Source organism: Neisseria sp. HMSC056A03, from assembly GCF_001815685.1.
GTDB lineage: Bacteria > Pseudomonadota > Gammaproteobacteria > Burkholderiales > Neisseriaceae > Neisseria > Neisseria subflava.
The window spans coordinates 1-46,947 of the sequence record NZ_KV821600.1 but is presented as its reverse complement, the minus strand read 5'-3'; the positions used below and the strand labels follow the sequence as shown (position 1 = coordinate 46,947).

Genomic DNA, 46,947 nt, shown 5'->3' with positions numbered 1-46,947 from the left:
CCGTCTGAAACATCTTTTCAGACGGCCTTTCTAGTTTATTGGGCTTTGCCCTGATAGGTGATTTGTTTCAGCGTCTCTTCTTGGTACAAGTCGCTGATGGGGACGGTATAGAAGAATTCGTTGCTGCGGACAAAGCGGTTGACCAAGTCTTTGTCGAGATGGAGGACGTGGTGCCGCAGTTTGTTTAAGCCTTTGAATATCATGGTACTCCAACGCATATAGCCGTCTGAATTGGGGCGGATGTCGTTCATGGCATCAAGGGCGAGAAGTTTGCGGTTTTGTTCCTCTTTGTCCAAAGGATGGGAATGGATGCTTTGGAAGTAGAACGGTTGCTCGGAGGGCGGCGGCAGGCTGAGGGAAGACCCTACTTTGCCAATAGGGAAGTCGTCGCTCAGATAATGTATGGTGTGCAAAAACAGATTGCCGCGGCGGTAATCGATTTTACGCAGGGCTTCGATGGCGGCCAGAGCAGTATGTTGGTGGTCGGGATGCACATCAATATTGGGAGACGGCGTCACGATAATATCCGGCTGGAACGTTTCTATCAGATAGCCAAGGTTGTCCACCAAGCTGTTCCAAGTCGAGCCGGGCTTGAGATGTTTCGCCAATGGGGAGGTATTGGCACTGCGGAAAATATCGACATCGGTTGTATCGATTTTGGTCGATTTAATCTCTTTTTCCGGATTTTGGCGCATGGCGGTCAATGTGCTGTCGAAGTAGCCCAGTTGCAGGATGTTTTCAGACGGCACGCCGGCCAAAAGGGGAACGGTCAGGCTGTTCCAAACGCGCATCCGGCCTTTTTGCAGATATTGTGCCTGGGTGTCGAAGTCGCATGTGCTGTAAAGATTACCATAGTGGAAGCTGCCGCCTTCGCTGGCAGTTAAGGTGCAGATCATTGAATTGGCGGCGTGTTTTTCGTACAAACCGTATGCGCTTAATTCGGCATCGTCAGCATGAGGCGCGAGGACAAGGATTTTTTTGCCGTCTAGGTTTTCACGCGGATAAACAGAGAGTTCGATTTCTTGGTCGGGCAAAGTTAGGTATTTGCCTTCCAGGCGGATGGTTTTGTCGCTGTCGGAGAAGGTGTCGCTCAGATTGATATAGCGCACGCCTTTTGCGCCGTATTCGAAATATTGCTTCCATTTGCCTTTAGATGAAATGGTTTCCACAAAAGGCAATACCAGCAATCCTGCCCAAGTGTATTTGATGCGGATTTTGGCAATAACGGTATCTTGCCCGCGGATAGTGGCGGGCAAAGTCAGGTTGCCACCCTTGAGGGTAGCATGCGCGGTAGAGGGGAGGGAGGGATAGTTATAGTCTTGGTATGTGTTGTAGGCAAACTGTTTTTTATGAATAATTGAAGTAATAATAAACAAAGAAACAAAAAAAGTCAGTATCAGCCCCGTCAGTATCAGAAACATTGTCAGGTTCCTTTATTGTATAACAGCTATGATATTGCTTGCGAAGACTATTTGTTTGTTTTTATTACAAACGGTTAATTTTCACACTCTAACGTCATTAAAGTAAACGTTTAAAATAAAACAGTTTGCGGTTGATTATATATATAAACGACCAAAATGTAGAAAGGCCGTCTGAAAAATTTGAAAGAAATTTCAAATTTTTCAGACGGCCTTGATATTTTAAAGGTTAAGCCGGTAAATTATGCTTCTTTTGTTTCAACTGCTTTCTGACGCAGGCGCAAGCTCAATTCGCGCAACTGTTTGTCGTCCACCGCATTTGGCGCGTTGGTCAACAGGCATTGGGCGCGTTGGGTTTTCGGGAAGGCAATCACGTCGCGGATGGACTCGGCGCCGGTCATTAGCGTAACCAGACGGTCAAGGCCGAATGCCAAACCGCCGTGCGGAGGCGCGCCGAATTTCAGGTTGTCCAAGAGGAAGCCGAATTTTTCCTGTTGCTCTTCGGGGCTGATTTTCAGTGCGGCGAACACTTTTTCCTGTACGTCGGCACGGTGGATACGGATGGAACCGCCGCCGATTTCCCAGCCGTTCAACACCATATCGTAGGCGCGTGCCAGGCAGTTTGCCGGGTCGGAAACCATCAGATCTTCGTGACCTTCTTTAGGCGCGGTAAACGGATGGTGTACGGCAACGTAGCGGTCGGCTTCTTCGTCGTATTCGAACATCGGGAAATCGACGACCCACAAAGGTTTCCATTCGTCCACGAAGTAGCCGTTTTCCGCGCCGTGTTCCAAACCGACTTTGATACGCAGCGCGCCGATGGCTTCGTTCACGACTTTGGCTTTGTCTGCGCCGAAGAAGATGATGTCGCCGTTTTGTGCGCCGGTACGTTCAATGATTTCTTTCAGGGCGTTTTCAGACAGGAATTTCACGATTGGAGATTGCAGACCGCTGTCTTCGCCGTTGGAAAGGTTGCTGACATCGTTCACTTTGATGTATGCCAAACCTTTCGCGCCGTAGATGCCGACAAATTTGGTATATTCGTCGATTTCTTTGCGGCTGAATTTCGCGCCGTTCGGTACGCGCAGGGCAACCACGCGGCCGCCTTTCATGTCGGCTGCGCCACGGAAGACTTTGAATTCTTCCGTTTTCATCAGGTCGGTCAGCTCGGTGAATTTCAGGTTGATGCGCATATCGGGTTTGTCGGAGCCGTAGTAGAACATGGCTTCGGCGTAAGGCATACGCGGGAAATCGCCCAAGTCCACGCCCAGCGCGTCTTGGAAGACTTGTTTTGCCATGCCTTCGGTGATGTCCATGATTTCATCCTCGTTCAAGAACGAGGTTTCCAAGTCGATTTGGGTGAATTCGGGCTGGCGGTCGGCGCGCAAGTCTTCGTCACGGAAGCACTTGGTGATTTGGTAGTAACGGTCGAAACCCGCCACCATTAACAGTTGTTTAAACAATTGAGGTGATTGCGGCAGCGCGAAGAATTCGCCCGGATGAACGCGGCTTGGTACGAGGTAGTCACGCGCGCCTTCCGGAGTGGAGCGGGTCAGCATCGGCGTTTCGATATCGATGAAGCCTTGTGCGTCCAAGTAGCGGCGAACGCCCATAGCCACTTGGTAACGCAGACGCAGGTTGCGTTGCATGGTAGGACGGCGCAAGTCGATAACGCGGTTGGTCAGGCGAACGTTTTCGCTGATGTTTTCATCGTCAATTTGGAACGGAGGCGTAGCGGCAGCGTTCAAGACTTCGATTTCTTTGGCAAGGATTTCGATTTTGCCGGAAATCATTTTGTCATTGGTTGTACCTTCTGGACGGTTGCGTACGCGGCCGGTAATGCTCAAAACGTATTCGTTGCGGGAAGAGTCGGCAGCGGCAAATGCTTCCGGAGTATCAGGGTCGATAACGACTTGAACGATGCCTTCGCGGTCGCGCAGGTCGATAAAAATCACACCGCCGTGGTCGCGTCGGCGGTGTACCCAGCCTTTGACGGTAACGGTTTGGTCTAAGTATTGCTCGCTGATAAGGCCGCAATAATTGGTACGCATAAAATCACCTTTTTATATTGTTCAATTTGAAAAAGAAGGAAAGGCCGTCTGAAAAAAGAAGACCTTAATTGTTGTGTTCGGTATCACCGTCTTCTGACGGCTTTTGGGCGGGTAGGGCTTTAACCGGTAAGTCGTCCGGCATCACCATGCCCAGTGAAATTACATATTTCAATGCCTGATCCACGCTCATGTCCAGCTCGCGAACATCGCTTTTTTTAACCATGATGTAATAGCCGCCGGTCGGGTTGGGCGTGGTTGGGACGTAAACGGAAATATAGTCGTCATCTTGCGGCAGGCTGCCTTTGAGTTTGGCGGGGATATGGCCGGAAACAAAGGCTATCGTCCAAATGCCCGGTTGCGGAAAGGGAACCAGTACGGGGGTTTTGAACGAGCGGCTGCTGTCGGAGAGCAGGGATTCGGAAACTTTTTTAACACTGGAGTAGATGGATTTGACGACGGGAATGCGTCCCAAAAGGCTGTCCCATGCGCCGAGAATCCGTCTGCCTAAAACGTTGGCGGCAAATACGCCGGTAACGAACAAGACAACGGTGGCGGCAACAATGCCCAAACCGGGTATGTTGAACCCCCAGAAATGCTGGGGTTGCCAGCTTTCCGGCAATAGGCTGATCAGTCTGTCGGCGGCGGATATGATGTAGGTCATCGCCCAGATGGTTACGGCAATCGGCAACCAAACCAGTACGCCTGTAATCAGGTATTTCTTTAAAGCCTTGGCGATTTTTCCGCTTTCGGCTGCGGCTTCTGTCATCTTTGTTTCATTCCGGCAAGTTTTGCCCAAACTTTGCATTATACGCGTTTGGGCGCTAGGAAACGAGTATTTTAAACGAATGGCTTGTTTTGTTTTATTGTTTCAGACGGCCGCCTTGATTGCAAAGGCCGTCTGAAACAATATGGGGGAATCAGATTCCGTCCCAGTCGTTGAACATCAGGCCGAAGCCGATGCCGTTTTGTTTGTGGTTGTAGTCAATCAGGCTTTCGCCGTAGCCGTGGAAACCGCGGACAACGCCTTTGAGTTTGCCTTTAAGTGGGAAGGTATAAGCAGCTTCAACGGCACCGCGTCCGCTTTTCGGGTTGTAACGCAGGACGGAATAAACATTTTGTTTGTCATTGAGGCGGTATTGGACTTTCAAGTCGCCGTAGCCCATGTATTTGTTGATGTCCGGATTGTCGTCGTCATCTCCTTTTTGATCGAAGGCGCGCATCCAAACTCTAGGCATAACGGTCAGCTTGCCCCATTCCATGCCGGCCATGGCATAAACGCGGTTCCATGATCGCGATTCCGGGCGGCTTTGACCGTTGGATTGGTGAACAAAACCTGCGCCGACCATACGCAGTTTGCCGCCGAAAGGCAGGTCTGCTTTAACGGGTTGGGTAATGAAGATTTCAGGCTCGTAGTCGGTATTGCGAAACGGTGCTGATTTGCGGCCTTGGTTAAAGATTTGCCAGTCGGATTTTTGGGTGTAGCCAAACCATACGTCGGCACGGGTTTTGAATAAATCTTCGGCAATCTTGCTTTTGAAGGAAACTTGCATTTTGGTTTCGAGGCGTTTCTGCTCGCTGAATTTTTCCTGCGTGGTTACGCCGCGACTGGGGGATTCCGGGTGGTAGTTGGGGCTGCTGTTGTACCAAACGGGCATGAGGTACATAGGGTTGTGCTCGCGTACGCTCAACAGGCCGCGTGTGTCGTTTTTATCCAAATCGTACATCAGGCTTAAAGGCGTGTAGCTGTCGGCAGTTTCGCTTAATACGTCGTCTGAAATATTCGGATGGGTAGGGTTGTCGAATACGATGGCCGCTTCTTTTTTCTCAATGCTCTTGCGGATGCTTTGTTCGAGGTCAACCGGTGTTTTGGCGGTTTCGGTTTGCGCTTGTGGCAGTGGGGATTGAGGGGGGAGTTGCGCCGAGTAGATGTTGTCGTAACACGCCAAACGGGTGGCATTGTCTTGGATGGTGGTGCAGTGTAGGGCGGTATTGGCGGCGGCCAGTGGGGCGGCGGCAATGAATCCGATACTTAGGGAATGTTTCAACATCTTGTTCATGAGAGTTTCCGTTGTTTTTCAGACGGCCTGATGAAAGGGTAAATGGTTTTATTTAGTCGGTTTGGACTGTGGATACGGCAATGCCCCTGAAAGGCAAGACCTCAGGGGCATCGTATCAGCTCGATTATCCTGCTTTGGTTGTCAGGATTTCCGACATCTGCGTCAGTATTAAGCCAAAGCTTTTACTTTAGCAGACAGACGGCTTTTATGACGGGCTGCTTTGTTTTTGTGGAATACGCCTTTGTCAGCGATACGGTCGATGACTTTAACGGATTCTTGGTAAACTGCTTGAGCAGCAGCTTTGTCGCCGGCTTCAACTGCTTTCAACACTTTTTTCACAGCGGTACGGAATGCAGTACGCAGGCTGGCGTTGTGGGCGCGTTGTTTAACCGACTGGCGGGCACGTTTGCGGGCTTGTGCGCTGTTTGCCATATTGAATATCTCCTGAAAAATAAATTCTGTAAACGCGCAATTTTAAAGACAGATTTCCTTGTGTGCAAGCTTTTTCTCTATAAACGCGCGCAAATCAGCCGTATTTTGCCCAAAAACGACAGCCGGTGCAACGCTTTTGGGAAAAAGATGATGTTGCTTTGCCTTATTTCAATAAAAATCAGATGGATATTGCTTTTCGTTTGCTTACGTTTCCATTACAATAGCCTAACTCTGCGCCGGGGTGTTTATGGGGTGCAGGGTTTCTTATTTATTGACATTAACCACTCTTTCATCAGGAATCTACCCGTATGAAAAAATCTGTATTAGCCGTATTGGCCGCATTGTCTTTGGCCGCGTGCGGCGGTGGCGAGAAAAAAGCCGAGCAACCTCAAGCAGGCAGCGCGCCTGCTGCCAATGCCGAGACAGCCGCTACCGATACTTTGAATATTTACAACTGGTCAAACTACGTTGACGAAAGTACAGTCGAAGACTTCAAAAAAGCCAACAATTTGAAGCTGACTTACGATTTGTATGAAAACAACGAAACGCTGGAAGCCAAAATGCTGACCGGCAAATCCGGCTATGACTTGGTTGTGCCCGGTATTGCCTTCCTGCCGCGCCAAATTGAGGCAGGTGCATACCAAAAAATCAATAAGGATCTGATTCCGAACTATAAAAACATCGACCCTGAATTGCTGAAGATGTTGGAAACCGCCGACCCGGGCAATCAATACGCCGTGCCTTACTTCTCCGGCGTGAACACTTTGGCGATTACGGCGAAGGGTAAAGAGCTTTTGGGCGGCAAGCTGCCTGAAAACGGCTGGGATTTGCTGTTCAAACCTGAATACACCAACAAGCTAAAATCTTGCGGCATCGCTTTGTGGGATACCCCTAGCGAAATGTTCCCAATCTTGTTGAACTACTTGGGTAAAGATCCTAAAGGCTCGAATCCTGAAGATTTGAAAGCGGCGGCGGAAGTTTTGAAAACCATCCGTCCTGACGTGAAACGTTTCAGCCCTTCCATCATTGACGAATTGGCGCGCGGCGACATCTGCTTGGCGGCAGGTAACGGCGGCGACTTGAACTTGGCCAAAGCGCGTTCTGAAGAAGTGAAAAACAATGTCGGCATCGAAGTGTTGACTCCGAAAGGCATGGGCTTCTGGATTGAATCTTGGCTGATTCCGGCCGATGCGAAAAACGTCGTCAATGCCCACAAGTACATCAACTACACGCTGGATCCCGAAGTGGCTGCGAAAAACGGTATCGCCGTAACCTTCGCGCCGGCCAGCAAACCTGCACGCGAAAAAATGCCTGCCGAGTTGGTGAACACACGTTCTATTTTCCCGAACGAGCAAGATATGAAAGACGGTTTCGTCATGCCTCAAATGAGCGCAGATGCGAAAAAACTGTCTGTCAACTTGTGGCAAAAAATCAAAGTCGGTTCAAATTAATTTTGAGCTGATTGTTTGAAGCGAAGGCCGTCTGAAATTTTTCAGACGGCCTTTTTTGATGTCCCAATCTTTATCGTTTCAAAGCCAAAGTCAATACGCCTGCGGTTACCAAGCCTAAGCCTATCCACTCCTGCGTGCTTGGGCGTTCGTCTAAGAAAACAACGGCCATCAGGGCGACCAAGACCAGGCTGAATTTGTCGACGGGTGCGACTTGCGAGGCGTTGCCCAGTTGCAGGGCTTTGAAGTAGGCGAGCCAAGAGGCGCCGGTGGCGAGGCCGGATAGGATGAGGAATGTCCAGTTACGGCCGGTAAAGCCGTTCACGCCCTGCCATTTGCCGGTGTAGGTTAAAAACAATACCAAAGCGGCGAGGATGACCAAGGTGCGGATAAAGGTGGCGAAATCCGAATCTATGCCCTGTAAACCCATTTTGGCGAAAATGGCGGTCAATGAGGCGAAGCCTGCCGATGCCAATGCCCAAAACAGCCATGCGTTGCTGCTCATGTTTTATTCCTTTGTTTTAAATTGTTGACAATATGAATCCGCTTGTTGATGAAATATCGAAATTTTCACTGCGGTTTGTCTTTGGAAAACGCTATAATAGAACTAATATTCTTTTTCTTCCAGCTGTCTTTAATTGTATTGTTTCAGACGGCCTTTCCCTCTCTCAATAAAGGAAAATCATGAGCTTCAAAACCGATGCTGAAATTGCCCAGTCTTCCACCATGCGCCCGATTGGTGAAATTGCCGCCAAGCTGGGTTTGAACGTTGACAACATTGAGCCCTATGGTCATTACAAAGCCAAAATCAATCCTGCCGAAGCATTCAAGCTGCCTCAAAAACAAGGCCGTCTGATTTTGGTTACCGCCATTAATCCGACTCCTGCGGGTGAGGGTAAAACCACTGTAACCATTGGTTTGGCGGACGCGTTGCGCCATATCGGCAAAGACGCCGTTATCGCCCTGCGCGAACCTTCTTTGGGGCCTGTGTTCGGCGTCAAAGGCGGCGCGGCGGGCGGCGGCTATGCCCAAGTTTTGCCGATGGAAGACATCAACCTGCACTTTACCGGCGACTTTCACGCCATTGGTGCGGCGAATAACTTGCTTGCCGCCATGCTCGACAACCATATCTACCAAGGCAACGAGTTGAACATCGATCCAAAACGCGTACTGTGGCGTCGCGTGGTTGATATGAATGACCGTCAGTTGCGCAACATCATCGACGGCATGGGCAAACCTGTTGACGGCGTGATGCGTCCTGACGGTTTCGACATTACCGTTGCTTCCGAAGTGATGGCGGTATTCTGTCTTGCCAAAGACATCAGCGATTTGAAAGAGCGTTTGGGCAACATCCTTGTCGCCTACGCCAAAGACGGCAGCCCTGTTTATGCCAAAGATTTGAAAGCGAATGGCGCGATGGCGGCATTGCTCAAAGATGCGATTAAACCTAATTTGGTACAAACCATCGAAGGCACTCCGGCATTTGTACACGGCGGTCCGTTCGCCAACATCGCCCACGGCTGTAACTCTGTAACTGCCACCCGTTTGGCGAAACACCTTGCCGATTATGCCGTAACCGAAGCAGGCTTCGGCGCGGATTTGGGTGCGGAAAAATTCTGCGACATCAAATGCCGTTTGGCGGATTTGAAACCTGATGCGGCTGTTGTCGTGGCCACTGTCCGCGCTTTGAAATACAACGGCGGCGTGGAACGTGCCAACCTTGGCGAAGAAAACCTCGACGCTTTGGCAAAAGGCCTGCCTAATCTGCTGAAACACATTTCCAACCTGAAAAACGTATTCGGCCTGCCTGTGGTGGTTGCCATCAACCGCTTCGTGTCCGACTCCGATGCCGAGTTGGCCATGATTGAAAAAGCTTGTGCGGAACACGGCGTTGAAGTTTCCCTGACCGAAGTATGGGGCAAAGGTGGCGCGGGTGGTGCAGATTTGGCGCACAAAGTCGTCAATGCCATCGAAAACCAACCGAATAACTTCAGCTTTGCCTACGATGTCGAGTTGAGCATTAAAGACAAAATCCGTGCGATTGCCCAAAAAGTGTACGGCGCGGAAGATGTCGATTTCAGCGCGGAAGCGTCTGCCGAAATCACTTCACTGGAAAAACTGGGCTTGGACAAAATGCCGGTCTGCATGGCGAAAACCCAATATTCTTTGAGCGACAACGCCAAACTCTTGGGCTGCCCTGAAGGCTTCCGCATTACCGTGCGCGGCATTACCGTTTCTTCTGGTGCTGGTTTCATCGTTGCGTTGTGTGGCAATATGATGAAAATGCCGGGTCTGCCGAAAGTTCCGGCTGCCGAAAAAATCGATGTGGACGCAGAAGGCGTGATTCACGGCTTGTTCTGATTTAGATTGAAATTGAAATAGATAAAGGCCGTCTGAAACCTTGGTTTCAGACGGCCTTTTATGATTTAAGTGAATTTCAACCGGCTTTTTAAGAGATTGAAGAAATTGTCTATCATGCCGAACATTGTATTGCGGTCTTCGCCAAACAAGGAAATGCTGCGGTCTTTGCTGATTCTGTCATAAGCGGCAAAAATGGTTTTCAGCTCTTCAGTGGTTAAACGCAGTTGCTTTTCATGCAAGATTCGGCTTAAGAGGGTGACTTCTACTGGGTTTAATTCAGGGAAAAGGTGGCTGAACCACAATTCCATGGTGTATTGGACGGATCTGTTGATTTTGTCTCTTTTTTGCTTTCTTGAGTTGTGTGTATCCTGTATGACAACAAAGACTCGGGCAGGTTGGCAAAGGTTTTGCCATGTAGGGCGCATTGCACCCACATATGGAAATCGGGCGCGGTTTCTGTCGCGGTGTAGTTTATCTCAAGGTTTTTAATGCTGTCGTGCCGCCACATGGTGGTGGGGTTGAACATGTTTTGAGCGGCAAAGGAGAGAAAGGCTTTAATGTCTTTGTCGAGCAGGGGAAGGTCGCTTAAAACGGGTTCTCTTCCGGTTTGGTCATCGAAAAAGATGGTGGCTTGGCTGCCGACAATATCAATTTCGAGATGGCTGTCTAAAAACTGAATCTGTTTTTCAAAACGATCCAAGGCGCAAATATCGTCCGCATCCATTCGTGCCACATATTCGACCTCTACGTCTTTGAGCATATCCATGGCAAATTGGCAGGCAAACGGCTCACCCCCTGTTTTCCGGAAGATGGAAAACCTGCAAACGTGAATCTTTAGCTGCGTAAGCCTCGAGGATTTCGCCGGTTTTGTCTGTTGAAGCATCGTTGATGGCGATGACGAAAAAGTCGCGGAATGTTTGATTCAATACCGAATCCAAACATTCGGGCAAATAAGCTTCGGCGCAATAGGCCGGCAAAATAACGGCGAGTTTCATGTTTGCTTTCGATGTGTTTTGATGTGTGGTCGGTGGAAGATTTTACTATAAATTTCCCCAAAGCTAAGGCCGTCTGAAACCTTATTTTCAAGTTTTCAGACGGCCTTAGTGTGAATCCGATATACGGATTATTTAATGATTTGGTTCAATTCGCCTTTGGCGTATTTGGTTGCCATTTTTTCCAAAGAAATCGGTTTGATTTTGCCGGCTTGGCCTTCGCAACCGAATGCGAGGTAGCGGTCAAGACAGATTTGTTTCATGGCTTCGACGGTTTTGCTCAAGTATTTGCGCGGGTCGAATTCGGATGGGTTTTCTGCCATGAAGCGGCGGATGGCACCGGTAGAGGCGAGGCGCAAGTCGGTATCGATGTTGACTTTGCGCACGCCGTGTTTGATGCCTTCGACGATTTCTTCAACCGGTACGCCGTAGGTTTCACCGATTTTGCCGCCGTGTTCGTTGATGACTTTCAGCCATTCTTGCGGAACGGAGCTGGAGCCGTGCATCACGATGTGGGTGTTCGGCAGGGCTTGGTGGATTTCTTTGATGCGGTCGATACGCAATACATCGCCTGTGGGCGGACGGGTAAATTTGTATGCGCCGTGGCTGGTGCCGACGGCAATAGCCAATGCGTCAACGCCGGTATCTTTAACGAAACGTACGGCATCTTCAACGCTGGTCAGCATTTGGTCGTGGGAAAGTTTGCCCACTGCGCCTACGCCATCTTCCTCACCGGCTTCACCGGTTTCCAGGTTGCCCAATACGCCGATTTCGCCTTCAACGGACACGCCGCAAGCGTGGGAGAAGTTAACTACGGTACGGGTGGCGTTGACGTTGTATTCGTAAGAAGAAGGGGTTTTGCCGTCTTCCATCAGCGAGCCGTCCATCATTACAGAGGAGAAGCCCAGTTGGATGGAGCGTTGGCACACATCAGGAGATGCGCCGTGGTCTTGGTGCATTACCACAGGGATGTGCGGGAATTCTTCGACTGCTGCCAAAATCAGATGGCGCAGGAATGGGGCACCTGCGTATTTGCGTGCGCCTGCGGATGCTTGAACGATAACGGGGGCATTGACTTGGTCGGCCGCCTCCATGATGGCGCGCATCTGTTCGAGGTTATTAACGTTGAATGCGGGCAGACCGTAGCTGTTTTCGGCTGCATGGTCCAATAATTGGCGCATGGATACGAGTGCCATGAGGAGCTCCTGAGGTAGTGAAGGGTAAATTTATCCGATAAATTATAATGTTTTTTGAAATGAAAGACTACAAGCTGTTACATTGTTTTTATATATTAACGAACAGGGTCTCGGCTTATAATGGCATAGTATTGAAAACGGGTGTGCAAAATGGATAGGATTTCGGTGGCTGAGTGTGATAAGCCTTTGTTTCAGACGGCCTTGACGGTGCAGGTGGGCGATGTGAACTATGGCGGCCATCTGGCGAACGATGCGGTGTTGCGTTTGTGCCATGAAGTGCGGATGCGTTGGCTTACGGCGTTGGGTTGGAGCGAAATGGATGCCGGAGGGGCGGGCCTGATTATGGCGGATGCGGCGGTACAGTATTTGGCGCAAGGTCATCATGGCGATGAGCTGTCGGTAGAAATGGGGGCGGCGGGCATGGCTGGAGTGGGCTTTTCTTTGCTGTACCGTATCCGCAGGATTTCAGACGGCCTTGTGCTGGCGAAAGTGCAGACAGGCATGGTGTGTTTCGATTATGGCAAGCAACGTGTCTGCCGTTTGCCTTTGGCATTGAAAACGGCATTGGAGGCCGTCTGAAATGGCGGAATCAAACCATTTTGCGCTTCATCTTGAACGCTATCTGAAAACCTTGCTGCAACAAGGCAAGTCGGAGCATACCGTTTCTGCTTATCGGCGCGATTTGAGTGAGTTGATGCGCCTGTTGCCCGATAATCTTGAAAACGGCCTGCCGACGCGTCGTGATTTTGTAGCGGTATTGAAAAAATTGTCGCAAAAGGGCTTGAGCGAAAGCAGCTTGGCGCGGAAATTGTCGGTGTGGCGGCAGTATTGCAGTTGGCTGGTGCAGATAGAAGTCATGGAAAGCGACCCGACATTTAATATGAAAGCGCCGCGCCTGCCCGAACGCCTGCCCAAAGCGCTGCCGCAAGAACCTTTAAACCATATTCTCGACCATGCGCCTGTTGATGACGAATTGGACGTGCGCGATAAGGCCATGTTTGAATTGATGTATGGCAGCGGTTTGCGCCTGAGCGAGATACAAGGTTTGAATCTGGACGGTATCGTCTTGGACGAAGGCTGGGTCAGTGTGAAGGGTAAAGGCGGCAAGCAACGGCAAGTGCCTTTAGTGGCTAAAAGCATTGCGGCATTGCGCGATTATTTGGCAGTGCGTATTGCCAAAGAGGGCGAACAGGCCTTGTTTACCAATAAGAACGGCGGCAGACTGGGGCAACGTCAAATCCAAAAACGCCTGCAGGCGTGGGCGGTGCGCGTGGGCAGTGCCAGCCATATTTCACCGCACATGATGCGCCACAGCTATGCAACCCATCTTTTGCAGGCATCGGGCGATATCCGTGCCGTGCAGGAATTGTTGGGACACAGCAATCTTTCCGCTACGCAAGTTTATACAAAGCTGGATTTCGACCATTTGGCGCGTGTTTATGATGAAGCGCACCCAAGGGCGAAGCGGAAAAAATAATTTTGTTTGAGTCAGGCCGTCTGAAAGAATGTTTTCAGACGGCCTGATGTTTTATGGATAAAAAATACAGATGGTTTGAAACTATTTGAATTTTTATCGGTCTGATGAGGTTTCAATATCGGTCTGATGTGCGGATGGCATAAAGATTGTAAGAGGCGATGGCTTTTACAATACCGTTTATCTTTTCAGACGACCGCTTGTTTGATAATATTAGTAATGAGAGCTAATATCATATTATGATATGCAGCCTTTAAAACAGCAGGTCTATAACTTTCTATATAAGCATTAATGCTTATTTTGACTGTAAAACGACTTGCAAACGGGAATTGTTGCTATTAACATAACGGAATTATGGATAAAAAACGAATTTTAACTCCAGCCGTCGTGACTTCCGTTGCGTTGATTCACGTCGGCTTGGTTGCACTTTTATGGCATGCGCACAAACCGCCTCCTGTCGAAATGGCGAATATTGAATTTGTCGATTTGGGTGATTTTGGCGGTGGCGACGGCAGCCCTGAAGGTGAAGGCGCACCTGCCGCCCCCGAGCCTACCCCCGAACAACCGAAACCTGAGCCGAAACCCAAACCTAAGCCTGTCGAGCCGCCCAAACCTGTTATCAAACCTGTGGTAACGAAAAAAGAAAAAGCGGATATCGTACAGCAAAAGGAAAAACCGAAACCTATCGAGAAACCTGAACCAAAACCCGAGCCTAAGCCGGAACCCAAACCAGAGCCGAAGCCCGAGCCAAAACCTGAACCAAAACCAGAGCCGAAGGCAGAACCTAAACCATCTCCCAAAGCATCTGAATACTCAGGCAGCAAAACCGGACCGAATACTGCGGAAAACGGTAAAGGCAACGGCGAAGGCAAAGCCTTGGGCGGAGAAGGAAAAGGCAACGGCGGCGGTACGAAAGGTACAGGTAGCGGCCGTGGCGAAGGCAGCGGATCCGGCAGCGGCGGTGCGAAAGGCGAACATGGTTCCGGTACCGGTGGTGGAGGTGGTGGCAGCGGTACAGGTGCCGGCAGCAGTAAAGGCAATCCTGCAAAAGGAACCTGCCATATTCCAAGACCTCCGTATCCTTCACTATCCACTGAAAATGGTGAAGAGGGCTTGGTTGTTTTGAAAGTCTTGGTTGGTCCCGGCGGTAAAGTGGATTCAATCAGTGTGAATAAATCAAGTGGTTATAGTCGTCTGGATAATGCAGCGCGTAAAGCCGTTAAAGATGGTAGCTGTAATGCAAGCGTTTGGACTGAATTTAAAGTACCTGTCAAATTCACGCTCGAATAAGTATCTAGGCCTAAGCTGATTGATTAGAAAATATATGCTGTTGGGAAATAATTTTAAATGACCCGATAGAAATTTTAATTTTATTTTTAACTTGGAAAAATTATGGATTTAAGTTTAGTTTTCAAATCAGGTGATGTGGTACTGATTGGTGTATTTGTCCTGATGTTGTTGATGAGCGTAGTAACTTGGAGCGTCATTGTGATTCGCTGCATCAAATACCGCAAAGCGAAAAAAGGCAATGCACAGGTAAAAGAGTTGATGCTGAATGCGTTTACGCTGGCTGATGCTGTACAAAAAGCCAAAGCGGTAGAAGCACCGATGAGCCGTGTTGCAGATGAATCTCTGCGCGCGTACCAAAATTACCGTCAAACGACGAGCAAATCGCTGATTGACGAATTGCCTTTGAACGAATACTTGGTCGTTCACATCCGTAACAGTTTGACCCAAACCATGCGCCAGTTCGACTACGGTATGACCGCTTTGGCCTCTATCGGTGCAACCGCTCCGTTTATCGGCCTGTTGGGTACGGTTTGGGGTATTTACCATGCCCTGATCGGCATCAGCGAAAGCGGTCAAATGAGCATTGCTGCGGTAGCCGGTCCGATTGGCGAAGCTTTGGTATCGACTGCTGTCGGCCTGTTTGTGGCGATTCCGGCCGTATTGGCGTACAACTTCCTCAATCGCGGTACAAAAACCATCGCGCAAGATATGGATGCATTTGCACATGACCTGCATGTCCGCCTTCTGAACCAAAAGGATTAAATCATGGCTTTCGGATCAATGAATTCCGGCGATGATGCGCCGATGTCAGATATCAACGTTACGCCTTTGGTGGACGTAATGCTGGTGTTGCTGATTGTATTTATGATTACTATGCCGGTGCTGACCCACTCGATTCCTTTGGAGTTGCCGACTGCTTCGGAAAAAGCGGCGAAAGAGGATAAGCAGCAGCCTAAAGATCCTTTGCGTTTGAGTATTGATGCCAGTGGTGCTTATGTCGTTGGCGGCGATTCGGATACCAAAGTGGATTTGGCAACGGTAACTGCCAAGCTGAAAGAGGCCAAAGCGAAAAATGAAGATGTGATTGTGGCGATTGCGGCGGATAAAGCGGTTGAATACGATTACGTCAACCAAGCCCTGCAAGCGGCACGCGAAGCCGGTATCAGTAAAATCGGTTTTGTAACGGAAACCAAGGCGCAATAATCCTTTTGAACACAATAAAGGCCGTCTGAAATTTGAGTAAAGTTTCAGACGGCCTTTTGTTGTATTTGGTAACTATATGTCCAGGCTGTATAATTAGCGGATTAAATTCAATAATGACAATACAGGAACAGCCATGACAGAAACCATCGAACGCGACAGTATGCAATACGATGTCGTGATTGTCGGCGCAGGCCCATCGGGTTTGTCCGCCGCCATCAAACTCAAGCAGCTTGCCGAAAAGAATGGACGCGAAATCAGCGTTTGCGTGGTGGAGAAGGGTTCGGAGGCCGGTGCGCACTCGCTTGCCGGTGCCATTATCGATCCGATTTCTTTGGATGAGCTGATTCCTGATTGGAAAGAAAAAGGCGCGCCGCTGACACGCACAGTGACGAAAGACAGGGTTGTGTTCCTGACCAAGAAAAAAGCGTTCAACCTGCCGATTACCCCTAATTTCGACAACCATGCGAACTACATTGCCAGCTTGGGCGAAGTTGTCCGCTGGTTGGCAGAGCAGGCGGAAAATTTAGGCGTGGAAATTTATCCGGGCTTTGCCGCTGCCGAAGTGCTTTATCACGAAGACGGTTCGGTCAAAGGCATTGCGACCGGCAATATGGGCGTGGGTAAAGACGGCAAACCGACCGATTCATTCCAGCTAGGCATGGAGCTTTGGGCGCAGCAAACCATATTTGCCGAAGGCTGTCGCGGCTCACTTTCCAAGCAAGTCATTGAACAATTCAAGCTCGACCAAAACAGCGAGCCGCAAACTTACGGCTTGGGCATTAAAGAAATTTGGGAAGTGCCGTCTGAAAAACATCAGCCCGGTTTGGTTATGCACAGCGCAGGCTGGCCGTTGGACAGCAAAACCTACGGCGGCTCGTTTATTTATCACTTTGACGAGAACAAAGTCGCTGTCGGCTTTGTGGTCGGTTTGGATTATCAAAACCCTTATCTGTCGCCGTTTGAAGAGTTCCAACGTTTCAAAACCCATCCTGAAATCCGCAAACCCTTTGAAGGCGGCCGCCGTATCGCTTATGGTGCGCGTTCGCTGATTGAAGGCGGTTTGCAAAGCCTGCCGAAACTCTCGTTCAAGGGCGGCGTTTTGGTCGGCGATGCTGCAGGTTTCCTGAATATGCCGCGCATCAAAGGCATCCATACGGCCATGAAATCCGCCATGCTTGCCGCAGAAGCCGTATTTCCTTTGTTAGAAAACCTCGAAGAAGTGGAAAGCTTCGACAGCGGCAAAGAGGCCACCGATTATCAGCAACGCTTTGAACAAAGTTGGCTGTATCAAGAGCTTTACGCCGCGCGCAATGTCCGTCCGTCATTCAAATGGGGCGTTTACCTCGGCTCCGTCTATACCGGTATCGACCAGATGATTTTCAGAGGCAAAGCCCCGTGGACTTTGAAACATCACGGCAAAGACAACGAGCAGCTCAAAAAAGCCGCTGAATGCAAGCCGATTGACTATCCGAAGCCCGACGGCGTTTTGACCTTCGACCGTTTGAGCAGCGTTTTCCTTGCCAACCTTGCGCACGAAGAAAACCAGCCCGACCATTTGGTGCTGAAAAATCCGCAGGTCATGATAGATGTAAACTACAAAGAATACGCCTCGCCCGAAACCCGCTATTGTCCGGCCGGCGTATATGAAATCGTCGAAGAAAACGGCAATCCGCGCCTGCAAATCAACGCCGCCAACTGTGTTCACTGCAAAACGTGCGACATCAAAGACCCGACACAAAACATCACTTGGATTTGTCCTGAGGGCGCGAGCGGACCGAATTACGGCGGAATGTAATTTACTGTTTTAAAGTCAAAACCTAAAGACCGTCTGAAAAGTTTTAGACGGCCTCTATCCTATTATTTCATCAATGGAAGCATTATGAACACGCACATTTGGCAGGCAGGCCGATTTGAAATCGCCTTAGACAAACCGAAAATCATGGGCATCGTCAATCTGACCCCCGATTCATTTTCCGATGGCGGCACCTATTCGCAAAATGTCCAAATAGCATTGGCACATGCCGAGCAACTGCTGAAAGACGGTGCGGATATTCTCGATATCGGCGGCGAATCTAACCGTCCGGGTTCGGATGATGATGTTTCTCTCGAAGAAGAATGGGCCAGAGTGCAGCCGGTTTTGGCGGAAGTGGCCAAGTGGAATGTTCCCGTCAGCTTGGATACGCGCCACACGGCGATCATGGAAAAAGCCTTGGCGCAAGGCGGCGTGGATATTATCAACGATATTGCCGCATTGAGTGATGACGGCGCAGTCGCCTTGCTGGCGCAACAGCCGACGACAGGCGTGTGTCTCATGCACATGCAGGGTTTGCCCAAAACCATGCAGCTTAATCCGCAATACCAAGATGTTGTCGAAGAAGTCGCGCGTTATTTAAAAGCACGCGCGGCAGAATGCGTTCAAGCAGGCATTGCCCCTGAACGCATCACGCTAGACCCCGGATTCGGTTTCGGCAAAAACCTGCAACACAACATTACCCTGATACAACATTTGCCTGAATTGATGGACGCAACCGGATTCCCACTCCTGATCGGCGTATCGCGAAAAGGTATGATTGGCGAGCTGACAGGCGAACAAGATGCCGCCAAACGCATACACGGCAGCGTCGCAGCCGCTTTGGCCACTGTCGCCCGAGGCGCGCAAATCATCCGTGTTCACGATGTCAAGGCAACATCGGACGCTTTGAAAGTTTGGGAAGCATTGGGCGTATCGGCATAATGCCCGGATAGAAAACCGACAGGCCGTCTGAAACATTTGCCCGGCATCTTGAACAAGCAACAAGTTATGCTATAATCCGCTTCTACTCTTGACGGGTCTGTAGCTCAGGGGTTAGAGCAGGGGACTCATAATCCCTTGGTCGTGGGTTCGAAACCCACCGGACCCACCAAATATTAAAAATGCCCGAGGCTTTTGGCTTCGGGCATTTTTGTATTTATTAGTTTGTGAAGGGTTGGAATATAATGTCGAGTATAGCAATTCGGTTATGTCGTCTAATATGTTTTTTAGGAAAAATCCTTTTTAAAAAAGAAGGAGTAGTTTGGTGGAGTTATTTCCTTATTTTCAGTTTTTTTTAGCATTTTTGTATTTTATTGCAGTTATCATTAATCTAGTAATGCTATATAAAATATTAAAATCAGAAGGGATGGATATAGGTTTTTTTGAATATCTATTTACTCATAGAAGTATGCAATTAAAATTTTTCAAGATACTGTTTGGAATACAAAAAATCTCCAATAAATTTTATTTGAAAATATTAAGAATAAATTTTACGGTTGCTATGATTATTCTTATTTTAGGTTTTTCTGTTGTCTTATATTCGATATATTTAGCATAAAAATTAACCTATCGAATGAAAGTCAGCTATTTAAGCTGTAGAGTGTTTTGTAAACCAATGCCGTCTGAAAATCTCCATTTCAGACGGCATTTTTTATTATTTCAGTAATACCATTTTAGTATGGCTGGATTGTTTTCAGACGGCCTGAAGATTTAGTCGGCCGTTCCGCGTATTTCGTTGATCGGGATGCGCGGTGTATAAAGTATGTCGTAAGTTGGCTTGTCCAGCAGATCTTGCAGTGAGTATTGATCTAAGTGACTGAAAAAAGCTTTGATGGCGCCGGTGATGATACCGGTCAGTCGGCAGGAAGGGGTGATGAGGCATTCGTTGTTGTCGCCCATGCATTCGACGACCTGCATCGGCTCAAGATGGCGTACCACTGCACCGATATTGATGTTTTCAGGATTGTCTGCCAAGCGCAAACCGCCGCCTTTGCCGCGTACGCTGACCAGAAAACCGCCTTTGACTAATGAGGTAACCACTTTCATCAAATGGCTTTTGGAAATATTGTAAGTCTCGGCAATGGTGCCGATATTGACGAGGGTGTCGTCGTTGATGGCGGTATAAACCAATACGCGCAATCCGTAATCGGTATGTTGGGTCAGATACATGGCTGGCTCTTTAGATATTTTTATTATATGTCAAAAGCGTAGTGCTTGGAGAGGGGCTGTTTGACTTTATGTGGGATTGGGTTTCATAATATCTGAAACATTTGAATTAATCCAGTTTGACAAACTGTTACCATTATAACGAACTTATGAAGCCCTTGAAACGCCATCCTGCCTTAATAGAACTTTCCCGCGAACATCATGGCTCGCTGTCGTTGTGCGTCCGTCTCCTGCGTACGCCCGATCAAAGCCATCAGGCGGAGCTGGATCCTCATTTTATTGAGCTTGAGCCACATTTTTTGGAAGAGGAAACCATGTTTGCGCCGTATTGGGATAAAATTGACCCTGCGTTGCGGCAGCGTTTTGAAGGCGATCATGCCAAATTGCGCGCGATGATGGCGCATCCTGAATATATGAATGAATCATGGAATAAGGAGTTTGCTGTTACTTTGCGCGATCATGCGCGCTTTGAGGAGCGCGAGCTTTTCCCTGCGATTGAACCTTTTTTGCCTTTGCCTGAGAATGTGTAACAGGGAAAGGAATCGATGGCCGTCTGAAAAGTTTCAGACGGCCTCTGTTGCTGTTTTATGATGATATAAAAATTGAAGGAACTACCATGACCGATTTGTTCAAACACCCGGTTTGGGCAATGGCCTTCCGCCCGTTTTATTCGTTGGCGGCTTTGTATGGCGCATTGTCTATACTGCTTTGGGGCTTCGGCTTTCAGGGTACGCCTGAGTTGCCGGGTTTTTATTGGCATGCCCATGAAATGATTTGGGGCTATGCCGGATTGGTTGTCATTGCATTTTTATTGACGGCCGTGGCGACTTGGACAGGCCAGCCGCCGACACGCGGTAAGGCGTTGGCCGGTTTGACAGCATTTTGGCTGTTGGCCCGCATTTGTATGTTTATCCCCGGTTGGGGTGTAACGGCAAGCGGCATATTCGGTACGATCTTTTTCTGGTATGGCGCGGTATGCATGGCTTTGCCGGTAATCCGTTCTCAAAACAAGCGCAACTATGTTGCCGTGTTCGCTATTTTTGTTTTGGGCGGCACCCATTTCGCCTTCCATCTGAAAGTGCAGCCGTTTGATGCCATTGCGCTGATGACCGGTTTGCAATCCGGTTTGATTATGGTGGCCGGGTTTATCGGTTTGATCGGTATGCGGATTATCTCGTTCTTTACGTCCAAACGCCTGAACGTGCCGCAAATCCCCAGCCCTCAATGGGTGGCGCACGCATCGCTTTGGCTGCCTATGCTGACCGCCATGCTGATGGCGCATAACATTTTGCCGGGATTGGCCGCGTTGTTTGCTCTGGCTGCCGGTGTGATTTTTACCGTGCAGGTGTACCGCTGGTGGTATAAAGCCGTACTGAAAGAACCTATGCTTTGGATTTTGTTTGCCGGCTATCTGTTTACAGGTTTGGGCTTGATTGCTGTCGGCATTTCTTATTGGATTCCAAGTTTCCTGAATTTGGGTGTGCACCTTATCGGCGTTGGCGGTATCGGCGTGCTGACTTTGGGCATGATGGCGCGAACCGCGCTTGGCCATACCGGCAACTCCATTTATCCGCCGCCTAAAGTGGTTCCTGTCGCCTTTTGGTTGATGATAGCCGCAACGGTTGTCCGTGTTTTGGCTACCTTTGTGAGCGGTACGGCATATACGCACAGTATCCGCTGCTCCGCCGCTTTGTTTGCCGCCTCTTTGCTGTTGTACGCATGGAAATATATTCCTTGGCTGATCCGTCCGCGTTCGGATGGTCGTCCGGGCTAACGGTTTGGCGAAATGAAAAGGCCGTCTGAAAAGTTTCAGACGGCCTTTATTATTGATAATAAAAAAAGCCTTTCAGAATATGAAAGGCTTTTATTGAAACTGTGGCCTCGCCAACAGGAATCGAACCTGTATTTTACGCTTAGGAGGCATACGTTCTATCCGTTGAACTATGGCGAGGCGGTAAAGGAGGGGATTTTAAACCTTTCCGGCAAAAAAAGACAATAAGCCTGCGGCAATCAAAGGGCCGACCGGAATGCCGCCGACAAAGGCAACGCCGATGACCGTGCCGATTAATAATCCGGTTACCAAAACAGGCTGTTCGCTCATCAATGGAACGCCGCGTCCGGCAAGCCAGGCAACCAAAATACCGATAAGGACGGCGGCAATCATTTTAAAATTGATAAACTCGGAAACCGGCGGAATCTGGATTTTACCGGAAACCAGCGGGCTCAATACGCCGATGGTCAGCAGGATGATGCCCAGATGCAAACCGTGTTTTTCCACCAAGGGAAGATATTGCGACAAGGCCGTCTGCTGCATGAGCAGCAATACCGCCGCCGAAATCGTAATCGAGTTGTTGTTGCTGACGACGCCCAAAAAAATCAGCGTAACCAGAAACAAAGGGACAAAGCTGAAATTCATCGGATTAAGATACTCGGGCCAAAGATTCTTTTGCCAGTTGGATCATGGCTTCTTTGACTTCGCTGTCAGGCAATACGTCCAATGAAGCGATGGCTTTGTCGACGGCTTTTTTCGCTTCGGAAATCGAATACGGCAAAGCGTCGGAGTTGACGACATAATCGTGGATTTTTTCAAAATAGCTGCGGTCGGCATTTTCCAAAGCATGGCGCACATCGTTGGCGGCCTGCTCGGAGCCGTTTCGCATCAGGTAAATCAATGGCAGGGTAGGTTTGCCTTCTGCCAAATCGTCGCCGACGTTTTTACCGATTTCTTCGGTTTCGCCTGAATAGTCCAATACATCGTCAATGATTTGGAAAGCTGTACCGACGTACATGCCGTAGTCTTTCAAGGCTTGCTCGTGTTCGGGGGAAGCTTTGCCCAAAATTGCGCCGACTTGAGCGGCCGCTTCAAACAATTTTGCTGTTTTGTATTGGATAACTTGGACGTATTGCTCTTCGGTAATATCCGTATTGCCGATGTTCATCAGCTGCATGACTTCGCCTTCGGCGATGATGTTGGTCGCATCGGCCATCACTTCCAAAATACGCATGCTGCCCGAACCAACCATCAGTTGGAAGGCGCGTGTATAGAGGAAGTCGCCGACCAAAACGGCCGCCGCGTTGCCGAAGAGGTTGTTTGCGGTTTTACGGCCGCGGCGCAATTCGCTTTCGTCAACGACATCGTCGTGCAGGAGGGTGGAGGTGTGGATGAATTCCACCATCGCCGCCAGCGAATACAGCTTTTCATCGTCATGCCCGACTGCTTTGCCTGCCAAAATGGTAATAATCGGACGCAGTCGCTTACCGCCCGCGCTGATGATGTATGTGCCGATTTGCGAAATCAGCGCGACATCGGATTGAACAGCTTGGTTGATGACCGTGTTCACTTTGGCAAGGTCATCGGGCAGGTGGCGTTGGAAGTAAGGCAGGTTTTCGAGCATAAAACATTCTCTGTTGATAAAACGGAGCGGAGGCTCCAATGAATCTGTTTAAACCCGTACATTCGGTCGGGGTAGTGATGTTGCATAAAGATATCAGCAATCCAGCGCGTGATTATATCAGTTAAAAAGCATGCAACATATCTTTCAGACGGCCTTTTTAGTTGTAAATAAAATAAATTTTGACAAAACAGGCAAATAGAAATAGAATAGCTCGTTTCGCACATGGTGTGCGGAATGTTAACCTAATTCTCATGGAGTTGAGTATGTACGCGGTCGTAAAAACCGGCGGTAAACAATACAAAGTTTCCGTTGGCGAAAAATTGAAAGTAGAACAGATACCAGCCGAACTCGACAGCCAAATCGAACTGACTGAAGTTTTGATGATTGCTGACGGCGAATCTGTAAAAGTAGGCGCACCTTTTATCGAAGGCGCAAAAGTAACAGCCAAAGTCGTTGCTCATGGTCGTGGCGAGAAAGTACGCATTTTCAAAATGCGTCGTCGCAAACACTACCAAAAACGCCAAGGCCATCGCCAAAATTTCACCCAAATCGAAATCGTGGCAATCGCCTAATTTCAAGTAAGTTCAGGAGTATTACAAATGGCAAGTAAAAAAGCAGGCGGTAGCACCCGCAACGGTCGCGATTCAGAAGCCAAACGCTTGGGCGTTAAAGCCTACGGCAACGAGCTGATTCCGGCAGGCTCCATCATCGTTCGTCAACGCGGTACTAAATTCCACGCAGGTGACAACGTAGGCATGGGCAAAGACCACACTTTGTTTGCTAAAGTCGACGGTTACGTTGAATTCAAAACCAAAGGCGCGCTGAACCGTAAAACCGTCAGCATCCGTCCTTACACCGGTTCTGAAGAATAATCGTTTTACGATTGAAAGCCGCATTCCCTTTTCGGAATGCGGTTTTTGTTTATCTGAATGTTTGTCCGTTTGATAAAATCCGTATGTCGTGAAGCTTGATTTATATTAAGGCCAAAGTAAAAACGCGCTTACAATTGATAACATTTGTTTTATTCTATCAATGCTTTCTATATAATCTATCAAATGCCTTTGATTTACCCTCATGTAGCTAAACACAGTAAACTTAAGGCCGTCTGAAAAAATCCGTATCAGTTGAATACAAGGAATTCCTCCCATGAGCTTACACAGTGATATTCTCGTCGTCGGCGCAGGCCCTGCCGGATTAAGTTTTGCCGCAGAGTTGGCCGGAAGCGGGTTGAACATAACCCTGATTGAAAGAAGTCCTTTAGAAGTGTTGCAAAATCCGCCGTATGACGGCCGTGAAATCGCACTGACGCACTTGTCGCGCGAAATCATGCAGCGATTGGGTATGTGGGATTTGATTCCGAAAGACGAAATTTATCCTTTGCGCGATGCCAAAGTGTTGAACGGTCATTCCGATTACCAGCTCCACTTCCCGCAACCGACTGAGGCGCGCGGCGAGCCTGCCGATTGCTTGGGCTATTTGATTTCCAATCACAACATCCGTAAAGCCGCTTATGAAGTCGTTTCCAAATTGGACAACGTGAAAATTCTGACCGGCACCAATGTTAAAGAAGTTAAAACTTCCGACAATGAGGCGCAAGTTATTTTGGAAAGTGGCGAAGTATTGACCGGCCGTCTGTTGTTGGCCGCCGATAGTCGCTTCTCGCAAACGCGCCGTCAACTGGGCATTTCTTCAGATATGCACGATTACAGCCGCACCATGTTTGTGTGCCGCATGAAGCATACTCTGTCCAACCTGCATACCGCATATGAATGCTTCCACTACGGCCGCACCATTGCGTTACTGCCTTTGGAAGAACACTTGACCAATACCGTGATTACGGTGGACAGCGATAAAGCCGAAACGATTAAAAATATGTCGCCGGAAGAGTTGGCAGCCAGCGTGAAAGAGCAACTTAAAGGCCGTTTGGGTGATATGGAATTGGTCAGCACCATTCACAATTATCCTTTGGTCGGTATGATTGCCCAACGTTTCTACGGCAAACGCAGCGCGTTGATCGGCGATGCCGCAGTCGGTATGCATCCGGTGACGGCGCACGGTTTCAACTTGGGTCTGGCAAGTGCCGATCTTTTGGCTAAATTGGTTCTCGAAGCCGAGCAACGCGGTCAGGATATTGGTGCGAAGAGTCTGCTGGAAAAATACAGCACCAAGCATATGTTGCATGCCCATCCGATTTACCACGGCACCAATATGCTGCTGAAACTCTTTACCAATGAAACTGCTCCAGCGAAACTGCTGCGCGGTTTGGTATTGCGTGCAAGTAATAACTTCCCACTGCTGAAAAAACTGATTACCAAACAATTGACTGGTTAATTGTTTAAAACATAAAAGGCCGTCTGAACGATTAAAGTTTCAGACGGCCTTGTTTTTTATCTACTGCTTATTTGGCTAAAACTGATTCGGGCATTTCTTGACGGACGTTTAAGGAAGTCAGCTTTTTGGTCAAGATGCTCAATACGATGCCGTAGGCAGGCAGGAAGAAGAGGGTGCAGATGGCGAGTTTGAACAGATAATCGACAAATGCGATGCCCTGCCAATTTGCCGCCATAAATTCATCGTTGCTTGCATAAAAGGCAACGGCGAAAAACACCAGCGTGTCCAAAGCATTGCCGACAACGGTGGAAGCAGTAGGGGCAATCCACCATGATTTCAGACGGCGTAATCTGTTGAACACGAAAATATCGAGGATTTGCCCAAGCGCATAGGCGGAAAAGCTGGCCAATGCGATACGGCCGACGAAGGTGTTAAATTCGGTTAAAGATGCCCAGCCTGTCCAGTTGCCGTCATGAAAGAGGACGGAGAAGACGTAAGAGAGCAGCAGGGCGGGGAACATAACCCAAAAAATAATCCGCCTCGCCAACGGCGCGCCGAAAATGCGCACTGTCAGGTCGGTAGCGAGGAAGATAAAGGGGAAGGAAAATGCGCCCCAAGTGGTAAAGATACCGAAAGTTTGAAAGGGGAACTGCACCAGATAGTTGCTGGCGGCAATAATAAAAATATGGAAAAGCACCAGCCAGAAGAGCGCTTTCTTCTGCTGTGCGGCGGTAAATTCGTACATGGAAATCTTTCGGAGTTTTTCAGACGGCATGAGGCCTTGCGAGACTGTGCAATAGAGAAAGTCTTGCAATGAAAAGGGCGTTAGGCCGTCTGAATAGGATTATTGTGTATCGTGCTCAAACAGGCGTTTGCGTGCCAAAGCTTCAAACTCTGTGCCTGCTTTGCCGTAGTTGGCAAACGGGTGAATGGCGATGCCGCCGCGCGGTGTGAATTCGCCGAATACTTCGATGTATTTCGGATCCATCAGGGCGATGAGGTCTTTCATGATGATGTTGACGCAGTCTTCATGGAAGTCGCCGTGGTTGCGGAAGCTGAAGAGATAGAGTTTCAGGGATTTGCTTTCCACCATTTTGATATGGGGGATGTAGCGGATGTAGATGGTGGCAAAGTCGGGCTGGCCGGTCATCGGGCAGAGGCTGGTGAACTCGGGGCAGACGAATTTGACGAAATAGTCGTTGTCGGGATGTTTGTTGTCGAACGCTTCCAAAATTTCAGGCGCGTATTCGCTCGGGTATTGGGTTTTCTGGTTGCCCAAAAGGGAGATGCCTTGCAGCTCTTCGTTGTTGCGGAACATGAGGTTTCCTTAGTTTTTTAATGTGGGAGGTTTTCGAACCACGGGGTGCGGATTGTAATATAAATTGCATGGCTTGTGCGGATTTTATAGCGATGAATCAGCAAGATAGGTTTCAGACGGCCTGTTTTGTATTTTATGAAACCTGTTTTCAGCTTTACAATAGCAGCCAATCAACAGGCCGTCTGAAAGTATTTGTATGTCTTTAGCCCAACCCAAACGTATTCTGATCATCAAATTGCGCCATCATAGCGATGTGCTTTTGAGCACGCCGGTGGTCGATGCGCTGAAAACCCGTTTCCCCGATTGCGAAATCGATATGCTGGTGTATGCCGGTACGGGGCAGCTGATTGCCGATAATCCGCAGATTGCGCAGATTTTTACCATTGATCGAAATTGGAAGAAGCTGGGTGTATTCAAGCAGTTGGCGTGTGAGAAAAATCTTTTGTCTAAGCTGAAGGCGCGCGATTATGACTGGGCTTTCAACCTGTCCGACCAATGGCGCGCGGCAATAATCGCCAAACTGTGCGCCCGTTGCAGCGTGGGTTTGGACTGCATCAAGCGCGACGGTTTCTGGTGGCGTTTCTGTCATGATTTTATCAACCATGAGCTTGATACCAGCCATCATATCGTTGAAAACCAGTTGAATATCCTCGCGCCGCTTATCCAGCCGGAAGACGTGGCCGATGCGAAGGTACGCCTTTGGGTGGCACAAGATGCAAGGGAAAGCATGCGGCAGAAATTGCGTGAGCAGGGTTGGAGCGGCGAAGATTATGTGTTGCTGCACCCGGGTGCGCGTTGGCATTTCAAATGTTGGGAAGACGGCAAAAACGCCGCTATCGTACAGCTTCTGCTCAACAGCGGACAGAATGTCGTATTGACTGCTTCTCCCAACACTGTCGAGCAATACATGCTTCAGGAAATTATAGGCCGTCTGAATATTCCTGAAGGCAGAAAAGTATATGTGCTGTCCGGATGCTTGAGTCTGCGTGAATTGGCGGCGGCCATTGAGGGCGCCAAGCTGTTTGTCGGTGTCGATTCCGCACCGATGCACATCGCCGCAGCTTTGGATAAACCGCAAATCGCTTTGTTTGGCGCGTCATGGGTGGATAAATGGCGTCCGTATTCCGAAGAGGCCGAAGTCATTTATGCCGGCGATTATGCCGAATTGCCTCACCCCGACAGTATCGATACCAACGATCCGACACGTTTGTTGAAAGCGATTCCGTTGCAGGATGTATGGGACAGAATTTCGGCCAAATTGGAGGCTTAAAACCGCTTACCACGATCCGTTAAACGTTTTAGCTTTGCGCCAAAACGCCCATTTGGAACGGCGGCCGATTTCCAGCGTGCCTCCGTTTTCGCCGTCTGTAGCAATGCAAACGGTTTTCAGACGGCCTGATGCGAGTGCGTCCCATAAAGGCGTAAACCAACGGGTTTCCCAGCTTTCCAAAATATCTTTGTATGCCCAAACATCGCCTGTCTGTAAGGTGGAAACCAAGTCGTCCAAAAAGATAAGGCCGTCTGAAACCGTGTTGCCTGTTTCTTGAATCATTTCAAACCAAGCCTTCAAATCATACGGCGCATCGAGTTTGGGCGTATCCGAAAAACGCGCCCATGCGCTGTCTGAAGCGACGATATCCGCAGACTGTGTACCGTCCACGTCATTCCACAGCCACAAACCGTTGATTTCCGGCAATCCTTGTTGTTCACGCGCTTGGTTAATCGGATGCGTGTGGAGAAACATTTGGATTTCCGTCTGCATGGCCAACCAAGACACCGCATCCTTGCCGTGCGCCTGACCGTCCATTTCCGGCTGTCCGCACACATCCAAAACACATTCTGCGCCCCAATCTTCAATCTTCGGCATACTGAGCAGCCACATGCTTTCGCAAAGCGGCTCGAATTGCCAATCTTTAGCTTGATAAAACGCCGACAAATCCGCACATAACCGTTGAGCCTCCTCTTTTTGGATGCCGATAAACTCGCCGCTGATAATGTTGACATGGTGCATGCCCATCTGTTGCCAAACCGGAGAGGCAAAAGCGGCTGTGCGTTTTTGGCTTGTGTGGCGTAAACGCTGCACTTGGGTAATGAGGCTGCCGCTCCACAAATGGCGGCCGTAAAATTCAGACGGCCTGAGTGTTTCTTTGCGTAATATGCCGTAACGCAAAAGACGGTTAAAAGCAGGTAAGGCAAGCGCAGGAACGGATTCGTCGGCAAAGCGGTTGAGCGAGGGGAGGGCGAGGGTCAGCTTCATAAGCGCAAATAGATAGAAAAAGCGTTATTTTACGCGACAAATGATGCATTTCGGAACCTTGCCTTTACGCCCTGAAAAAGAGCCGTTCAGACGGCCGGTTTGGAAAAAATGAGCTGTCATGCTAGAATGCGTGGCGTAAATTTCAGAAAAACAGGGTGTAAATCAACACAATAGCCCTGATAATAACGTCAATCTCAAACACGACCTCATTCATTCCGAATGAAAACCTGATTTTCAGATCGGAAAAAAGACTCAAAGTCCTTTATCCCCAAAACTGTTTAAACCAGCAGGCGGTCGCAGCAGGCCGGATGTGCCGGCATTCTGCAAACTTTAAAAAAACAGACCGCCCCATTAAGGATAACGCGTGATTAAAAACAAATATTCCACTCGATTCAAAGCAACCCTCTTAGCGTTTCTGCTGCCGGCTTCAGGCATCATGACCGCATACGCCATTACCGACCCTCAACCAGCACATACCGATTTCAAAGTCGAGCGTATTTCCGAAGAGCTGCCTGCCGTTTATGTGGAAACCAATACCTATCAATCCAGCTATTGGGTGCAAGAAGCCGTCCAAGCCGGCGACTCTTTGGCAGACGTTTTGACGCGCATGGGTGTCAACCAAGAAGACATCAAGCAAATCATGGCGAAAAACAATGCCAACCTCGACATGAAAAACCTGCGGACCAACCAATCCGTCAACATCCGTATCGATTCTTCAGGCCAAGTGACCGACGTTCAATTCTTTACCGATGAAGAATTGGAACGCAACTTGGTCGCTTTGGAAAAAGTCAAAGGCAAATGGCGCATCTCCAATGCCGAAATCGACATGAAAACCATGCCGACCCTGCGTTCCGTGAAAATCCGTACTTCCGCCATCGGTGATATGCTCCGTGCCGAAATCCCTTCCGAAGTGTATATCCAGCTCAAAGAAATCTTTGCCGATTCGTTCAATATGAGCGACTTGGGCGAAGGCGATACCGTGCGTCTTTTGTACAACAGCATGTATTTCCGCGGCCAGCAAATGGCGGTCGGCGATATTTTGGCGGCTGAAGTGGTTAAAGACGGCAAAACCTACCAAGCCTATTATTACAGCCAAGGCAAAGGCGACGAAGAAAGCGGTAGCTACTACGACCAAAACGGTAAGTCCCTGCAACAAAAAGCAGGCTTTAATACCGAGCCTGTTGCATACACGCGCATTTCTTCCCCGTTTGGCTACCGTGTCCACCCGGTCCTGCATACCGTCCGTATGCACACCGGTATCGACTATGCCGCGCCGACCGGCACCCCGATTAAGGCCGCTGCCGACGGTGAAGTGATTTTCAAAGGTTGGAAAGGCGGCTACGGTAACACCGTGATGATTCGCCATGCCAACGGTGTGGAGACCCTGTACGGCCACATGAGCGCGTTCAGCCCTGCCGACGGCAGAGTCCGTGCCGGCGAAGTGATTGGTTTTGTCGGTACAACCGGCCGTTCGACCGGTCCGCACCTGCATTACGAAGCACGCGTCAACGGTCAGCCGGTCAACCCGACTACCGTCGCCTTGCCGACGCCGAAATTGACCCCAACCAATATGGCCGCATTCCGCAAACAGCAAAAAGATGCCAGCACGATGTTGTCTGCCATCCGTTCTTTGCCGGTTTCCGTAGCGCAGTTGGATTAAATAAGATAAAGGCCGTCTGAATAAGGTTTCTTTCAGACGGCCTTTCCTATTAAAATCGATACCCTCATCAAGCCCACGTTTACTCAGAGAAAACTTATGTCCGCTTATCAGCCCATTATCCAATCCCTGCTTGATACCGACCTGTACAAATTCACCATGCTGCAAGTCGTGTTGCACCAATTCCCGCAAACCCACAGCCTCTACGAATTCCGTTGCCGCAACAAAGAGATGGTATATCCGCTGGCCGATATCCAAGAAGACTTGGAACGCGAACTCGACTCCCTGTGCCAGCTGCGCTTTACCCATGACGAACTCGACTATCTGCGCAGCCTGCGCTTTATCAAAAGCGACTTTGTCGATTATCTCGAACTTTTCCAACTCCAACGCCGCTTCGTCCAAGTCAGCCCTGACGATCAAGGCCGTCTGAATATCCGCATCGAAGGCCCGATGATACAGGCGATGTTCTTCGAGATTTTCATTCTTGCCATCGTCAACGAACTCTATTTCCGCCGCTTGGAAACGCCTGCCGTCATTGAAGAAGGCGAGCGCCGTTTGCAGGCCAAAGCGCAACAGCTGAAAGAAATTGCAGCTACACAAAATCCGAATGATCCGCCGTTCCTTATTTCCGATTTCGGCACGCGCCGCCGCTACACCCTCGCATGGCAGGAACACGTTATCCGCACCTTATTAGAAGCCGCTCCCGATATCGTGCGCGGTACCAGCAACGTTTATCTGGCCAAAAAAATCGGCATCACACCCATCGGCACCATGGCGCACGAGTTCCTCCAAGCCTTCCAAGCCTTGGACGTACGTTTGCGCAATTTCCAAAAAGCCGCGCTGGAAAGCTGGGTACACGAATACCGCGGCGACCTCGGCATTGCCCTGACCGACGTAGTCGGCATGGATGCCTTCTTGCGTGACTTCGATCTTTACTTCGCCAAACTCTTCGACGGCCTGCGCCACGACAGCGGCGATCCTTATGTTTGGGGCGACAAAGCCTACGAACATTACAAAAAACTCAAAATCGACAGCCGCACCAAAATGCTGACCTTTTCAGACGGCCTTGATATTGAGCGTTCATGGGCGTTGCACCAATACTTCAAAGACCGTTTCAAAACCAGTTTCGGTATCGGTACCAACCTGACCAACGACTTGGGACACACGCCTTTGAACATTGTCTTGAAGCTTGTCGAGTGTAACGGCCAATCCGTTGCCAAGCTCTCCGACTCCCCGGGCAAAACCATGACCACCAACAACACCTTCCTCGCTTACCTGCGTCAAGTGTTTGATGTACCGGAGCCGGAAGAGAAAGCCTAAAAACAAAGGCCGTCTGAAATATTCAGACGGCCTTTTTAATTAATCCATATCGCTTTCGGGTAATTCTGCCGAACCCATGCGGCGCAGGATGATATTGGTTTTGTTGTGCATCCGTTTGCTCTTAGGGTGGTCTGCGTAAAACAGCGGAGCCGGAACGCGTGCCGTGAGCTTGGCGGCTTGTTGGCGGGTGAGGGCGGAGGCAGGTTTCTTGTAGAAATACTGGGACGCTGCTTCCGCGCCGAATACGCCGTAGTGCCATTCGATTGAGTTCAGATACAGCTCAAAAATGCGGTCTTTGTCGGTAACTGCTTCCATCATCGCCGTAATCGCCGCTTCTTCGCCTTTACGGATATAGCTGCGGCTTTCGTTGAGAAACAGGTTTTTCGCCAGTTGCTGGCTGATGGTCGAACCGCCGGCTTTGACTTCGCCGCTTTGCTTATTGCGTTTCATGGCGTATTTGATGCCGTTCCAGTCAAAGCCGCTGTGTTCGGCAAAGTTGGCGTCTTCGGAAGCAATCAGGGCTTTTTTGAGGTTGACTGAGATTTGGTCGTAAGGCACCCAGCGGTAATCCAGCTCGACATCGCGGCCTTCTTTTGCAAACTGGCTCATGCGCATGGACATGAAGGCGGTTTTGCTGGGCGCGACGGCGCGGTAGATAATGATGTTGCCGTACACATAAGCGTTGAAGAAAATGAAGATACCGATGGGCAGGGCAATCAGCCATTTGATGATGCGGAACATGGTTACAGGGCTTTCATGTATTCGATAACAGGGCGGATATCGGGCGTAAATCCGCGCCAAATATGGTAGGAGGCGGCAGCCTGACCGACCAGCATACCCAGGCCGTCTGAAACTTCGGCCGCGCCGTTGCTTTGGGCAAAGTTCAAAAACGCCTGCGCCGCTTCGCCGTAAACCATATCGTAGGCAAGGCGGCAGTTGCGGAAAATTTCAGGGCTGACGGCAGGAAGCTGACCGCTCAAACCGCCGGACGTGCCGTTGATGATGATATCAAAACTGCCGTTCAAATCCTCTATCGGGACGGCTTCAATGTCGAAAAGCTGTGCTAATTCCTCGGCTTTGGCATGAGTACGGTTGGCAATGACGATACGGGCAGGGCGGTGTTCTTTCAAAACCGGAATCACGCCGCGCACCGCGCCGCCCGCGCCCAAAAGCAAAATGGTTTTGCCCTCGATGGCAATATTTTTAACCTGCGTGATGTCGTTGGCCAAACCGATACCGTCGGTGTTGTCGCCGCGTATTCTGCCGTCTTCCAACCACACCAGCGTATTGACCGCGCCGGCAGCCAAAGCGCGTTCGGAATGTTCGTCCGCCAGTGCAAAAGCTTCCTGCTTGAACGGAACGGTTACATTCGCACCTTGCCCACCCTCGGCGCGAAACGCCGCAACAGCCTCGGCAAAGCCGCTGATTTCGGCACAAATGCGCTCATATTCAATGGCTGCGCCTTCTTGCAGCGCAAACTGCTGATGGATTTGCGGCGATTTACTGTGTGCAACGGGATTGCCGAAAACGGCGTAACGGGGGAGGGTAGTCATGGTCGTGTTCCAAAAATAGGACAGCTATTTTATAACGGCGGCGTACAGATGGAAACGATGCCGTCTGAAACGGTTGTCAGGTAGCATGATGGAATATTTGTTTCTTGAAAAAAAGTCATTTCTTTTTTACAATTTAACTTTATTTTTTACAATTTAACTTTATTTTGTTGACAAGGACGAAAGGGGCAGACATGAAAAAGATGTTGTGCTTAGCAGTATTTGCATTAGGGTTGGCAATGCCGGCGGTGGCGGCGGATTGGGTGTTGGTAAGTATTGACAGTAATGACGCTTTTGCTATCTTTGGTGATGCAGACAGCCGTACGGACGATAGAGCATGGTTTGAAACAAGGTATACCAAGCCGAAAAAGACTGGCGATGGAAAATTTTATAATACAACTAAAAGGTTGGAAGAAATGGATTGCAGTGGTAAACGTTCTAGGATTTTGACGATAACGTTGTATTCCAAATCGGGAAACTCTATCGGCTCTGAGACAGCATCCTATGCCGAATGGAGTTATGTTATTCCCGGTACGGTTGGAGAGAGTATGTACAAATTTGTCTGCAACGGCTATCCTCGCTGACCGTTTTTAAACCAAAAACAGATGCCGTCTGAACTGCTTTCAGACGGCATCTGTTTTGTCGGCATTCGGACAAAAGGGCGGGCATTCTGCTTTGGAACAGACAAACCGAAGCATATTGTTGACAATCTTGCCGTCTGAAACTATATTTCATTGCGTAAAAACGGGTGCCCTGATGTATTTCAGACGGCCTTACCGTGGTAGAATAACAACTTAAACCTATTCCCTCAGGAGCTGAAGATGTCCATCAAAGACGCTGTAAAACTGATTGAAGAAAGCGAAGCCCGCTTCGTAGATTTGCGCTTTACCGATACCAAAGGCAAGCAGCACCACTTTACCATCCCCACCCGCATCGTCCTCGACGATCCCGAAGAATGGTTCGAAAACGGTCAAGCGTTTGACGGTTCGTCCATCGGCGGTTGGAAAGGTATTCAGGCTTCCGATATGCAGTTGCGTCCCGATGCGTCTACAGCCTTCATTGATCCTTTCTATGACGATACCACCGTTGTCTTTACCTGCGACGTTATCGATCCGGCCGACGGCCAAGGCTATGACCGCGACCCCCGCTCTATCGCACGCCGCGCCGAAGCCTATTTGAAATCTTCCGGTATCGGCGACACTGCCTATTTCGGTCCAGAGCCTGAATTCTTCGTTTTTGACGGCGTAGAATTTGAAACCGACATGCACAAAACCCGTTACGAAATCACTTCCGAAAGCGGCGCATGGTCAAGCGGCCTGCACATGGACGGTCAAAATACCGGCCACCGTCCGACCGTCAAAGGCGGTTACGCACCTGTTGCACCGATTGACTGTGGCCAAGACCTGCGTTCTGCCATGGTCAATGTTTTGGAAGAACTCGGCATCGAAGTGGAAGTGCATCACGCCGAAGTTGGCACCGGCAGCCAAATGGAAATCGGCACGCGCTTCGCCACCTTGGTTAAACGCGCCGACCAAACCCAAGACATGAAATACGTCATCCAAAACGTTGCCCACAACTTCGGCAAAACCGCCACCTTCATGCCCAAACCCATCATGGGCGACAACGGCAGCGGTATGCACGTTCACCAATCCATTTGGAAAGACGGTCAAAACCTGTTCTCAGGCGACGGCTATGCCGGTTTGTCCGATACCGCCCTTTATTACATCGGCGGCATCATCAAACACGCCAAAGCCCTGAACGCGATTACCAATCCGTCCACCAACTCCTACAAACGCCTCGTGCCGCACTTTGAAGCGCCGACCAAGCTGGCATACTCCGCCAAAAACCGTTCCGCTTCCATCCGCATTCCGTCTGTGAACAGCAGCAAAGCACGCCGTATCGAAGCGCGTTTCCCTGATCCGACCGCCAACCCATACTTGGCATTTGCCGCCCTGCTGATGGCCGGTTTGGACGGTATTCAAAACAAAATCCATCCGGGCGACCCAGCCGATAAAAACCTGTACGACCTGCCTCCGGAAGAAGATGCATTGGTGCCAACCGTTTGCGCTTCTTTGGAAGAAGCACTGGCAGCCCTCAAAGCCGACCACGAATTCCTCCTGCGCGGCGGTGTGTTCAGCAAAGACTGGATCGACAGCTACATCGCCTTCAAAGAAGAAGATGTCCGCCGTATCCGTATGGCACCTCATCCGCTGGAATTTGAAATGTATTACAGCCTGTAAAACAGCAAAGGCATTTTAAATAGGAAATCAAAGGCCGTCTGAAACTGGATTTGAAGTTTCAGACGGCCTTTGGGCTTGAAATAGATAGGGCGATTGAATTAGGTATGATAGCGAGCAGCAATGAATCATGCCGTTTGAAGCCTTTATGGAATCGTTGCCTTGTGTTAAATTGTACTAACGGAATCATTTAATCAAAAAGGTTGGGCAAAATGAATAAGATAATTGGTTTGGCCATTGCTGCGGTATTTGGTTTGAGCGCGTGCAGTAATTTAGATCACAAAACCGCACACGAGGTAATGTCGATTTCCAATGACCGTATTTTAAAAGAAGATCGCAGCTTTAACATCACAGGCAGCTCTCGAATATATATCAGCCCATTGGCTGAAGCTGTATTGGCTGATGAAAAGGTGGAAAAGAAAGCCGAAGAGAAAGCAAAGGATGCCAAAGTCAAAGAGGGGGAGGCGGCAGCCTCTATGAAGGTTGCTCAAGAAGACGACGCTGCTTTGGAGCAGGAGTTTTCTGAACGAGAAGAGGCTGAGTTCCGCAATGCAATGCTTGATGCCTTGCCGGACGGCAATATCGCACAAGTTGCCGTTGATTATCTGGATAAATATCCTGCCATATCCAGTTACATGGAAGGGGTTCATCTGAATTATGAGTCGGCAGTTGATTTGTCAACGCGTCAATTTGAGATGATTCCTGAATTGGTCATCAACAACCACAATGAAAAACTTAGTATCAAACTTCCTATGAAGTTAGATGCGGAAAAATGGGAAATTTATGTTGATCTGCCTGCCAGCGTGTCTGCCATTGTTAATGTGTACACTGATGAGAAAATCGGCAAACGTTTGATTAAAGAACCTTTAAAAGTGAGTTTGAAAGAAATCGGTGATTCGAAACACATGCCTTTTGATCATATTGCAGAGGCGGGAGTACGTGCTTTTTTGAGTGCCAATAAGGCTATGCCTGCCGATGCATATGTATTTAAAGAAATGGATGCCTTTGGTAAGGCAAACCATGCACGCTATCGTGTACGTCATGTCATGAAACCGGAGTATGATTCTGTCGTAATGAAGGCAATGGCTAAGGCTTTTGATGAAGAATTGTCGAAATTACAGAAAACGCCTCAACCAGGGTCAACAGAAGAAGATTATAAAAATGCGCGGGAATTTTTCAGTATGTCTGTCAACATAAGTGATAACCAGCCACTTAGCTTCCAGCGGATATTCGGTAACAATCTTGTTGTCGACTATTATCTCGACCGCAAAGGCCGCATGTTGGCTTCCCGCATGTATATGCAAATCAACGGCACACATAAGGCCATTAATATTATCGGCGACAGTGTGTACAGCAATTACGGCAAACCAGTCTTCAAATTGAATCCGCAAGGTAAGGGCATTACTTGGAAAGAGCTGAAAGAGTTTTTCAGTTCGAATAAAAAAGAAGACGATTAAAGCCTCAGGCCGTCTGAAAGGATATTTTCTGTTTTCAGACGGCATGTTTGATAAGGAAAACCATGTTTGCAAATTTTGATTTAGGCGTATTTCTGCTGGCAGTATTGCCCGTGTTGTTGGCCATTACCGTGCGCGAAGTGGCACGCGGTTATACGGCGCGGTATTGGGGTGACCATACCGGCGAGCAGTTTGGGCGTTTGACCCTCAATCCGCTGCCGCATATCGATCCTGTCGGTACGATTGTCGTGCCGCTGGTGTGTCTGATGATAGGCAGTTTTCTGTTCGGCTGGGCGCGTCCTATGCCCATCGATTCGCGCAATTTCCGCGATCCGCGCCGTGCGTGGCGTTGGGTGTCGATTTCAGGTCCGATTGCCAATCTGATTTTGGCATTCTTCTGGGGCTTTGTCGTCGTATTTTCCGCGTATGTGCCTGAGTCTTATCAAGCGCCGTTGGTGCAGATGGCCGGTTACGGCGTGATGGTAAACTCGATTTGGGTCGCATTCAGCCTGATTCCGATTTTACCTTGGGACGGCGGTATTTTTATCGATACCTTCCTTAACGCCAAACAGTCCATGCAGTTCCGTAAAATTGAGCCATACGGCACATGGATTATCCTGATCCTGTTGTTTACCGGCCTGCTGGCCAAACTAATTTGGCCGATTATCGCCATGATTCAGGCCGCAGTGCAGATGGTTGTTATGCTGTTTATTTAAATATTGTGGCTGAAAAGGCCGTCTGAAACTCAGTTCCAGACGGCCTTTTTCATTGTGCAACATGTAAATACGATTGGAAAAGTTGCTTAAAAATTGTACAATTTCAGCCCTTTCAATTTGGCGCACACATCATGCACATCGGTGGCTATTTCATTGACAACCCCATCGCACTTGCCCCCATGGCAGGCATTACGGACAAACCGTTCCGCCGGATTTGCCGCGAGTTTGGCGCAGGGTGGGCGGTATGCGAAATGCTGACTAGCGATCCAACGCTGAGACATACCAAAAAGACCTTGCGCCGTAGCGATTTTGAAGGCGAGGGCGGAATTGTAGCCGTGCAGATTGCCGGCAGCGATCCGCAGCAGATGGCGGAAGCCGCGCGGTATAACGTCGGCTTGGGTGCGCAGGTCATTGATATAAACATGGGCTGTCCGGCCAAAAAAGTCTGCAATGTGCAGGCAGGCAGCGCATTAATGCAAAACGAGCCTTTGGTTGCCGAAATCTTGGAAGCCGTTGTCAACGCGGTGGACGTACCCGTTACCCTCAAAACCCGTTTGGGCTGGCACGACGAACATCAAAACTTGCCGACCATCGCCAAAATTGCCGAAGAATCAGGCATTGTAGCCCTTGCCATCCACGGCCGCACCCGTACGCAGATGTACAAAGGCGAAGCGCGTTACGAACTGATTGCCGAAACCAAAGGCCGTCTGAGCATCCCCGTTTGGGTCAATGGCGATATCACTTCGCCGCAAAAAGCCGCCTCCGTCCTCAAGCAAACCGCCGCCGACGGCATCATGATAGGGCGCGGCGCACAAGGCAGGCCGTGGCTTTTCCGTGATTTAAAACATTACGCCGAACACGGCGTTTTGCCGCCGGCCTTGAGCTTGGCAGAATGCAACGCCACCATTTTGAACCACATCCGCGCCATGCATGAATTTTATGGCGAAATTGCCGGCGTGCGCATCGCCCGCAAACACATCGGCTGGTATATCGATGAAATGCCCGACGGCGAACAAACATGCCGGGAAATCAACCGCTTGGATAGCGCCGCGGCACAATACGACACCCTTGCCGCCTATCTTGAGACGCTTTTAGAGAAAACCGACCGTTGGGTATGCCATTATCGGAAAGGCTGAAGGGTTTCAGACGGCCTCATCATTTAAAAACAAATCCAAAGAAAGACATGACGATGAATCAAACAACGACTGACATTGCGCAATGTATTGAACAAAACTTACGACAATACTTCAAAGACTTGGATGGTACGGAACCTTGCGGCGTGTACGATATGGTGTTGCACCAAGTCGAAAAGCCGATGCTGATTTGCGTGATGGAACAATGCGGCGGCAACCAATCTAAAGCGGCGGCCATTTTGGGGTTAAACCGCAATACCTTGCGTAAAAAGCTGCAGCAGCATGGTTTGTTGTAATAGGGAGGATAGGACGGACATTTCTGCCTGCCTATAATGAAAGAACCGGCCATGTCATTTATCCATTAGTTAGATATTTTTGGATTTGCTGACACAATCAAAATAAAAACAGCTTGAAAAGGCTTCAGGCCGTCTGAAAACCAGAGAAGAAACGATTAATTTTTTTACCATGAGTTGAACCATGCTTTACCAAATACTCGCATTGTTAATCTGGGGCAGCTCGTTTATCGCTGCCAAGTATTCCTACGAGATGCTCGACCCGACGCTGATGGTTGAGGCGCGGCTGTTGATTGCCGCGTTGATGGTGCTGCCGTCGTGCCGCCGTCATTTGGGTAGGATTCCGCGGAGCGAGTGGAAGCCGTTGTTGTGGATTTCCTTTGTAAACTACGTTGTCGTTTTGATGCTCCAGTTTATCGGTTTGAAATATACATCCGCTGCCAGCGCGATTACCATGGTGGGGTTGGAGCCTTTGCTGGTGGTCTTTGTTGGTCATTTCTTCTTCAACGACAAAGCCAAACTTTACCACTGGATTTGCGGCGCGGTGGCGTTTGCAGGCGTGGGCATGATGGTAATGGGCGGTGCAGAAGAGGGCGGTACGATTGACTGGTTCGGCTATCTGTTGATTTTGCTTGCGGGATTGGGTTTTGCAGGCGTGATACGTCCGAGCCAGCAGATGATTGCCCGTATCGGTGCGCCCGCATTTACCGCAGCTTCCATGGCCGTGGCGGCGGTGTTGTGCCTGCCGTTTTCGCTGGTGTTGGCAGACAGCTATCAAATCAACTGGTCATGGGGCGGTACGCTGTCGATTTTGTATATGGGGATCGGTTGCAGCTGGCTTGCCTATCTGTTGTGGAACAAAGGCATGAACACAGTCCCTGCCAACGTCTCCGGTCTGCTGATTTCGCTTGAGCCAGTCATCGGCGTTATCATGGCGGTGTTAATTTTGGGTGAACATTTAAGTGCGATGTCTGCGATGGGCATTACCGTCGTTATTGCGTCCACTTTTGTCGCCGGTATGTTGGCGCGTGTCAGCAGCAAACACAAAAAGGCCGTCTGAAAACAGTTTCAGACGGCCTGAAGTAAGCAGTATCTTTTTTCAATAAGACATTTTGGGAAAATTTCTATGAAACGCATCATCTCCCTGCTTTTGCTTGCCTGCCCTATTTTGGCGTCGGCTGCACCCGATAACGACAAAGCCGCCGTACAGGCCGTCATTGCCAAGTATTACAACCGACCGCTTGCCGCGCACAAATGCCAGCTCGCCAAGCCGCCGAAAGACAGTGAGACAGCATCTGACAATATTATGTATTGCATGAAACCCGTTGCCGATCATACCGTAACACGCAACGGTAAAGCCACGCGCTATGTGTTGTACACAGGTTTTGCCTACGATATGCAACAAAAAGTAAAACAGGACGCGCATGCTTCTTCGGGCCTGGCGGAATTGTTTGTTTTGGAAAAAGCAGACGGAAAGTGGGCAATCAAACAACATGGAAGCGATGAAATTGGCGCATGGGGGGATGTGCCGGAGAATAAGGATTGGCGGTTTGTCCAGATGGGTGAGCAAAACTGGGGCTACACTGTCGAATCAGGTTATACAGGTCAGGGTGAAACGACAACCGGAGAAAATTTCCTGTTTACCGATAATAGCAACCGTGTCCGTAAAAGCTTAATTATCAACGGTAACGATAACGGCGCATATTACGGCAATTGCGATGAATATAAAGGGCGCGAAAAACGAAACTGCAAAGACAGGTATACCAGCCTGGAAGCCAAAATCGCTTTTGACAAAAGCCGTCCTGCCGTATCCGGCGTATGGGCGTTGGCTGCAAAACTCAGCGGCGTATCAGGAAAGAAAAATTATAAAAATCAGAAATATATTTTCCCTTATAACGGCGAAACCCACGTCACCCCCAAAAACTATCCCTTAGGCGGATAATAGTTCCCTTAAAACGCTTTTATCAAACCATTACTACCTCAAGCCAAATCCCGTGAAAGAAACGCATAAACTTTGGGCCGCCCTCATCATTACCGGCATTATCGGCGGCATGGTCGGCATTGTATTAACCGAAATCATGCATACGATTCAACATCTTGCTTATGGTTATGGTTCAGACGGCCTATACATTTCTTTCAGGGAGGGCGTATCGCAGGCAAGTCCTGCGCGGCGTATCGGCGTGATGGTTTTTTGTGGCGCGGTGGTCGGCTTGGGGTGGTGGTTGCTCAAACGCCACGGCAGGCCGCAACCGAGTATCAAAGCCGTGGTTAAAAATCCGCTTGCCGGTTTTCCGTTTTTTGAAACCGTCAGCCATGCCCTGTTGCAAATCATTACCGTCGGGCTTGGCTCGCCGCTCGGCCGCGAAGTTGCGCCGCGCGAAATGACCGCCGCTTTTGCTTCAGTAGGCGTCAACCGTTTCGGGTTGAGCGAAGACGACGCAAGGCTGGTCATTGCTTGCGCCTCGGGTGCAGGTTTGGCGGCTGTGTATAACGTGCCGTTTGCCTCCACACTTTTCATCCTCGAAGTCATGCTGGGCTTGTGGACGCAGCAAGCCGTCGCCGCCGCATTGCTGACTTCAGTCATCGCCACCGCCGTCGCACGCATCGGCTTGGGCGACGTACAGCAATATCATCCTGCCAACCTTTCCATCAACACATCATTACTTTGGTTTTCCTCCATCATCGGCCCAATACTGGGCGCAACCGCCGTCTTTTTCCAGCGTACCGCCCAAAAGTTCCCCCTCATTAAACGCGACAATGTCAAAATCATTCCCTTGGCCGTCTGTATGTTTGCACTCATCGGCGTAATTTCCATTTGGTTTCCCGAAATTTTGGGCAATGGCAAAGCAGGCAATCAACTGACCTTTGGCGGATTGACCGACTGGCAACACAGCCTTGAGCTGACCGCCGTCAAATGGTTGGTCGTCTTAATGGCGCTTGCCGTCGGCGCATACGGCGGCCTGATTACCCCGTCCATGATGCTCGGCAGTACCATCGCCTTTGCCTCCGCAGCCGTGTGGAACAGTTTTTTCCCAGAAATGTCGTCCGAAAGCGCGGCTGTTGTCGGCGCCGCCGTTTTCCTCGGCGTTTCCCTCAAAATGCCCCTGACAGCCATAGCCTTTATTTTGGAGCTAACCTACGCCCCCGTTGCCTTACTCATGCCATTATGCACAGGCATGGCAGGCGCAGTATGGGTAGCAAAGAAAATGGGATTTAAATAGGCAAAAGCAAAAGGCCGTCTGAAACCAAGTTTCAGACGGCCTTTTACAATAAAATTGTTAACAATATTTGCAAAAACCTACTGCCAAAAATGCGAAACTGGGGGATAATACCGCCCTGAAAATTCATCCCATACTGATTAAACCTTCAACAAAGGAAATCCAAATGTCTTCCATCAAACGCGCCCTGATCAGCCTATCCGACAAGACAGGCGCAGTCGAATTTGCCCAAACCCTGACCAAGCTCGGTGTTGAAATCCTCTCTACCGGCGGTACAGCAAAGCTCTTGGCTGATGCAGGCGTTCCCGTTATCGAAGTTGCCGACTATACCGGCTTCCCCGAAATGCTCGACGGCCGCGTGAAAACGCTGCACCCGAAAATCCACGGCGGTATTTTGGGTCGGCGCGATTTGGGCGAACACGTCGCTAAGATGGAAGAGCACGGTATCGGCAACATCGACCTTGTGTGCGTCAATCTTTATCCCTTCGCCGCCACCATCGCCAAACCAAACTGCACGCTGGAAGACGCGATTGAAAACATCGACATCGGCGGCCCGACCATGGTGCGCTCCGCCGCGAAAAACTGGAAACACGTCGCCATCGTTACCGACACCGCCGACTTCCCCGCCATCGCCGCCGAAATGGAAGCCAACGGTGGCGCGTTGAGCGACAAAACCCGCTTCAACCTGTCGCGCAAAGCGTTCAGCCACACCGCCCAATACGACGGCATGATTTCCAACTATCTAACCTCACTTTCAGACGACGTCTTGAGCGGCACGCCCCAAATCGGCGAGTTCCCCAGCCAGTTCAACCAAAGCTGGATTAAAGTACAAGACATGCGCTACGGCGAAAACCCGCACCAACGCGCCGCGTTCTACCGCGATGTGTACCCCGCCGCAGGCAGCCTCGCCGCCTACAAACAACTGCAAGGCAAAGAATTGTCGTACAACAACATCGCCGATGCCGATGCTGCCTGGGAAGCCGTCAAATCCTTTGACGCGCCAGCCTGCGTGATCGTGAAACACGCCAATCCGTGCGGCGTCGCCGTTGCAGCCGATACATTGACCGCCTACCAACTCGCCTACGCCACCGACACCACCAGCGCGTTCGGCGGCATCATCGCCTTCAACCGCGAAGTGGACGGCGAAACCGTCAAACAAATTACCGACAACCAGTTTATGGAAGTCCTGATGGCGCCGAAGTTTACCGCCGAAGCCCTCGAAATCGCTGTCACCAAGAAAAACGTGCGCGTATTGGAAGTGCCTCTTGAAGCAGGCGCGAACCGCTTCGAACTCAAACGCGTCGGCGGCGGACTGTTGGTACAAACGCCCGACATCCACCGCATCAGCCGCGCCGATTTGAAAGTCGTCTCCAAACGCCAACCGACCGAGCAGGAGTGGAACGATTTGCTGTTCGTCTGGAACGTCGCCAAATACGTCAAATCCAACGCCATCGTCTTCGGCAAAGGAGGTCAAACCTACGGCATCGGCGCAGGCCAAATGAGCCGTGTGGACAGCACCCGCATCGCCGCCCGCAAAGCGCAGGACGCAGGTTTGGACTTAAACGGCGCATGCGCTGCCTCTGATGCCTTCTTCCCATTCCGCGATGGCGTGGACGTCATTGCCGAGCAGGGCATCAAAGCCATCATCCATCCGGCAGGCTCCATGCGCGACCAAGAAGTCTTTGACGCAGCGGACGAACACGGCATCGCCATGGTCGTAACCGGCATCCGCCATTTCCGCCACTAATAAGCTGATATAAAATAAAGGCCGTCTGAAAACAAAGTTTCAATATCATGAAACCCGTTTTCAGACGGCCTTCTTCAATCATCAAACAATTTAGCGGACTAACTGCAAATCAGGACAAAGCAACCAAGCCCCAGCCAGCCCGATAAATAAGGCAATACAACGCCACACAAGCCTAAAACCAACCCACTCAGAGAAAAAACATGAAACACATCCTCCTCATCCTTACCCTCGCCACACTCACAGCCTGCGCCTCCAGCCATACCGGTGGCTACGGCTATGCCGGCAACAACGGCGCTTCCGCAGGCGTGACCCAAACATTCCGTTGGTAAGGCCGCCTGAAAACAACACAGTTTTCTACAATAGAGAACAAACAAATCCTAAACGTAAAGGCAAGTTTTACACTTGCCTTTTTAATCTTATCTATCGGCTCAATAGCGCATAAATTCGTATCATTTATTCACCATTTATATGTTAGAAAACGTTAAAGGCCGTCTGAAAACAGGCTATGCAAAGCTTTTACACGTTTTAAACCAACTTTCAATACAAAATTCATTAATTATCTAAATAAAAGCCGACATCCAAATCTATCACTAAAATATCCTATTCGTATAATATTTAATAATTATTTCTGTTTAAAAATATTAAGTGAAATCATATTGTTATAAAAGCGTTTAAAAAGCAACAAGTAAATCTAACCGGCATGACCGTTGAAGTCGAAAAAATAACACTTTATCGGAAGAGTCAATTTACGAAACCAAAAGCATATAAAATTTGAGTCAGGATTCCGAATGCATTGAAAGAAGCTAACAAAAAGTGACTTGTTAAGAAACAGGCTGACAAAAAAAACGGCACATCGTTTCCCAAACTTCACAAGCTTCCCAAAATGTATCAGCATAAAATCCCATAAAACAGGCTTTTAGCTGTTATTCGGCCGAATGGAGACTTTGGGCACGGGAATTGCATACGAGAGATTACGACGTAAAACCGCATAAAGGGGAGACTCTGAAGTGCGGCATATATATGGACAAGCAGTTTATGGTCGAGCAACACGTCCCAAAAGAAATCAAACCCCTTACAGGAAAATCGATATGAATAAAGTCTTTAAAGTTATTTGGAACCACTCGACCCAGACATGGACTGCGGTTTCTGAAATCAGCCATGCACACGGCAAAAAATCCGCTTCCGACAAGCGTAAAGCCGTAGCTGCTGTAGTTGCAGTGGCAGGTGCCTTAATGGCTTCTAGTGCTGCTCAAGCAGGGGTGGTGGTATTGGGTGGTAGTAGCGCGACCGGCCAAGATTCTGTTGCTATTTCAACCGAAGCTACCGCAACAGGTACAAATGCAGTTGCGGTTGGAGCGGCCTCAAAAGCAACCGGTACAGCCTCTTTTGCCGGTGGTGCATCAGCTAATGCTGCTGGTGTAAGCTCTGTTGCGGTCGGTGGTTCTATGACTGCGGCTGAAGCTGCTCAAGCAGTTGGTAATAACTCTATTGCAGTAGGTTTTAAATCAAGTGCTTCTCAAACTGCTGACATTGCAGTAGGTTATAACGCTAAAGCTAATGGTACTTCTACTGGTTCTGATGGCGACGGCGTAGTAAATAATGCCGGTTCTGCAATGGCGATTGGTACCGACTCTCAAGCAACCGGTATCGTAGCAACTGCCATCGGTCAACGTTCTCAAGCCCTGGCAAACGGCGCGGTAGCATTGGGTGGCGACGCTCAAGCCAAACAAGGTTCTGACGTAGCAATCGGTCGCGGTTCTGTAGCCGACGGTATTTCTGCTTCTGCATTCGGTCCTGCTGCTCAAGCAACTGGTAAATACGCAGTGGCTTTGGGCGTACAAAGCCAAGCTACTTCAGAACAAGCCATCGCATTGGGTCGCCTCTCTCAAGCTAACGGCAAGTTTGCAACTGCTCTGGGTAACGGTGCTCAAGCAACAGCCCAAAACACTCTGGCTTTGGGTACAGAAGCTAAATCTACTATCGAAAACAGCGTAGCCCTGGGTAACGGTTCTACAACCAGCGCATTCGTACCTACTAACACTGCTACTGTTGGCAGCTACACTTACAGCGGCTTCGCAGGCGCAACCAGCGGCTTGGGCAACGGCGCAGTATTGTCTGTAGGTTCTGCAGGTAACGAACGTCAAATCCAAAACGTTGCCGCAGGTCGTATCAATGCAACTTCTACCGATGCAATCAACGGCTCTCAATTGTTTGCCGTAGCAAACCGCATCGAAAACCTGAATCCGTTTGTATTCTCAGGCCACAATGGCAGCGGTAGCTCACCTGCTGAAGGCACATTCAAATACAACCCAAATTCAGCAAGCAACCCTCTGAAACTGATCGCCGGTGAAGGTCTGAAAATGACTTCAAACGGCACTAACGAATACACCCTGAGCGTAATCGGTGGTGGCGCTACCGGCGCTACCGGCGCAACTGGTGCT

47 protein-coding genes, 2 tRNA genes and 1 riboswitch are annotated in these 46,947 nt (G+C 49.5%); of the genes, 30 read left to right on the top strand and 19 right to left on the bottom strand.

Annotated elements, in window-relative coordinates:
* Nucleotides 1-35 precede the first annotated feature (35 nt).
* The 5 genes from HMPREF3052_RS03000 to rpsT form a co-directional block, all read right to left on the bottom strand.
* Nucleotides 36-1,421, bottom strand: coding sequence for a PIG-L deacetylase family protein (locus HMPREF3052_RS03000; protein WP_070748430.1), 1,386 nt, complete (start codon nucleotides 1,419-1,421; stop codon nucleotides 36-38).
* Between the two features lie 239 nt (nucleotides 1,422-1,660).
* The gene (gene aspS, locus HMPREF3052_RS02995; protein WP_070748428.1) at nucleotides 1,661-3,469 is read right to left on the bottom strand and encodes an aspartate--tRNA ligase; all 1,809 of its coding nucleotides are present in this window, start codon (nucleotides 3,467-3,469) and stop codon (nucleotides 1,661-1,663) included.
* 64 nt (nucleotides 3,470-3,533) lie between these two features.
* A complete protein-coding gene (locus tag HMPREF3052_RS02990) occupies nucleotides 3,534-4,235 on the bottom strand; it encodes a DUF502 domain-containing protein (protein ID WP_070748477.1) in 702 nt (233 codons plus the stop codon).
* A 151-nt stretch (nucleotides 4,236-4,386) separates the two neighbouring features.
* Nucleotides 4,387-5,526 (bottom strand): phospholipase A, encoded by a 1,140-nt coding sequence (locus tag HMPREF3052_RS02985; protein WP_070748426.1) that lies wholly within the window; start codon nucleotides 5,524-5,526, stop codon nucleotides 4,387-4,389.
* 168 nt (nucleotides 5,527-5,694) lie between these two features.
* A complete protein-coding gene (gene rpsT / locus HMPREF3052_RS02980; protein ID WP_002212556.1) occupies nucleotides 5,695-5,958 on the bottom strand; it encodes a 30S ribosomal protein S20 in 264 nt (87 codons plus the stop codon).
* Between the two features lie 308 nt (nucleotides 5,959-6,266).
* Between rpsT and HMPREF3052_RS02975 the strand changes: the two genes are divergently transcribed.
* A complete protein-coding gene (locus HMPREF3052_RS02975) occupies nucleotides 6,267-7,409 on the top strand; it encodes an extracellular solute-binding protein (protein ID WP_070748424.1) in 1,143 nt (380 codons plus the stop codon).
* A 70-nt stretch (nucleotides 7,410-7,479) separates the two neighbouring features.
* Here the strand turns inward: HMPREF3052_RS02975 and HMPREF3052_RS02970 are convergent, their stop codons facing one another.
* Complete coding sequence (locus tag HMPREF3052_RS02970; RefSeq protein ID WP_003680126.1) at nucleotides 7,480-7,911, bottom strand: EamA family transporter; 432 nt, start codon at nucleotides 7,909-7,911, stop codon at nucleotides 7,480-7,482.
* 179 nt (nucleotides 7,912-8,090) lie between these two features.
* Here HMPREF3052_RS02970 and HMPREF3052_RS02965 point away from each other — a divergent pair, with 179 nt between their 5' ends.
* Nucleotides 8,091-9,767, top strand: coding sequence for a formate--tetrahydrofolate ligase (locus tag HMPREF3052_RS02965; protein ID WP_070748422.1), 1,677 nt, complete (start codon nucleotides 8,091-8,093; stop codon nucleotides 9,765-9,767).
* A gap of 65 nt (nucleotides 9,768-9,832) precedes the next feature.
* On the opposite strand, the gene HMPREF3052_RS12015 is transcribed toward HMPREF3052_RS02965, so the two are convergent.
* From HMPREF3052_RS12015 to fba, 4 genes are all read right to left on the bottom strand, one after another.
* A complete protein-coding gene (locus HMPREF3052_RS12015; protein WP_283126945.1) occupies nucleotides 9,833-10,075 on the bottom strand; it encodes a hypothetical protein in 243 nt (80 codons plus the stop codon).
* Entirely contained in the window at nucleotides 10,039-10,533 is a 495-nt protein-coding gene (locus HMPREF3052_RS12010; protein ID WP_003686806.1) for a glycosyltransferase family protein, read from the bottom strand. The genes HMPREF3052_RS12015 and HMPREF3052_RS12010 overlap by 37 nt, the downstream gene beginning before the upstream one ends.
* Nucleotides 10,534-10,555: 22 nt before the next feature.
* The gene (locus HMPREF3052_RS12005) at nucleotides 10,556-10,762 is read right to left on the bottom strand and encodes a glycosyltransferase family 2 protein (RefSeq protein WP_003686781.1); all 207 of its coding nucleotides are present in this window, start codon (nucleotides 10,760-10,762) and stop codon (nucleotides 10,556-10,558) included.
* A 128-nt stretch (nucleotides 10,763-10,890) separates the two neighbouring features.
* The gene (fba, locus tag HMPREF3052_RS02955) at nucleotides 10,891-11,955 is read right to left on the bottom strand and encodes a class II fructose-bisphosphate aldolase (protein WP_070748419.1); all 1,065 of its coding nucleotides are present in this window, start codon (nucleotides 11,953-11,955) and stop codon (nucleotides 10,891-10,893) included.
* Between the two features lie 150 nt (nucleotides 11,956-12,105).
* Here fba and HMPREF3052_RS02950 point away from each other — a divergent pair, with 150 nt between their 5' ends.
* From HMPREF3052_RS02950 to HMPREF3052_RS02915, 8 genes are all read left to right on the top strand, one after another.
* Nucleotides 12,106-12,534 (top strand): acyl-CoA thioesterase, encoded by a 429-nt coding sequence (locus HMPREF3052_RS02950; RefSeq protein ID WP_070748417.1) that lies wholly within the window; start codon nucleotides 12,106-12,108, stop codon nucleotides 12,532-12,534.
* Nucleotide 12,535: 1 nt separating this feature from the next.
* Entirely contained in the window at nucleotides 12,536-13,432 is an 897-nt protein-coding gene (locus HMPREF3052_RS02945) for a tyrosine recombinase XerC (protein ID WP_070748415.1), read from the top strand.
* 351 nt (nucleotides 13,433-13,783) lie between these two features.
* A complete protein-coding gene (locus HMPREF3052_RS02940; protein ID WP_070748413.1) occupies nucleotides 13,784-14,719 on the top strand; it encodes an energy transducer TonB in 936 nt (311 codons plus the stop codon).
* A 102-nt stretch (nucleotides 14,720-14,821) separates the two neighbouring features.
* Entirely contained in the window at nucleotides 14,822-15,481 is a 660-nt protein-coding gene (locus HMPREF3052_RS02935; RefSeq protein ID WP_003686817.1) for a MotA/TolQ/ExbB proton channel family protein, read from the top strand.
* A gap of 3 nt (nucleotides 15,482-15,484) precedes the next feature.
* A complete protein-coding gene (locus tag HMPREF3052_RS02930) occupies nucleotides 15,485-15,922 on the top strand; it encodes an ExbD/TolR family protein (protein WP_003686804.1) in 438 nt (145 codons plus the stop codon).
* Between the two features lie 133 nt (nucleotides 15,923-16,055).
* On the top strand, nucleotides 16,056-17,717 hold the full coding sequence (locus tag HMPREF3052_RS02925) for an electron transfer flavoprotein-ubiquinone oxidoreductase (RefSeq protein ID WP_070748412.1): 1,662 nt from the start codon (nucleotides 16,056-16,058) through the stop codon (nucleotides 17,715-17,717).
* An 84-nt stretch (nucleotides 17,718-17,801) separates the two neighbouring features.
* Nucleotides 17,802-18,656: a dihydropteroate synthase gene (gene folP / locus HMPREF3052_RS02920; RefSeq protein WP_070748410.1), complete on the top strand. Its 855-nt coding sequence runs from the start codon at nucleotides 17,802-17,804 to the stop codon at nucleotides 18,654-18,656.
* Between the two features lie 93 nt (nucleotides 18,657-18,749).
* Nucleotides 18,750-18,825 (top strand) — tRNA-Ile (locus HMPREF3052_RS02915).
* A 599-nt stretch (nucleotides 18,826-19,424) separates the two neighbouring features.
* On the opposite strand, the gene HMPREF3052_RS02905 is transcribed toward HMPREF3052_RS02915, so the two are convergent.
* Complete coding sequence (locus tag HMPREF3052_RS02905) at nucleotides 19,425-19,883, bottom strand: RrF2 family transcriptional regulator (RefSeq protein WP_049337024.1); 459 nt, start codon at nucleotides 19,881-19,883, stop codon at nucleotides 19,425-19,427.
* Nucleotides 19,884-20,029: 146 nt separating this feature from the next.
* Here HMPREF3052_RS02905 and HMPREF3052_RS02900 point away from each other — a divergent pair, with 146 nt between their 5' ends.
* Complete coding sequence (locus HMPREF3052_RS02900) at nucleotides 20,030-20,410, top strand: hemerythrin domain-containing protein (RefSeq protein ID WP_049321982.1); 381 nt, start codon at nucleotides 20,030-20,032, stop codon at nucleotides 20,408-20,410.
* Nucleotides 20,411-20,496: 86 nt separating this feature from the next.
* Entirely contained in the window at nucleotides 20,497-21,654 is a 1,158-nt protein-coding gene (locus HMPREF3052_RS02895; protein ID WP_070748408.1) for an NnrS family protein, read from the top strand.
* A 102-nt stretch (nucleotides 21,655-21,756) separates the two neighbouring features.
* Here HMPREF3052_RS02895 and HMPREF3052_RS02890 read toward each other — a convergent pair.
* The 3 genes from HMPREF3052_RS02890 to ispB form a co-directional block, all read right to left on the bottom strand.
* Nucleotides 21,757-21,831 (bottom strand) — tRNA-Arg (locus HMPREF3052_RS02890).
* An 18-nt stretch (nucleotides 21,832-21,849) separates the two neighbouring features.
* Nucleotides 21,850-22,296, bottom strand: a complete 447-nt coding sequence (locus tag HMPREF3052_RS02885) for a DUF441 domain-containing protein (protein WP_004518807.1) — start codon at nucleotides 22,294-22,296, stop codon at nucleotides 21,850-21,852.
* A 4-nt stretch (nucleotides 22,297-22,300) separates the two neighbouring features.
* Nucleotides 22,301-23,275 carry an octaprenyl diphosphate synthase gene (ispB, locus tag HMPREF3052_RS02880; protein WP_070748405.1) on the bottom strand — a complete coding sequence of 325 codons (975 nt, stop codon included), beginning with the start codon at nucleotides 23,273-23,275 and terminating at the stop codon, nucleotides 22,301-22,303.
* Between the two features lie 263 nt (nucleotides 23,276-23,538).
* Here ispB and rplU point away from each other — a divergent pair, with 263 nt between their 5' ends.
* The 3 genes from rplU (at nucleotide 23,539) to ubiM (ending at nucleotide 25,606) form a co-directional block, all read left to right on the top strand.
* Nucleotides 23,539-23,847: a 50S ribosomal protein L21 gene (gene rplU, locus HMPREF3052_RS02875; RefSeq protein WP_002216394.1), complete on the top strand. Its 309-nt coding sequence runs from the start codon at nucleotides 23,539-23,541 to the stop codon at nucleotides 23,845-23,847.
* Between the two features lie 27 nt (nucleotides 23,848-23,874).
* A complete protein-coding gene (rpmA, locus tag HMPREF3052_RS02870; protein ID WP_002212328.1) occupies nucleotides 23,875-24,147 on the top strand; it encodes a 50S ribosomal protein L27 in 273 nt (90 codons plus the stop codon).
* 274 nt (nucleotides 24,148-24,421) lie between these two features.
* Complete coding sequence (ubiM, locus tag HMPREF3052_RS02865) at nucleotides 24,422-25,606, top strand: 5-demethoxyubiquinol-8 5-hydroxylase UbiM (RefSeq protein ID WP_070748403.1); 1,185 nt, start codon at nucleotides 24,422-24,424, stop codon at nucleotides 25,604-25,606.
* A 67-nt stretch (nucleotides 25,607-25,673) separates the two neighbouring features.
* On the opposite strand, the gene HMPREF3052_RS02860 is transcribed toward ubiM, so the two are convergent.
* Nucleotides 25,674-26,351, bottom strand: coding sequence for a 7-cyano-7-deazaguanine/7-aminomethyl-7-deazaguanine transporter (locus HMPREF3052_RS02860; RefSeq protein ID WP_070748401.1), 678 nt, complete (start codon nucleotides 26,349-26,351; stop codon nucleotides 25,674-25,676).
* A gap of 99 nt (nucleotides 26,352-26,450) precedes the next feature.
* Nucleotides 26,451-26,924 (bottom strand): preQ(1) synthase, encoded by a 474-nt coding sequence (queF, locus tag HMPREF3052_RS02855; protein WP_070748399.1) that lies wholly within the window; start codon nucleotides 26,922-26,924, stop codon nucleotides 26,451-26,453.
* Nucleotides 26,925-26,927: 3 nt separating this feature from the next.
* A riboswitch (PreQ1 riboswitch) is annotated at nucleotides 26,928-26,972 on the bottom strand.
* Nucleotides 26,973-27,120: 148 nt separating this feature from the next.
* On the opposite strand from queF, the gene rfaQ reads away from it, so the two are divergent.
* A complete protein-coding gene (gene rfaQ, locus HMPREF3052_RS02850; protein ID WP_070748397.1) occupies nucleotides 27,121-28,194 on the top strand; it encodes a putative lipopolysaccharide heptosyltransferase III in 1,074 nt (357 codons plus the stop codon).
* A 6-nt stretch (nucleotides 28,195-28,200) separates the two neighbouring features.
* On the opposite strand, the gene HMPREF3052_RS02845 is transcribed toward rfaQ, so the two are convergent.
* On the bottom strand, nucleotides 28,201-29,181 hold the full coding sequence (locus HMPREF3052_RS02845) for a hypothetical protein (RefSeq protein WP_070748395.1): 981 nt from the start codon (nucleotides 29,179-29,181) through the stop codon (nucleotides 28,201-28,203).
* Nucleotides 29,182-29,545: 364 nt separating this feature from the next.
* On the opposite strand from HMPREF3052_RS02845, the gene HMPREF3052_RS02840 reads away from it, so the two are divergent.
* Together HMPREF3052_RS02840 and pncB are read left to right on the top strand one after the other, a co-directional pair.
* Nucleotides 29,546-30,841, top strand: a complete 1,296-nt coding sequence (locus HMPREF3052_RS02840) for a M23 family metallopeptidase (protein ID WP_070748393.1) — start codon at nucleotides 29,546-29,548, stop codon at nucleotides 30,839-30,841.
* A 96-nt stretch (nucleotides 30,842-30,937) separates the two neighbouring features.
* Complete coding sequence (gene pncB, locus HMPREF3052_RS02835) at nucleotides 30,938-32,158, top strand: nicotinate phosphoribosyltransferase (protein WP_049328867.1); 1,221 nt, start codon at nucleotides 30,938-30,940, stop codon at nucleotides 32,156-32,158.
* A gap of 39 nt (nucleotides 32,159-32,197) precedes the next feature.
* Here pncB and mtgA read toward each other — a convergent pair whose 3' ends face one another.
* Together mtgA and aroE are read right to left on the bottom strand one after the other, a co-directional pair.
* Entirely contained in the window at nucleotides 32,198-32,899 is a 702-nt protein-coding gene (gene mtgA / locus HMPREF3052_RS02830; protein WP_070748391.1) for a monofunctional biosynthetic peptidoglycan transglycosylase, read from the bottom strand.
* A gap of 2 nt (nucleotides 32,900-32,901) precedes the next feature.
* Complete coding sequence (aroE, locus tag HMPREF3052_RS02825; RefSeq protein ID WP_070748389.1) at nucleotides 32,902-33,711, bottom strand: shikimate dehydrogenase; 810 nt, start codon at nucleotides 33,709-33,711, stop codon at nucleotides 32,902-32,904.
* 191 nt (nucleotides 33,712-33,902) lie between these two features.
* Here aroE and HMPREF3052_RS02820 point away from each other — a divergent pair, with 191 nt between their 5' ends.
* From HMPREF3052_RS02820 to HMPREF3052_RS02770, 12 genes are all read left to right on the top strand, one after another.
* Nucleotides 33,903-34,292 (top strand): surface-adhesin E family protein, encoded by a 390-nt coding sequence (locus HMPREF3052_RS02820; RefSeq protein ID WP_070748387.1) that lies wholly within the window; start codon nucleotides 33,903-33,905, stop codon nucleotides 34,290-34,292.
* A 237-nt stretch (nucleotides 34,293-34,529) separates the two neighbouring features.
* A complete protein-coding gene (gene glnA / locus HMPREF3052_RS02815) occupies nucleotides 34,530-35,948 on the top strand; it encodes a type I glutamate--ammonia ligase (RefSeq protein WP_070748385.1) in 1,419 nt (472 codons plus the stop codon).
* A gap of 209 nt (nucleotides 35,949-36,157) precedes the next feature.
* On the top strand, nucleotides 36,158-37,402 hold the full coding sequence (locus tag HMPREF3052_RS02810) for a hypothetical protein (RefSeq protein WP_070748383.1): 1,245 nt from the start codon (nucleotides 36,158-36,160) through the stop codon (nucleotides 37,400-37,402).
* A 62-nt stretch (nucleotides 37,403-37,464) separates the two neighbouring features.
* Entirely contained in the window at nucleotides 37,465-38,115 is a 651-nt protein-coding gene (locus HMPREF3052_RS02805) for a site-2 protease family protein (RefSeq protein WP_049328871.1), read from the top strand.
* A 131-nt stretch (nucleotides 38,116-38,246) separates the two neighbouring features.
* Nucleotides 38,247-39,251 (top strand): tRNA dihydrouridine synthase DusB, encoded by a 1,005-nt coding sequence (gene dusB / locus HMPREF3052_RS02800; protein ID WP_070748381.1) that lies wholly within the window; start codon nucleotides 38,247-38,249, stop codon nucleotides 39,249-39,251.
* Nucleotides 39,252-39,304: 53 nt separating this feature from the next.
* Nucleotides 39,305-39,544 carry a Fis family transcriptional regulator gene (locus HMPREF3052_RS02795; RefSeq protein ID WP_070459344.1) on the top strand — a complete coding sequence of 80 codons (240 nt, stop codon included), beginning with the start codon at nucleotides 39,305-39,307 and terminating at the stop codon, nucleotides 39,542-39,544.
* 181 nt (nucleotides 39,545-39,725) lie between these two features.
* Nucleotides 39,726-40,601: a DMT family transporter gene (locus HMPREF3052_RS02790; protein WP_070748379.1), complete on the top strand. Its 876-nt coding sequence runs from the start codon at nucleotides 39,726-39,728 to the stop codon at nucleotides 40,599-40,601.
* A gap of 66 nt (nucleotides 40,602-40,667) precedes the next feature.
* On the top strand, nucleotides 40,668-41,483 hold the full coding sequence (locus tag HMPREF3052_RS02785) for a hypothetical protein (protein WP_070748376.1): 816 nt from the start codon (nucleotides 40,668-40,670) through the stop codon (nucleotides 41,481-41,483).
* Between the two features lie 109 nt (nucleotides 41,484-41,592).
* Nucleotides 41,593-42,762: a chloride channel protein gene (locus HMPREF3052_RS02780; RefSeq protein WP_070748475.1), complete on the top strand. Its 1,170-nt coding sequence runs from the start codon at nucleotides 41,593-41,595 to the stop codon at nucleotides 42,760-42,762.
* A gap of 163 nt (nucleotides 42,763-42,925) precedes the next feature.
* On the top strand, nucleotides 42,926-44,506 hold the full coding sequence (purH, locus tag HMPREF3052_RS02775; RefSeq protein WP_070748374.1) for a bifunctional phosphoribosylaminoimidazolecarboxamide formyltransferase/IMP cyclohydrolase: 1,581 nt from the start codon (nucleotides 42,926-42,928) through the stop codon (nucleotides 44,504-44,506).
* Between the two features lie 200 nt (nucleotides 44,507-44,706).
* A complete protein-coding gene (locus tag HMPREF3052_RS12000; RefSeq protein ID WP_256388401.1) occupies nucleotides 44,707-44,835 on the top strand; it encodes a hypothetical protein in 129 nt (42 codons plus the stop codon).
* Between the two features lie 759 nt (nucleotides 44,836-45,594).
* Nucleotides 45,595-46,947: ESPR-type extended signal peptide-containing protein (locus tag HMPREF3052_RS02770; protein ID WP_283126944.1), on the top strand; the 1,353-nt coding region annotated here is incomplete at its 3' end.

Coding starts and splice junctions, on each gene's coding strand:
- HMPREF3052_RS03000 (WP_070748430.1), bottom strand. CDS start 1,421: ATGTTTCTGATACTGACGGGGCTGATACTGACTTTTTTTGTTTCTTTG.
- aspS (WP_070748428.1), bottom strand. CDS start 3,469: ATGCGTACCAATTATTGCGGCCTTATCAGCGAGCAATACTTAGACCAA.
- HMPREF3052_RS02990 (WP_070748477.1), bottom strand. CDS start 4,235: ATGACAGAAGCCGCAGCCGAAAGCGGAAAAATCGCCAAGGCTTTAAAG.
- HMPREF3052_RS02985 (WP_070748426.1), bottom strand. CDS start 5,526: ATGAACAAGATGTTGAAACATTCCCTAAGTATCGGATTCATTGCCGCC.
- rpsT (WP_002212556.1), bottom strand. CDS start 5,958: ATGGCAAACAGCGCACAAGCCCGCAAACGTGCCCGCCAGTCGGTTAAA.
- HMPREF3052_RS02975 (WP_070748424.1), top strand. CDS start 6,267: ATGAAAAAATCTGTATTAGCCGTATTGGCCGCATTGTCTTTGGCCGCG.
- HMPREF3052_RS02970 (WP_003680126.1), bottom strand. CDS start 7,911: ATGAGCAGCAACGCATGGCTGTTTTGGGCATTGGCATCGGCAGGCTTC.
- HMPREF3052_RS02965 (WP_070748422.1), top strand. CDS start 8,091: ATGAGCTTCAAAACCGATGCTGAAATTGCCCAGTCTTCCACCATGCGC.
- HMPREF3052_RS12015 (WP_283126945.1), bottom strand. CDS start 10,075: ATGGAATTGTGGTTCAGCCACCTTTTCCCTGAATTAAACCCAGTAGAA.
- HMPREF3052_RS12010 (WP_003686806.1), bottom strand. CDS start 10,533: ATGGATATGCTCAAAGACGTAGAGGTCGAATATGTGGCACGAATGGAT.
- HMPREF3052_RS12005 (WP_003686781.1), bottom strand. CDS start 10,762: ATGAAACTCGCCGTTATTTTGCCGGCCTATTGCGCCGAAGCTTATTTG.
- fba (WP_070748419.1), bottom strand. CDS start 11,955: ATGGCACTCGTATCCATGCGCCAATTATTGGACCATGCAGCCGAAAAC.
- HMPREF3052_RS02950 (WP_070748417.1), top strand. CDS start 12,106: ATGGATAGGATTTCGGTGGCTGAGTGTGATAAGCCTTTGTTTCAGACG.
- HMPREF3052_RS02945 (WP_070748415.1), top strand. CDS start 12,536: ATGGCGGAATCAAACCATTTTGCGCTTCATCTTGAACGCTATCTGAAA.
- HMPREF3052_RS02940 (WP_070748413.1), top strand. CDS start 13,784: ATGGATAAAAAACGAATTTTAACTCCAGCCGTCGTGACTTCCGTTGCG.
- HMPREF3052_RS02935 (WP_003686817.1), top strand. CDS start 14,822: ATGGATTTAAGTTTAGTTTTCAAATCAGGTGATGTGGTACTGATTGGT.
- HMPREF3052_RS02930 (WP_003686804.1), top strand. CDS start 15,485: ATGGCTTTCGGATCAATGAATTCCGGCGATGATGCGCCGATGTCAGAT.
- HMPREF3052_RS02925 (WP_070748412.1), top strand. CDS start 16,056: ATGACAGAAACCATCGAACGCGACAGTATGCAATACGATGTCGTGATT.
- folP (WP_070748410.1), top strand. CDS start 17,802: ATGAACACGCACATTTGGCAGGCAGGCCGATTTGAAATCGCCTTAGAC.
- HMPREF3052_RS02905 (WP_049337024.1), bottom strand. CDS start 19,883: ATGTATCTGACCCAACATACCGATTACGGATTGCGCGTATTGGTTTAT.
- HMPREF3052_RS02900 (WP_049321982.1), top strand. CDS start 20,030: ATGAAGCCCTTGAAACGCCATCCTGCCTTAATAGAACTTTCCCGCGAA.
- HMPREF3052_RS02895 (WP_070748408.1), top strand. CDS start 20,497: ATGACCGATTTGTTCAAACACCCGGTTTGGGCAATGGCCTTCCGCCCG.
- HMPREF3052_RS02885 (WP_004518807.1), bottom strand. CDS start 22,296: ATGAATTTCAGCTTTGTCCCTTTGTTTCTGGTTACGCTGATTTTTTTG.
- ispB (WP_070748405.1), bottom strand. CDS start 23,275: ATGCTCGAAAACCTGCCTTACTTCCAACGCCACCTGCCCGATGACCTT.
- rplU (WP_002216394.1), top strand. CDS start 23,539: ATGTACGCGGTCGTAAAAACCGGCGGTAAACAATACAAAGTTTCCGTT.
- rpmA (WP_002212328.1), top strand. CDS start 23,875: ATGGCAAGTAAAAAAGCAGGCGGTAGCACCCGCAACGGTCGCGATTCA.
- ubiM (WP_070748403.1), top strand. CDS start 24,422: ATGAGCTTACACAGTGATATTCTCGTCGTCGGCGCAGGCCCTGCCGGA.
- HMPREF3052_RS02860 (WP_070748401.1), bottom strand. CDS start 26,351: ATGTACGAATTTACCGCCGCACAGCAGAAGAAAGCGCTCTTCTGGCTG.
- queF (WP_070748399.1), bottom strand. CDS start 26,924: ATGTTCCGCAACAACGAAGAGCTGCAAGGCATCTCCCTTTTGGGCAAC.
- rfaQ (WP_070748397.1), top strand. CDS start 27,121: ATGTCTTTAGCCCAACCCAAACGTATTCTGATCATCAAATTGCGCCAT.
- HMPREF3052_RS02845 (WP_070748395.1), bottom strand. CDS start 29,181: ATGAAGCTGACCCTCGCCCTCCCCTCGCTCAACCGCTTTGCCGACGAA.
- pncB (WP_049328867.1), top strand. CDS start 30,938: ATGTCCGCTTATCAGCCCATTATCCAATCCCTGCTTGATACCGACCTG.
- mtgA (WP_070748391.1), bottom strand. CDS start 32,899: ATGTTCCGCATCATCAAATGGCTGATTGCCCTGCCCATCGGTATCTTC.
- aroE (WP_070748389.1), bottom strand. CDS start 33,711: ATGACTACCCTCCCCCGTTACGCCGTTTTCGGCAATCCCGTTGCACAC.
- HMPREF3052_RS02820 (WP_070748387.1), top strand. CDS start 33,903: ATGAAAAAGATGTTGTGCTTAGCAGTATTTGCATTAGGGTTGGCAATG.
- glnA (WP_070748385.1), top strand. CDS start 34,530: ATGTCCATCAAAGACGCTGTAAAACTGATTGAAGAAAGCGAAGCCCGC.
- HMPREF3052_RS02810 (WP_070748383.1), top strand. CDS start 36,158: ATGAATAAGATAATTGGTTTGGCCATTGCTGCGGTATTTGGTTTGAGC.
- HMPREF3052_RS02805 (WP_049328871.1), top strand. CDS start 37,465: ATGTTTGCAAATTTTGATTTAGGCGTATTTCTGCTGGCAGTATTGCCC.
- dusB (WP_070748381.1), top strand. CDS start 38,247: ATGCACATCGGTGGCTATTTCATTGACAACCCCATCGCACTTGCCCCC.
- HMPREF3052_RS02795 (WP_070459344.1), top strand. CDS start 39,305: ATGAATCAAACAACGACTGACATTGCGCAATGTATTGAACAAAACTTA.
- HMPREF3052_RS02790 (WP_070748379.1), top strand. CDS start 39,726: ATGCTTTACCAAATACTCGCATTGTTAATCTGGGGCAGCTCGTTTATC.
- HMPREF3052_RS02785 (WP_070748376.1), top strand. CDS start 40,668: ATGAAACGCATCATCTCCCTGCTTTTGCTTGCCTGCCCTATTTTGGCG.
- HMPREF3052_RS02780 (WP_070748475.1), top strand. CDS start 41,593: ATGGTCGGCATTGTATTAACCGAAATCATGCATACGATTCAACATCTT.
- purH (WP_070748374.1), top strand. CDS start 42,926: ATGTCTTCCATCAAACGCGCCCTGATCAGCCTATCCGACAAGACAGGC.
- HMPREF3052_RS12000 (WP_256388401.1), top strand. CDS start 44,707: ATGAAACACATCCTCCTCATCCTTACCCTCGCCACACTCACAGCCTGC.